This is a genomic window from Bradyrhizobium betae (assembly GCF_008932115.1).
GTDB lineage: Bacteria > Pseudomonadota > Alphaproteobacteria > Rhizobiales > Xanthobacteraceae > Bradyrhizobium > Bradyrhizobium betae.
In genome coordinates, this window is record NZ_CP044543.1 from 3,100,139 (window position 1) to 3,157,809 (window position 57,671).

Genomic DNA, 57,671 nt, shown 5'->3' on the forward strand with positions numbered 1-57,671 from the left:
CGCTCACGTGCCGCGTTTCCAGGAGCTCGACCGCGAGGCCCTCGTGCTTCATGGCTGTATAAAGCCACTGAGACAGCGGTCCGGCCTCCAGCCCGATCCTGGCGAGTTCGAACCCGAGCGAGCGGAACCAGCCAATCAGCGCCACAGGCTCGCTGGCAACCTTGACCTCCCGAACGATCTTTCCGCTCGCGTCGACAACGCACACGCTGGAGCATTCCAATGACACGTCGATTCCGGCATAGTAGTCCATGGTCGTTCCTCCTTGATGCTTGGAGCGAAGCTTAGGCCTCGACTCCGCTACACCATCAATGTGAGGGACGACCGCAAACCTTCCAGTCAAGCCGCGCGACGCGCGCAATCAAAATAGCGCCGTAGCTAGCGCGGCTTGACTGGAAGGCCTCCGGGGCCCGTTACCCCATCTACGGCGCTACATCACTTCTGACATTTCGGACACCAGAAGGTCGACCGGCCGTTCTGCGTGAACCGCTTCACCGTGCCGCCGCAGCCGGGCGTCTTGCAGGTCTCGCCTTCGCGATCGTAGACCTTGAAGGAGTGCTGGAAATAGCCGAGCTCGCCGGAGGTCTGGCGATGATCGCGCAGTGACGATCCGCCCGCCTTGATGGCGTCGTTCAGCACGGTGTGGATCGCACTCACCAATCGCTTGGCGTGATCGGTCGGCTCGCCCTTTTTTGTCGACAGCGTCGCGGCGATCCGGCGCGGCGACAGGTGGGAGCGGTGCAGCGCTTCGCAGACATAGATGTTGCCGAGCCCTGCCACCACGCGCTGGTCGAGCAGTGCGGCCTTCAGGCTCGCGGTCTTGTCCTGACAGGACCGCGCCAGCATCGCCGCATCGAACGCGTTGCCGAGCGGCTCGGGGCCGAGGTCGCGCAGCAGAGGCTCGTCATCGAGCGCGTTGCGCGCGATCACTTTCATGTAACCGAAGCGGCGCGGGTCGTTGAAGACGATGTCGGCGCCGGAGGACATCCGAAACAACACGTGGTCGTGCGCGGAGTCCTTGCCTTTCGGATAGTGAAACTCGCCAGGCGACGCGTCGTTGTCCGGCTTGATGACGCGGAACGAGCCCGACATGCCCAGATGCATCAGCAGCACGTCGCCGGAGGCGAGATCAGCCATGAGATATTTTGCACGGCGTCCCAGCCCCGTGACGACCTGTCCCTGGAGCCGGGCCACGAAATCCGGCTGGAACGGAAAGCGCAAATCGGGCCTGCGGGCCTCCGCGACGAGGATTTTCGCACCCTCCATGACCGGCTGCAGGCCGCGGCGGACGGTCTCGACTTCGGGCAATTCGGGCATGGTCAGGCATTCACCTTATGAGGGCGGTGTGATAGCGCCATTGCGGCGGGCGCGCTATGGTTCGCCCAGTGGAGTAGAGTAATGGATCGGCCGGGCGAAACCACGCATTTTGGCTTCAAGGACGTTCCCCTGGGGGACAAGCAGACGCTGGTGAACGATGTGTTTCACAGCGTGGCGTCGCGCTATGATTTGATGAACGATCTGATGTCCGGCGGACTGCACCGGGTCTGGAAGGACATCATGATCAACGCGCTCAACCCGCCGAGGTCCGACCGGCCGTTCGCGCTGCTCGACGTCGCAGGCGGCACCGGCGACATCTCGTTCCGGGCCGCCGAGGCGGCGGGGCCGGGCTTTCACGCCACCGTCTGCGACATCAATTCCGGGATGCTGGAGGTCGGCCGCGAGCGCGCCGCCAAGCGGCATCTCGAGACCCAAGTCGATTTCGTCGAGGGCAATGCCGAAGCGCTCGCCTTCGCGGACCGCAGCTTCGACGCATATACGATCGCTTTCGGCATTCGCAACGTGCCGCGGATCGATCTGGCGCTGAGCGAGGCCTACCGTGTGCTCAAGCCCGGCAGCCGCTTCCTGTGCCTGGAATTCTCCACCGTCGAGATGCCCGGCCTCGATCGACTTTACGACCTGTTCTCGTTCAAGGTGATCCCGCCGCTCGGCCGCATGGTCACGGGCGACGCCGAGTCCTACCAGTATTTGGTGGAATCGATCCGCAAGTTCCCGAAGCCCAACGCCTTTGCCGACATGATCCGCGATGCGGGCTTTTCCCGCGTCAACTGGCAGACATTGTCGGGCGGCATCGTCGCACTGCATTCGGGCTGGCGTTTGTGATCTCTGCCATCACCCACATTTCGCGCCTGATCCGCGCCGCATTCGTGTTTGCGCGCGAAGGCGTGTTCGGCTCGGTCGATCCGAGCCTGGTGCCGCCGCCCGGGCAGCTCGCGCTAAAGCTTGCGCGCATCGTCGAGCGGCGTGGCCCTAAAGACGGGCCACGGATGTCGCGCGCGCTGACGCGGATGGGCCCGGCCTATCTCAAGCTCGGGCAGTTCCTCGCCACGCGCCCCGACGTCGTCGGCGTCATCATGGCGCGCGACCTTGAGAGCCTGCAGGATCGCCTGCCGCCGTTTTCGCAGACCGAGGCGGAAGCCGTGATCGCGACCTCGCTGGAGCGTCCGGTGGCGGATGTGTTCGCGAACCTCGGCCCGCCGGTCGCGGCCGCCTCGATCGCACAGGTGCATCGCGGCGAAGTGGTGCGCGACGGCGTCCGCAAGGCGGTTGCGGTCAAGGTGCTGCGTCCGAACGTGGCCGCGCGCTTCCGCCGCGACCTCTCCGATTTCTTCTTCGTCGCGCACAAGGCCGAGGCTTACTCGTCCGAGGCGCGGCGGCTGCGCCTGATCGAAGTGATCAACACCATGTCGCGCTCGGTCGCGATGGAGATGGACCTGCGGCTCGAAGCCGCCGCGCTGTCGGAGATGGCCGAGAACACGCGGGACGATCCCGATTTCCGGGTGCCGACCGTCGACTGGGACCGCACCACGCACAACGTGCTGACGATGGAGTGGATCGATGGCATCGCGCTGAACGATCACAAGCGCCTCGCGGAGTCGCAGGTCGATCTGCCCGATCTCGGCCGCAAGGTGATCCAGAGCTTTCTGCGGCACGCGCTGCGCGACGGCTTTTTCCACGCTGACATGCATCCGGGCAATCTGTTCCTCGATGACGCCGGCCGCCTGGTCGCGGTCGATTTCGGCATCATGGGCCGGCTCGGCATGAAGGAGCGGCGTTTCCTCGCCGAGATCCTGCTCGGCTTCATCACCCGTGACTATCGCCGCGTCGCCGAGGTGCATTTCGAGGCGGGCTACGTGCCCGCGCATCACTCCGTCGAGAATTTCGCGCAGGCCATCCGCGCCATCGGCGAACCCATTCACAACCGCACCGCCGAGGAGATCTCGATGGCGCGGCTGCTGACGCTGCTGCTCGAGGTCACCGGCCTGTTCGACATGACGACGCGGCCCGAACTGATCCTGCTGCAGAAGACCATGGTGGTGGTCGAGGGCGTGGCGCGCGGCTTCGATCCCAGGCTCGACATCTGGAAGGTCGCCGATCCCGTGGTGCGCGAATGGATCGAGCGCAATCTCGGACCGATCGGCCGGGTGCAGGGCGCGCTTGCCGGGGGCGGCGACCTCGCCCGCGTGCTGATGCGCCTGCCCGACATCGCGCAGCGTTCGGTCGCAGTGCTCGAACAGCTTGAAGCCATGACCCGTGACGGCATCCGGCTGTCGCCGGAGAGCATCGCCGCGATGGGCCGCAGCGAGGGCCGCAAGAACCGCTGGCGCACCGTCGCGCTCTGGATCATCGCCGCGACCTTCATCGGAATCCTGATCGCAGTCCGGAATCTGTGATTGCACTGCAATCATATGATTGATAGCATCGCTATCATCCGTGCTGGAGGGACGTCATGGCAAGCCTGACCATCCGCAAGCTCGACGAGGGCGTCAAAACCTATCTGCGCCTGCGCTCGGCCAGGAACCGCAGGTCGGTCGAGGAAGAAGTGCGGGTCATCCTCGGCGAGCTGATCGAGGGCCGCGAGGAGCCGCTGACGCCGTTCGCGCCGCCGCCGGCCCCATCCACGGCCCCCACGCCGCAGCGCATCGGCGCCGTCGCAGAGGCCAGCGTCACCCTGATCATTGGCGGCGGGATCGCGGCCTACAAATCGCTGGACCTGATCCGCCGGCTCAAGGAGCGCCGCATCGAGGTCCGCTGCGTGCTGACCAAGGCGGCGCAGCAATTCGTCACGCCGCTGGCGGTGAGCGCGCTCTCGCACGAGCGCGTCTACACCGATCTGTTCGACCCCCAGAGCGAGTTCGACGCCGGCCATATCCGGCTGGCGCGCGAGTGCGACTTGATCGTGGTGGCGCCAGCGACGGCCGACCTGATGGCGAAGATGGCCAACGGCCATGCCGACGATCTCGCCAGCGCCATCCTGCTCGCCACCAACCGCAAGATCCTGCTGGCGCCGGCGATGAATCCGCTGATGTGGAACAACGCGGCGACCCGCCGCAACGTTGGCTTGCTTCAGCGCGACGGCGTGGTGCTGATCGGCCCGAATTCCGGCGAGATGGCCGAGGCGGGCGAGGCCGGTGTCGGCCGCATGTCCGAGGCGATCGAGATCGCCACCGCCGCCGAGCGCCTGCTGCGGCCGCCGGTGCCGCGCCCGCTCGCCGGCAAGCGCGTGCTGATCACCGCAGGCCCCACGCACGAGCCGATCGATCCGGTGCGCTACATTGCCAACCGCTCCTCCGGCAAGCAGGGCTTTGCCATTGCCGCCGCCGCACAGGCCGCGGGCGCCGAGGTGATTTTGGTGAGCGGCCCGGTCGATCTCGCCGATCCCCGGGGCGTCACGGTGAAGCACGTCGAATCGGCGCGGCAGATGCTGGAGCAGGTGCAGGCCGCGCTTCCCGCCGACATCGCCATCTTCGCCGCCGCCGTTGCCGACTGGCGCGTCGCCAACGAAGGCGAGCAGAAGCTGAAGAAGACCTCGGCCGGCATGCCGCCGCTCCAACTGGTCGAGAACCCCGACATCCTCGCCACGATCTCCAAGCTGACCGACAACCGTCCGCCGCTGGTGATCGGCTTTGCCGCCGAGACCGAGCACCTCATCGACAACGCCAAGTCCAAGCTGGCCCGCAAGGGCTGCGACTGGATCGTCGCCAACGACGTCTCGCCCGCAACAGGCGTGATGGGCGGCGACCGCAACACTGTTCATCTCATAAGTCGGAAGCACGGCGAGATTGCAGTTGATTCCTGGCCGGTGATGACCAAGGAACAGGTCGCCATCGAACTGGTCGCGCATGTCGCCAAGAGCGTGACCGGAAAAGCCCCGGAGTCCGCATCTTGAGCACTGAGGTCACTGTCGAACTGCAGCAACTCGCCCACGCCGAGGGCCTGCCGCTGCCGGCCTATCAGACCGCGGACGCCGCCGGCCTCGATTTGATGGCCGCGGTGCCGGACAGCGAACCGATGACGCTCGCCCCCGGCCAATACGCGCTGGTGCCGACGGGGCTCGCGATCGCGCTGCCGCCCGGGCACGAGGCGCAGGTGCGGCCGCGCTCCGGTCTTGCCGCCAAGCACGGCGTCACCGTGCTGAACTCACCGGGCACGATCGACGCGGACTACCGCGGCGAGATCAAGGTGATCCTGATCAACCACGGCGCGGGCCCCTTCGTGATCAAGCGCGGCGAGCGCATCGCGCAGATGGTGATCGCGCCCGTGCTGCAGGCCACGCTGGTTCCGGCCGCAACATTGTCCGCGACCGATCGCGGCGCCGGCGGTTTCGGCTCGACCGGCCGCTAACCCACGACAATCCCAGCCGAATCATCCCGAAGAACGACGTGGGCTGGAACAGCGTCGCCGGCATTTTTGGGGGGCGGCCTCGGCGTTCACGATCTGGACTCTTACCGGTGGAGTCACGGTGAGGGTATTGTCGTTTGATTCGCGCGCGCGACGGGGGTCGCCGCGCGTCAGATTCGTGCGGTCTTGGGGCAACTATGTCAGGCGTGATCGTGTCGATGCGTCGGACGCTGCTGTCGTGCACATCGCTCGTGCGCAACGGCATGATTGGAAGCGCTCTCGCGGCGCTGCTGCCGGCTGCGCCGGCTGAGGCTGCCGACCTCGTCGATACACTCTCGGTATTGCTGGACTTCAACCGGCAGGAACTCGCGGTGCTGACCACCGCGCTGGCCCTGCTCGGTTTCTCGGTCGTGGCCGCCATCCTGCTGATGCGCACGCGCGTGCGCACGGTGAAGAACGAGGCGCGGCTGCGCGCGCGGATCGGGGAACTGCAGCTCCAGGCCGATCGCTTCGGCGCACTGCTGTTCGCCGAGCCGCAGGTCCTGATCTCGTGGCCGGCCGGCGACAACCGCGCGCAGATTTCCGGCGACATCTCCATGGTGCTGCCGCGCGATTCCTCGCCGCAGCGCGTGCTCGCGTTCGGAACCTGGCTGCCGCCGGAACCGGCGCTCCAGATGGACCACGCGGTCGATGCGCTGCGCGATCGCGGCGACGGATTCCAGATCACGCTGACGACGGCGCATGGTCACACGCTGGAGGCCATCGGCCGCGCCATCGGCGGCCAGGCCATTGTCAGGATTCGCGAACTCTCGGGCCTGCGCCGCGAACTGGCCGAAACCAATCTGCGCTACAAGGCGCTCTCCGACGAGACCGAGATGCTGCGCGGCTTCGCCGCCGCCGCGCCATGGCCGATCTGGGGCAAGGCCGAGAACGGCGCGCTCACTTTCGCCAATCCGGCCTATGTCCGCGCAACGGAGGCGACCAGCGTCGGGGACGCCCAGGAGCGCAAGCTCGAGCTGCTCGACAGTGCCGACCGCACCGCCATGGACCGCGGCCTGAAAGAGGCCGCCAGCTTCACCTCCCGGCTGCCCATCGTGATCGGCGGCGAGCGGCGTATCTACGACGTCCGCGCGGTCAATGTCGGCAGCAGCAGTGTTGGCGTCGCGATCGACGCCAGCGAGGCGGATGCGCTGAGCTCGGCCCTGGTGCGGATGGCGGAGGCGCATCGCCGCACGCTCGACCAGCTCTCCTCGGGCGTCGCCGTGTTCGACGGCCAGCGCCGGCTCGCCTTCTACAACGATTCCTACCGGCGGCTGTGGGACCTCGACCGCACCTTCCTCGACGCCAATCCTGACGATTCCAGCGTGCTCGACCAGCTCCGCGCCGCACGGAAACTGCCGGAGCAGCCGGACTTCCGTGCCTGGAAGGCAAAATTGCACGAGGCCTATCGTGCCGTGGAGGCCGCCAAGGACACCTGGTACCTGCCCGACGGCCGCGCGCTCTCCGTCGTCACCACGCCGAATCCGGAAGGCGGCGTCACCTATCTGTTCGACGACGTCACCGAGAGCCTCGAGCTCGCCCGCCGCTTCGACGGCATGATCCGGGTCCAGCGCGAGACGCTCGACAGCCTCGCCGAGGGCGTCGCGGTGTTCGGCAGCAACGGCAAGGCCCAGCTGTTCAACCCGGCCTTCGTCCGGATGTGGAAGCTGTCCGCCGACGCCATGCGCGACGAGCCGCATATCCAGACCGTCGAAGGCTGGTGCCACCAGCTGTTCGACGACCCCGCGGTCTGGCGCCAGATCCGTGAGGCCGTCACCTCGATCGAGAGCCGCGCCGACATTCCCCTGAAACTGGAACGCAAGGACGGCAGCGTGCTCGACGGCATGATCCGCCCGCTGCACGACGGCGCCACCATGCTGACGTTCCAGGACATCACTGACACCGAGAACGTCGAGCGTGCGCTGCGTGAGCGCAACGAGGCGCTGGAGGCCGCCGACCAGATGAAGGTGGATTTCGTCCACCACGTCTCCTACGAGCTGCGCTCGCCGCTCACCACCATCATCGGCTTCGCGCACTTCCTCAGCGATCCCTCCACGGGGCCGCTGACGCCGAAGCAGGCCGAATATCTCGACTACGTCACCAAATCGACCAACGCGCTGCTGGCGCTGACCAACAACATCCTGGACCTCGCCACCATCGACGCCGGCGCCATGAAGCTGGAACTCGGCCCGGTCGACGTCAGCAAGACCATCGAGCTGGCCGCCGAGGGCATCCAGGACCGGCTCGCCACCGACCGCATCCGTCTCAAGGTCGAGATCGCGCCCGATATCGGCAGCTTCATCGGCGATGAGAAGCGCGTGGTGCAGGTGCTCTATAACCTCCTCGCCAACGCCGTCGGGTTTTCTCCACAGGATTCCACCGTCGGCATCAGCGCGCGCCGCACCGAGGGCAGCGTGGTCTTCACCGTGACAGATTCCGGGCCTGGAATACCTGCCGACATGAAGGACAAGGTGTTCAACTGGTTCGAAAGCCGCTCGCAGGGGTCGCGTCACCGCGGCGCCGGGCTTGGCCTGTCGCTGGTGCGTTCCTTCGTCGAGCTGCATGGCGGCAAGGTGCGGGTGGATTCGATCGTCGGCCGGGGCACGCTCGTGATCTGCGATTTCCCGACCGACCAGGCGGCGCATCGCGACGCCGCCGAATGACTGCGTCCACCACATTCTCCGTCGCGCTTCCCAATGAGACGGCGACTGCGCAACTGATGGCCGACCTCGCGCTGCTGGTCGGTCCCGGCGATGTCATCACGCTCACCGGCGATCTCGGCGCCGGCAAGACTGCGGCCGCCCGCAGCCTGATCCGCTACCTCGCCGGCGACGAGGAACTGGAAGTGCCGAGCCCGACCTTCACTCTGGTGCAGGGCTACGAGCTGCCGCCATTTCCGGTGATGCATGCCGACCTCTATCGCATCGAGGACGAGAACGAACTCGAGGAGATCGGGCTGTCGCCGCTCCCCGATGCCACGCTGGTGCTGATCGAATGGCCGGAGCGCGCGCCGTCGGCGATGCCTGGGGATCGCATCGACATCACGCTGACGCACCGGCCGGCGCTGGGCCCGAACGCGCGCGCCGCCGAGATCACCGGTTACGGCAAGAGCGCCGCCGTCGTTGCGCGGCTGCAGGCGTTGCGCGACTTCCTCGATAGGTCCGGCTATATCGACGCAGGCCGCAAGCGCATGGCCGGCGACGCCTCGACCCGCTCCTATGCGCGACTGCTGCGCGATGACGGCGTCGTCATCCTCATGAACTTTCCGCAGCGCCCGGACGGCGCCGCGCTCTACAACGGAAAATCCTACAGCGCCGCTGTGCATCTCGCCGAGAACATCAGGCCGTTCGTCGCGATCGACGAGGGCCTGCGCGCGCAGGGACTCTCGGCGCCTCAGATCCATCATTTCGATCTCGACCACGGCTTTCTGATCAGCGAGGACTTTGGCAGCGAGGGCGTGATCGAAGGCGATCCGCCGCGGCCGATCGTAGACCGCTATGAAGCCGCGACCGATGTGCTCGCGATGCTGCACGGCAAGACGTTGCCGGAGATGCTGCCGCTGAACGGGCAGGCCTACGACATTCCCGTCTTCGACATCGAAGCACTTTTGATCGAGATCGGATTGATGCCGGAATGGTATCTGCCCGATCGCAACGCGCCGCTGAGCGACGACAAGCGCGACGAATTCTTCGCGATGTGGCGCGAGCTGTTGAAGAAGCCGCTGGCCGCGCCGAAGACGTGGATCATCCGCGACTATCACTCGCCAAATCTGATCTGGCTTGCGGACCGTATCGGCATCGCCCGCGTCGGCTTGATCGACTTCCAGGACACCGTGCTGGGGCCGCACTCCTACGACGTGGTGTCGCTGCTCCAGGACGCCCGCATCGACGTGCCCGAGGCGCTCGAGCTGACGCTGCTGTCGCGGTACATCAAGGCGCGGCGCGCCGATGATGCGAGCTTCGATCCGGCCGGCTTTGCCGAGCTCTACGCCATCATGTCGGCGCAGCGGAACACCCGCTTGCTCGGCACCTTCGCCCGGCTCAACCGCCGCGACGGTAAGCCGCATTATCTGCGCCACCAGCCGCGGATCTGGACCTATCTCCAGCGTTCGCTGGCGCATCCTGCGCTCAGCCCTTTGCGCGACTGGTATCTCGCCAACGTTCCACCGCCCCGGTCCGGAACCTGATTTACCGGCTGTTAGCCATCCCATCGGTATCATCGCCCGAACGCAGCCGGATAAATACGGGGCTGGAGCAAGGCAGATGGCGGTCAAGACGGACCAGCGCGGGAACAGCAGGGTTGTTTTCGAACGTGGGATTGCGGCCCAGATGATGGGGATCGACGGCACCTGGCGACGCGACTGCACCATGGAGGACGTCTCCGAGACCGGCGCCAAGCTGACGATCGACGGCTCCGTCGAAGGCCTCCATCTGAAGGAATTCTTTCTCGTGCTGTCGTCCACCGGGCTCGCGTACCGGCGCTGCGAGCTGGCCTGGGTCAATGGCGACCAGATCGGCGTCAATTTCCTGAAGGTCGGCGACAGGAAGAAAAAGGCGCGTTCCACATCGGTCGGGGCGTAACGGCAACACCCGTCGTACAACCGTCACGGCAGCTGGCTATGGCGGTTAAGACGCGGTGCGGCCAGATGAGGCCCGTGCTAGGATTGCCGCGAATACGAATTTCAGGAATCTGACAGAGACGAGTCCAGGAAAGCGAAGGATGTCCGTCAAACCGACCAAAGCCATGGTGCTCGCCGCGGGGTTCGGCCTGCGTATGCGTCCGTTGACGGAGAAGATGCCCAAGCCCCTGGTGCCCGTGGCCGGCCAGCCGCTGCTCGACCATGTGCTCGACAAGCTCGGCGAGGCCGGTGTGACCGAGGCCGTCGTCAACGTGCACTATTTGCCGGACCAGATCATCAATCACGTCGCGTCCCGCCAGCATCCGCGCGTCACCATCTCCGACGAGCGCGACCAGGTGCTCGGCACCGGCGGCGGCGTGGTCAAGGCATTGCCGCTGCTCGGCGACGCGCCGTTCTTCCACGTCAATTCCGACACGCTGTGGATCGACGGCGTGCGCTCCAATCTGGCGCGGCTTGCGGAAAACTTCGACCCCGCGCGGATGGACATCCTGCTGCTGATGGCGCCGACCGCGACCAGCATCGGCTATAGCGGCCGCGGCGATTACGGCATGCTGCCCGACGGCGCCCTGCGCAAGCGCAAGGAAAAGGAGGTCGTTCCGTTCGTCTATGCGGGCGCGGCGATCCTGTCCCCGTCGATCTTCGCCGATGCGCCGCAGGGCGAATTCTCGCTGACCAGAATGTTCGACCGCGCGAACGAGCAGGACCGGCTGTTCGGCCTGCGCCTCGACGGGGTCTGGATGCATGTCGGGACGCCCGATGCGGTGCACGCGGCGGAAGAAGCGTTTCTGGAGAGCGTGGCGTAAGCCGCCCGCCACTCGCACCGCTGTCATGCCCCGCGAAGGCGGGGCATCCAGTACGCCGCGGCTTCTCGGCCAGGACTTTACCGCCTGTGGAATACTGGATCATCCGCCTTCGCGGATGATGACACCTGTCCCTGCCCGACGAACAGCGGGGATGATCTCCCCTCCACCCATATCCATTTGAGTCCGCCTCCCTATATTGGCGCCTGATCCTTCGAATCAGGCAGCCATGCGCGTTTTCAGCGTTCCCCTCTCAGTTCCGTTCCTGCGCACGGTCGTCACGGCCCTGCTCGACGGCCGGCTGGTCGACGGATTCGAGGCGCGCAAGGAGCCGGCGCGGCTGGCCGATGCCACGCTGTACCTGCCGACACGACGCGCCATGCGCGTCGTCCGCGAGATCTTCCTCGACGAGATGGAGGCCGATGCCGTGGTGCTGCCGCGCATCGTCGCGCTCGGCGACATCGACGAGGACGAGCTGGCTTTCGCCGACGAAGGCGAGCAGTTTTCCGGCGCAACGCCGCTCGACATTCCGCCGCGGCTCGGCGAGCTCGAACGGCGGTTGACGCTGGCGCAGCTCGTCGCCGCCTGGGCCAAGGGCCCGGTGTTGTCGCCGCTGGTGGTCGGCGGCCCGGCCTCGACGCTGGCGCTGGCCGGCGACCTCGCGCGCCTGATCGACGACATGGTCACGCGCGGCGTCGACTGGAGCGCGCTCGACGGCCTCGTGCCTGATATGCTCGACCGCTACTGGCAGCATTCGCTCGAATTCCTGCGCATCGCGCGCATCGCCTGGCCCGGCCACCTCGCAGAGATCAACCGGATCGAGCCTGCGGCGCGGCGCGATCTCCTGATCGCGGCGGAGGCCAACCGGCTGACTACGCATCCCCGTGGCCCCGTGATCGCGGCCGGATCAACCGGCTCGATGCCGGCCACCGCAAAATTCCTGCATGCGGTCGCCTCGCTGCCGCACGGCGCCGTCGTGCTGCCGGGCCTCGACACCGATCTCGACGACGACGCCTGGCGGACTATCGGCGGCGTGCGCGACTCACTCGGAAAATTCGTCGAGCATCCGGCCTCGAACCATCCGCAATATGCCTTGCATGCGCTGCTGGATCGTTTTGGCATCAAGCGCGGCGACGTCGAGATCCTCCAGTCGCCCGCGGACGGCGGCCGCGACCTGCTGGCCTCGGAATCGATGCGGCCGTCCACGAGGACGGAGGTCTGGTACGACCGGCTCAAGCAGCCGGATGTCGCCGCCAGGATCGCCGGCGGCATGACAGATCTCGCCGTCGTCGAAGCCCCCAATCCTGAAATGGAAGCACTCGCAATCGCCATTGCGATGCGCGAGGCGCGGCATCTCGAAAAATCGGCGGCGCTGGTAACGCCGGACCGCGCGCTGGCGCGGCGGGTGATGGCGGCGCTGACTCGATGGGATCTCGCCTTCGACGATTCCGGCGGCGACGTGCTGATGGAAACGTCTGCCGGAACCTTCGCACGTCTGGCGGCGGAGGCGGCGACCAAGGGCCTGGAGCCGCCGACGCTGCTGGCGATGCTGAAGCATCCGCTGTGCCGGCTCGGCCGCGCGCCCGGCGCGTGGAAGACGGCGATCGAAGGGTTGGAGCTCGCGCTCCTGCGCGGGACGCGGCCACCCGCTGGCACGGCCGGCCTGCTGCGGGAATTCAACCGCTTCCGCGAGGAGCTTGCGAAGCTCGAGCGCAAGGAGGTCTCCTCACTCCATCACGCCGAGCCGCGCGCGCGTCTCAAGGCGCCGGACATCGAGCGGATCCAGGCGCTGATCGATATCCTGCAAAAGGTGCTGGCACCGATCGAGAGCCTGGCATCATCAAAACCGTATGACTTCGCCGAACTCGCGCATCGGCATCGCGAGATCCTGATCGAGCTGTCGCGCGACGAGCAGGGTATCCCGCTGGCCTTCGAGGAGCGCGAAGGCCTCGCGCTCGCCGGCGCCTTCGACGATCTGCTGCGCGGCGGCACGACCAGCGGGCTGATGGTGCAGTTGGCCGACTATCCCGAACTGTTCCAGACAGCCTTCGGCGACCGCGCCGTGCGGCGGCGTGACAAGCCCGGCGCGCGGCTGCAGATCTACGGCCCGCTGGAATCGCGCCTGATGCAAGCCGATCGCATCATCGTCGGCGGCCTGATTGAAGGCGTCTGGCCGCCGGCGCCGCGCATCGATCCCTGGCTCAGCCGACCGATGCGGCACGAGCTCGGCCTCGACCTGCCGGAGCGCCGCATCGGCCTTTCCGCCCACGATTTCGCGCAGCTGCTCGGCGGCGGCGAAGTCATTCTCACCCACTCCGCCAAGGCCGGCGGCGCACCGGCGGTGGCCTCGCGCTTCCTGCACCGGCTCGAGGCCGTCGCGGGCGAGGAGCATTGGAAAGCGGCCATTCGCGCCGGCGAAAAATACGTGAAATTCGCCGAAGCGCTCGACCAGCCCGAGGAGGTCGAACCGGTCAAGCAGCCCGAGCCGCGACCACCGCGCGCGACACGGCCGATGAGAATGTCGGTGACCGAAATAGAAGACTGGTTGCGCGATCCCTACACCATCTACGCCAAACGCATCCTGAAGCTCGCCGCGCTCGATCCCGTCGACATGCCGTTGTCGGCCGCCGACCGCGGCTCGGCGATTCACGATGCGCTCGGCGAGTTCACGGAAACCCATTCCACGCATCTGCCCGCCGATCCCGCCCGCGTGCTGCGCGCGATCGGCGAGAAGTATTTCGCGCCGCTGATGGAGCGGCCCGAGGCGAAAGCGCTGTGGTGGCCGCGCTTCCAGCGCATCGCGCGCTGGTTCGGCGAATGGGAGACGGTGCGGCGCGAGGCGATCGAGACGATCACGGCGGAGACCCAGGGCAGGATTTCGATCGGGCTCGACAACGAGCGCAGCTTCATTCTCACTGCACGCGCCGATCGCATCGAACGGCGTCGGGGCGGAGGCTATGCCATCCTCGACTACAAGACCGGACAGCCGCCGACCGGCAAGCAGGTCCGCATGGGCCTGTCACCGCAGCTCACGCTGGAAGCCGCGATCCTGCGCGAGGGCGGTTTTCCCGATATCGATGCCGGCTCCTCGGTGAGCCAGCTGGTCTATGTCCGCCTGAGCGGCAACAATCCGCCGGGCGAAGAACGCATCCTCGAGCTGAAGTTCAAGCAGAGCGACGAGCCGCAGCCGCCGGACACCGCCGCCGCGGAGGCGAGGGCCAAGCTGGAGGTACTGATCCGCGCCTTCGACGACGAGAACCAGCCCTACACCTCGCTGAACCTGCCGATGTGGACCAACCGCTACGGCACCTATGACGATCTCGCCCGGATCAAGGAATGGTCCGCGGCCGGCGGTTTGGGAATCGAGGAATGGTGAAGCTGCCGCGCCCCATCCCGGAGGAGGTGCGCGCGCGTCAGGCGCGTGCGTCCGATCCGACCGCGTCGGCTTTCGTGTCGGCCAATGCCGGCTCGGGCAAGACGCACGTGCTGGTGCAGCGCGTGATCCGCCTTCTGCTGTCGGGCGTGCCACCGGAAAAGATCCTCTGCATCACCTTCACCAAGGCTGCCGCGGCTAACATGGCCGAGCGCGTGTTCACCACGCTTGGCCATTGGGTGACGCTGGACGACGATGCGCTCACGAGGGCCATTGTCGCGGTCGGGATCCCGTTTCCCACCGCAAAACTGCGGCGCGAAGCACGAAAGCTGTTCGCCTGTGCGCTGGAGACGCCGGGCGGGCTGAAGGTGCAGACCATCCACGCGCTGTGCACCCGACTGCTCCAGCAATTCCCGTTCGAGGCCAACGTTCCCGCGCGCTTCGCCGTGATCGACGAGCGCGACCAGACCGACATGATGGAGCGCGCCAATCTGAAGGTGCTGCTGGAGGCCGCGCGCGATCCGGACAGCGTCACCGGCCGCGCGCTGCTGACCGCGATGGCGAGCGCCGCCGATGTCACCTTCAAGGAGGTCGTGCGCGAGGCCTGTCTCAGCCGCGACCATTTCATGGCCTGGACCGACGAGGCCGGCAATGCGGAAGCGGCGGCCGTGCAGATGGCGGCGGCGCTGGGTGTGGATGCGAGCGACCGCATCGAACACGTCGAGACGGAGATTCTCGACGGCCCGTTCCTGCCGCGATCGCGCTGGGACGACATCGCGTTTGCGCTGGAGGACGGCAGCAAGTCCGACAACGACCAGGCCAGCCGGCTCCGCGAGGCGAAGGTGTTTTCCGGCGCCGCGCAGGTCGACGCCTATCTCGGCGTCTTCCTCACCGACGAGAAGCTGCCGCGCAAGGCGGTGCTGACCAAGAAATTTGGCGAGCACAACCCGTCCGTCGCGCGCCTGTTCGAGAATGAGGCGCAGCGCGTCAGCGGCTTGATCGAGAAGCGCCGCGCGGTGTCCATGCGCGACCGCACCGCAGCTCTGTTGCACATCGCGACCGCAGCCGCCGCAAACTATCGGCGCGAGAAGCAGGAGCGCGGCCTGCTCGACTACGACGACCTCATCGACAAGACGCTGGCGATGCTGAACCGCGTCGCTTCGGGCTGGGTGCACTACAAGCTCGACCGCGGTGTCGACCACGTACTGATCGACGAAGCCCAGGACACCAGCCCGCGGCAATGGGACATCGTCGCGCACATCATCTCCGAGTTCACGGCCGGCGAAGGCGCGCGCGAGGGGCTGAACCGCACGGTCTTCGCGGTCGGCGACGAGAAGCAGTCGATCTTCTCGTTCCAGGGCGCGGCCCCGCACGAGTTCGACGCGCGGCGGCGCGAGCTGCACCGCAAGTTCACCGCGGCCGGGCTGAAATTCGATCCCGTCGCCTTCACCTATTCGTTCCGCTCGGGCGCTGCGATCCTGCACTCGGTCGACCACGTCTTCCGCGATCCCGCGATCTACAAGAGCATCCATTCCGTCGAGATCGGCCATCCCCTGCATAACGCGCTCGCCGATGCTGGCCCGAGCGTGATCGAGCTGTGGGACCTGGCGCAAGCCGACGACAGGCAGGACATCGAGGGCTGGCGTGCGCCGTTCGACGGCGTCGCCGTCACCAGCCCCGAGGTCAAGCTCGCCCGCCGCATCCAGGCCGAGATCAAGCGGCTGGTCGAGAGCGGCACGCTGACCGGACACGAAGGCGAGCGGCGCCCGCTGCGCTATGGCGACATGCTGATCCTGGTGCGCCGGCGCGGCAATGCGTTCGACGCGGTGATCCAGGCGCTGAAGCACGCGGGCGTCCCGGTCGCCGGCGCCGACCGGCTCAAGCTCACCGAGCATATCGGCATCATCGATCTGATGAACCTCGCCGACGCACTGCTGCTGCCACAGGATGATCTCGCGCTCGCGGTGGCGCTGAAGAGCCCGTTGTTCGGGCTCGATGACGACGATCTGTTTCAGCTCGCCCATGATCGCAAGGGATCGCTGCGCCGCGCGCTGGGCGTGCATGCGGCTGGAAGCGAGAAATTCACGACCGTGCTGCGGCGGCTCGAAGCCTGCGAAGCGCGCGCACGCGATGAAACGCCATTCGCCTTCTATGGCTGGCTGCTCGGCGGCGACGGCGGACGCGCGCGCATCCTGCGACGGCTCGGCCATGAGGCCAACGACGCGCTCGACGAGTTCCTGGAGCTCGCACTGAACTACGAGCGCAAGGCGCCGGCCTCGCTGCAGGGCTTCATGGCCTGGCTACGCTCGGCCGACACCGAGGTGAAGCGCGACATGGAGATCTCGCGCGACGAGGTGCGGGTGATGACGGTGCACGGCGCCAAGGGCCTCGAGGCCTCCGTTGTGTTCATGGTCGACACCACGTCCTCGCCGGCGGATTCGCAGCGGGTCCGCTTGATCCACGTGCCGCGCGGCAATGGCGGCGAGGTCGTGGTCTGGGCGGGGCGCAAGGCGGATGATCCGAAGCCCGTCGCCGACGGGCGCAAGGCGATGATCGAGGAGACCGAAGACGAATATCGCCGCCTGCTCTATGTCGCGATGACGCGCGCGGCCGACCGGCTGATCGTCGGCGGCTGCATGCCTGGCAACATGAAGACGGTGCGCAAGCTGAGCTGGTACGACCTGATCGACACCGGGCTCAAAGGCTCAGGCCTCGACAAGCAGACGATCGAGACGCCGCTCGGCAAGGTGACGAGGTTCGCCCGGCCCGAGGATGTCGCTGCGCAGGGCACGCCCGCCACAGCGGTGGACCAGACGATCGCGTTGCCCGGCTGGCTGCGGACGCCGGCGCCGCGCGAGATGATCGACGACGATCCGGTGCGTCCCTCCGGCCAGTCGGCCGAGGAGGGCCGCAGCGTGCGATCAGGCGAATCAGTCCAGTCTCGCGCGCTGGCGCTGCAACGCGGCACGCTGGTGCACCGGCTGCTGCAATCCCTGCCCGACATTGCCATGGAGCGCCGGCGCGAGGCCGCGCTCGGCTTCATGGCGCGCAACGCCGCGAACTGGCCGGAGGCCGACCGCACGGCGCTGGCCGACAAGGTGCTCGCCCTGATCGCCGAGCCGCGCTTCGCAGCCGTCTTTGCAGCCGGCAGCCGGGCGGAGGTCGCCATCGTCGGCCGGCTGGAGCGGCCGGGCCGCGCCCCGGCGCTGGTGTCGGGGCAGATCGACCGGCTGGTCGTTCGTCCGGACGAGGTCCTGATCGTCGATTTCAAGACCAATCAGGCCGCGCCCAAAAACGCCGCGGAAGCCCCTGCCGCCTATGTCCGGCAGCTCGCACTGTACCGGGCGGTGCTGGCGCGGCTTTATCCCCAAAAGCCGGTCAGGACCGTCCTGCTCTGGACCGAGGCCCTTGAATATATGGAGATTTCAGCCCCCGCGCTGGACGCGGCGCTGGCATCCCTTCATGTCGGCGTGAGCGTCCTTGACCCGGCAAGGGGCCGTTCATAGGTTGGCTCCATGATCCCCGGCGCGATTCCAGGTCGCGCCGATTCTCTTTCAACCGAACGAGGTACTCCCATGGCCGTTGGCAAGGTTTCCGACACCGATTTCGAAGCCGAAGTGCTCAAGGCGAACGGTCCCGTCGTCGTCGATTTCTGGGCCGAGTGGTGCGGCCCCTGCCGCATGATCGCCCCCGCGCTCGACGAGATCGCCGGCGCGATGGGCGACAAGGTCAAGATCGTGAAGCTCAACGTCGACGAGAGCCCGAAGACCGCGTCGAAGTATGGCGTGATGTCGATCCCGACCCTGATGATCTTCAAGGGCGGCGAGATGGCCTCCCGCCAGGTCGGCGCAGCGCCGAAGGCGAAGCTCCAGCAGTGGATCACGTCGGCGGTCTGATCCGCGGCGCGCAAGAGTTTGTGCAACGGCCGGCGAAAGCCGGCCGTTTTGTTTTGGCCTTGCCCAAAGCCAGATGCCTGTCATTCCGGGCTCGATGCTTCGCATCGCCCCGGAATGACGGAGGGGCTACTTGATCCGCCCCGTCGCCAGCGCGTTCGCCAGTTCGGGTTGATTGTTGCGGCGTGCCAGCGCGGCCATCGTTTCATGATCGTAGGCGATGTGGCGGAACGTCACCTGCCAGGCACCATCCGCCAATTCGAGGATCGCATAGCGCGCGTGCGGCGTGCCGGCTTCGACGACATGCGGGAATGGATGCACGTCGCGATAGCCGGGGCTGCCGACACTGCCGGGATTGACGATCAGCCGGCCATCGCGAAGCCGCACCGCACGAGCGAGATGGGTGTGGGCGCACAGGATCAGCGATTGCGTGATGCCTTGCGCGAACTGCTCGATCCGGTCCAGCGGCGATAGCGCCACCGTACCATCGGGATGCACGGTATCGAGCCAATAGACCTCGTCATTCCCGGGCGTCGCATGGCAGAGAAACACCTGATCACGAAAGACGCGCGTCTTCGGCTGCGCGCGCAGCCAGTCGAGTTGCGCAGCATCGAGCGCGTCGTAGGCGGGACGATCCCACGAGCCCATCTTCTCCGGCGGGCGGTCGAGCAGATAGCGATCGTGATTGCCGAGCACGTGCACGGCGTCGATCCTCATCAGGATCTCGACGGTTCGCCGCGCATCGAGCGGGCCGCTCAGCATGTCGCCGAGATTGACGATGTCGGAGATGCCTTGCGCGTGGATGTCGGCAAGCACCGCTTCCAGCGCGAGGTGGTTTCCATGGACGTCCGCTATCGCGGCAAAACGCATCGGCATTCTCACTCTCGTGCCCCGGACGCGGCGCAGTACGTACCTCGCGATGCGAAGCATCGTCGAGTGTGGTGCGCTGCAGAGCCGGGGCCCATGTGGCGGCATTCTGGGTCCCGGCTCTGCGCAGCAACGCTTGCGCGTTGCAGCGCGTCCGGGACACGAAACTACCTATGCAGGAGGCGTGCCGTTGATATCAAGCACATGGCCGGCGAGATAGAGCGAGCCTGATATCAGGATTCGCGGCGGCACTTCGTAGGCGAGCTTCGACAGCCCGCGCAATGCGGCCTCGATGCCGGGCGCGATCTCGACGCGCATGCCGAGGCTGCGCGCGGCGTCCGCGAGCCGGTCGACCGGCATCACGTTTTCGATGTCGGGAATCGGTACCGCGATGATGTGACGGGTGAGGCCGGCGAAATTGGCGAGGAAGGCCTGCGCGTCCTTGTTGGCCATCATGCCTGATATCACCACCAGCGGCCGCGACACCCGCTCTTCGAGATCACCAAGCGCCGCCGCCGCGACGCGGCCGCCCTCCGCATTGTGGCCGCCATCGAGCCAGAGCTCCGACCCCTGCGGTCCGAGGCCGAGCAGCTCGCCCGAGGTGATGCGCTGCATCCGCGCCGGCCATTCCGCGCCGACGATGCCGGCCTCGAACGCCGCATGATCGACCTTGAATGTGGGAATCGCGCGCAGCGTCGCGATCGCGAGGCCGGCATTGTCGAACTGGTGACGACCGAACAGGCGCGGCGCGGTGAGATCCATCAGGCCACGCTCGTCGGAATAGACCAGGCGCCCGTGCTCGACATTGACATGCCAGCTCTCGTTCGAGGCAAACAGCGGCGCGCGCATGCGCCTCGCCTGCGCCTCGATCACGGCCATCGCTTCCGGCGCCTGCTCCGCGCAAACCACGGGCACGCCGCGCTTGATGATCGCGGCCTTCTCGCCCGCGATGGAGGTCAGCGTATCACCGAGGAAGTCCATGTGATCCATGCTGACGGGCGTGATCACGCAGGCCGCCGGCGTATCGATGACATTGGTCGAATCGAGCCGGCCGCCGAGGCCGACTTCGAGCAGCACCACATCGGCCGGGTTCTGTGCGAACAGGTGAAAGGCGGCCGCGGTCTTCAGCTCGAACACGGTCGCAGGCTCGCCGGCATTGACGCGCTCGACCTCTTCGAGCGCCGCACGCAACTCATCATCGCCGACGAGCATGCCGCCGCCGACGCGGCCGATCCGGAAACATTCGTTGATGCGGACGAGATAGGGCGAGGTATAGGCGTGGACACGCAGGCCTGCCGCCTCCAGCGTCGCGCGCAGATAAGCGAGCGTCGAGCCCTTGCCGTTGGTGCCGGCGATGTGGATTACCGGCGGCAGCTTGCGTTCAGGGTGGCCGAGCCGCTCGAGCAGGCGGTGCATCCGCTCGAGCCCGAGATCGATGCGCTTCTGATGCAGGGCCGACAGCCGCCCGATCAATTCGCCGAGCGGCGGCTTTGCATTGTCCGCGGAAGCGTTCACGCGTGCGGCGCGGCCGGCGCCACTTCCGGGGCCGATACGATCTGCGCCGGGCTGACGACAGGCTGCGCTGACTTGGATGCACTTTCCAGCGCGGGCGCCTTTGTCAGGAGACGGCAAAGCCGCGCCAGGGTCGGGCGCAAATCGTGGCGGTGCACGACCATGTCGACCATGCCGTGCTCTTTCAGGTACTCGGCGCGCTGGAAACCCTCGGGAAGCTTTTCGCGAATGGTCTGCTCGATCACGCGCGCGCCGGCAAAGCCGATCAGCGCGCCGGGTTCGGCGATCTGCACGTCGCCCAGCATCGCATAGGACGCGGTGACACCGCCGGTGGTCGGGTTGGTCAGCACGACGATGTAGGGCAGCTTGGCCTCGCGCAGCATCTGCACGCCGACCGTGGTGCGCGGCATCTGCATCAGCGACAGGATGCCTTCCTGCATCCGCGCGCCGCCGGATGCGGCGAAGACGATGAACGGCGACTTCTTCTCGACCGCGAGCTCGAGCCCGCGCACGAGGGCCTCGCCAGCGGCCATGCCGAGCGAGCCGCCCATGAAATCGAAATCCTGCACGGCGATGACGACGGCGGCGCCTTCGAGCTTGCCGTAGCCGACCTTGACCGCGTCGTTCAAATTGGTTCGCGCGCGCGCATCCTTGATGCGGTCGACATATTTCTTCTCGTCGCGGAACTTGAGCGGATCGGGGGTGACGTCAGGCAATGCGACGTCGAACCAGGTCTCGTTGTCGAAGATCGACTTCAGACGCGCCACCGCGCCCATGCGCATATGGTAGTTCGAGCCGGGGATGACGAACTGGTTGGCCTCGACGTCCTTGTAGAACACGAGCTGTCCGGAATCCGGGCACTTGATCCACAGATTCTCCGGCGTCTCCCGCCGCAGCATGTTGCGGATTTTCGGCCGGACCACATTGGTAAGCCAGTTCATGGTTTGCTCCGATGTGCGACCCCCGCCCGGGGATCGCCTGAAGGGATATATGGCGGCCGGGCCGTTGCCCGGCAAGCCGCCGTGTCGCCCGCCCTGGAAGCGGAATTATGGCCTATTCCGCCGCCTGTTGCGCGCCCCTGACGCCCTGGGCCAGGGACGCCGTCAGCTCGGCAACGGCGTTAACGGTTTTGGCGGTCGCGCGGCCTTCCGCATCAAGACTGCTCTTGAGCGCGTCGACCAGCGCGGTGCCGACCACGGCGCCGTTCGCATGCGAGGCGATGGAGCGCGCGGTCTCCGGCGTCCGGATGCCGAAGCCGACGCAGACCGGCAGTTTCGTATGCCGCTTGATGCGGGCAACCGCCTCGCTGACGGCCGAGGAGTCCGCGGCCGCAGCACCGGTGATGCCGGTGATCGAGACGTAGTAGACGAAGCCTGAGGTGTTGGCGAGCACGGCCGGCAGACGCTTGTCGTCGGTGGTCGGCGTCGCCAGGCGGATGAAGTTGAGGCCGGCCTTCATCGCGGGCAGGCAGAGCTCTTCGTCTTCTTCCGGCGGCAGGTCGACGATGATCAGGCCATCGACGCCCGCGCTCTTCGCATCGACCAGGAATTTGTCGACGCCGTAGATGTAGATCGGATTGTAGTAGCCCATCAGCACGATCGGCGTGGCATTGTCGTCCTTGCGGAAGCCGCGCACGAGCTCCAACGTCTTCTTCAACGTCATGCCGGCCTTGAGCGCGCGCAGGCCCGCGGCCTGGATCGACGGACCGTCGGCCATCGGATCGGTGAAGGGCATGCCGATCTCGATCACATCGGCGCCTGCCTTCGGCAGCGCCTTGATGATCTCGAGCGACGTTGCCGGATCGGGATCGCCTGCCATCAGGAAGGTGACAAAGGCCGAGCGGCCCTGCTTCTTCAATTCTGCAAAACGGGTGTCGATACGCGTGGTCACTTGCTCTTGCCCTTCAGGATGTCGCCGACCTGCGGGACGTCCTTGTCGCCGCGGCCGGAGAGGTTGACGACCATCAGGTGATCTTTGGGAAGCTTTGGTGCGAGCTCCATCACCTTGGCGATGGCATGCGCGGGCTCGAGCGCGGGGATGATGCCTTCCAGCTTTGACAGCAGCTGGAACGCGGCGAGCGCCTCGTCATCGGTCGCGGAGAGATAGTTGACGCGGCCGATCTCGTGCAGCCAGGAATGCTCGGGGCCGATGCCGGGATAATCGAGGCCGGCCGAGATCGAATGCGCATCCTGGATCTGGCCGTCCGCGTCCATCAGGAGATAGGTGCGGTTGCCGTGCAGAACGCCGGGACGGCCACCGGCGATCGAGGCCGCATGCAGCTGCGTGAGCCCGTGGCCCGCGGCTTCGACGCCGAAGATCTCGACGGAGGGATCGTCGAGGAACGGATGGAACAGGCCCATCGCGTTCGAGCCGCCGCCGATGCAGGCGACCAGCGAATCCGGCAGGCGGCCTTCGATCTCCTGCATCTGCGCCTTGGTCTCGTTGCCGATGATCGATTGGAAATCGCGCACCAGCATCGGATAGGGATGCGGGCCCGCCACCGTGCCGATGCAGTAGAAGGTGTTGTGCACGTTGGTGACCCAGTCGCGCAGCGCCTCGTTCATGGCGTCCTTCAGCGTGCGCGTGCCCGACTGCACCGGCATCACCGTCGCGCCCAGCATCTCCATGCGGATCACGTTGGGCTGCTGCCGCTCGACGTCGACCGCGCCCATGTAGACGATGCATTCGAGCCCGAACCGCGCGCACAATGTCGCGGTGGCGACGCCGTGCTGGCCGGCGCCGGTCTCGGCGATGATGCGCTTCTTGCCCATGCGCCGCGCCAGCATGATCTGGCCGAGCACGTTGTTCACCTTGTGCGAACCGGTGTGATTGAGCTCTTCGCGCTTCAGATAGATCTTGGCGCCGCCGAGATGCTCGGTCAGGCGCTCGGCGAAATACAGCGGCGAGGGCCGGCCGACATAGTTCTTGAGATAGCCGTCCATCTCGGCCTGGAAGGCCGGATCGGCCTTGGCCTCGGTGTAGGCCTTCTCCAGATCGAGGATCAGCGGCATCAGGGTTTCGGCGACGAAGCGTCCGCCGAAAATGCCGAAATGGCCGCGCTCGTCGGGGCCGCTGCGGTAGGAGTTTGGTTTGGCGATGTTCATCGGACGCTCAATTCTTGCGTGGCGCGGCTTGCGCGAATGAAGGCTTTGATCATCTCCGGATCCTTGACGCCGGGAGCGCTCTCGACACCGGAGGAGACGTCGACGCCGCCGGCGCGGGTGACCCGAACGGCTTCGGCGACGTTCCCTGCATGGAGACCGCCCGAAACCATATACGGCAGCCCGAGCTCCAGGTTTTGCAGAAGGTGCCAATCGAAGGGGGCGCCGAGCCCGCCCGGCCGCGTTGCGTCCTTGGGCGGCCTCGCGTCGAACAGGATGCGGTCGGCGACCGCAGCATAGCCGGGCAGGACGGCGAGATCGGCGGCGGTCTCGACCGGCAGCGCCTTCATCACCGGGCGACCGAACTTCTGCTTGATGTCGCGCAGCCGGGCCACGGTCTCCTTGCCGTGGAGCTGAAAGATGTCCGGCGACAGGGCATCCATGATGTTGTCGAACGTGGCATCGTCGGCATCGACCGTGAGTGCGACCTTGAGGGCGCGCCGCTTCACCTGGCGACCGAGATCACGGCCAAGCTCCAGTGCGACGTGCCGCGGCGACGGCGGAAAGAAGACGAATCCCACCATGTCGGCGCCCGCGTCGAGCGCTGTTTCAAGCGTTTCGCGCGTGGACAGGCCACAGATTTTAACGAGCAGGGACATGGTCTCGAAGCAGCTGGAGGCCGCAGGTCCGCGGCCGGAAAACAGGGTTTTCTGTCGGGGCCGCTTCTACAACGTCGCGCGCTGCTTGTCTCGCCCGACGGGCCCGTAAAGGCCGACCCCGGCGGGGACGGGGAGGCGCTGGACCTCGGGTTTCGCTGCGGCCGCCTGGGCCCGCAGATCGGCCAGTTCGAGCCTGGCAGCCCGCGCATCCGCATCGTTCCGGCGCGCCGCGCGCCGCCAGTGGCGCTGGTCGAACCAGACCGCGCAGCCGCCTGCCAGGACCCCGAGGGCGCCCACCAGGATCAGCAGCAGGAACAGCGGCAGAGTGACCGACAGCGACGGATCGTCCGAGATGAAGGGGTCGAAGGAGACCGTGACGAAATGCCGGTTGGCAACGGCGAAGGCCACCAGGATCAGGCCCAGCGGGATCACGATCAGCGCGGTCAGGAACTTTCGCATCGCGATCGCTCGTCTTGAATCAAGCTTGCTGCCGCATCATGCGGCCGTTCGGTTAAGCCCGGACGACAGTCGACGACGGCCTTAATCCGGCGCGCCGGGATCCGGATGGTCGCGATTCAGCCGCTCGCGCATTTCCTTGCCGGTCTTGAAGAACGGAACACTCTTCTGGTCGACGGGCACATGGGCGCCGGTGCGTGGATTACGCCCGGCGCGTGCAGGGCGATGCTTGACCGAGAAGGCACCGAAGCCGCGCAACTCGACGCGATCACCGCGCGCGAGGGCTGCTACGATCTCTTCGAGAATCGCATTCACAATGTTCTCGACATCCCGCTGGTACAGATGCGGGTTGTGCTCGGCGATACGCTGAACAAGTTCGGATTTGATCATCGAGAGATAGGACCCGGAAGCGTGCGGATGACCATTTCCGTGAAAATACCGTGATCTGTCAAGACGCTAAATCAAGGTTGAGCGTCGTGAAAATACGTGACAAATGCCGAAAAAGCGGGCTGACTCGACACCCGCGAGACGGGAAAAGCCTTTGGCGCTCGCCCGACCCCGGTCAGTTTGACGCCGCCGGCTGCCACAGGGCCAGCATTCCATCCATTCCGAACCGGTCCACGGCCTGCGCGACACCGGTTTGCCCGATCTGATGCGCAATCGAGCCTAAACCGAGCGCTTCCAGCGTCACGGCAGCCGCCGCCTTGAGGAACGGCAAATCGCTGAAGCGCGGCTGAAGCTTGTAATCGCGGACGGTGAGTCCCTTCTTGACGCCCTTCTGTTCGACCAGCCAGGTCACCGCGGTCTTCTCGTCGCCGAGCTGATCGATCAGCTTGAGATCGATTGCCTGGCGCCCGGTGAAGACGCGGCCATCGGCGACTTTTTCGAGCTGCGTGTCATCCATGCCACGCCGTTCCTTCACCAGGCCCTTGAACCAGGCGTAGGAATCCTTCACCAGCGCATCGAGCGCGGCGCGCGCCTCCGGGCTGGTCGGCTCGAAGCCGTTGGGCGCGGCCTTCAGCGGCGAGGACTTTACCTCCTCGACCTTGACGCCGACGGTCTTCAGCAGCTCCGAGACGTTGGGAAACTGGAACAGCACGCCGATCGAGCCGACCAGCGAGCTCTGCTGGGCGATGATGTGGTCGCTCGCAATCGCCGTGATGTAACCGCCGGAAGCGGCAAGGCCTTCGACCACGACGACGAGCGGCTTCTTCGCCTTCAGCCTCACCAGCGAATCGTAGAGCTGCTCGGAGCCGGCGGTGGTGCCGCCCGGCGAGTTGATATGGACGATGACCGCGGCGGCCTGCGAATTCTCCAATCGCTCCAGCGCCTGCGTGCGGTCGGAATCGCTGCGGATCAGGCCTTCGATCTGAACGCGAGCGATCGAGCCGGCGGCTGCGAACGTGCCGCGCGCGCCGGGCGTCGCGATCAGCGCGAAGCCTGCGATCGCCGCGATCGCGATCAGGGCGGCGGCCACGCGCCAGAACGTCAGCTTGCGACGGATCCTGCGGCGATCGACGATGATGTCCGAATCGAGCGACATCGCAATATCTCCAAATGAAAGGCCAGGCGCGTTGTGCCGTCACAGCGTGACCATTGGCTTATCTGGATACATCAATTGCGGCGCAATTTGAAGAAAACAAGGCCTGCCGAGGGCGGAGGAAGTCGCCACAAACTCATTCGTCATCCCCGCGAACGCGGGGATCCATAACCCCAGGGAGAAGTTGTCGCGCGAAGCTCGTAACTCCGGGTCTTCGCCAAATGTCTCCCTGGGGCTATGGGTCCCGGATCGGCGCGCCGCTTCGCTGCGCTTGTCCGGGACGACAGTTGAGAATGTAGCAACAAAAAAGCCCCGGCTCGCGCCGGGGCTTTGGTGTCAGCGAAACCTTCGTTTCGCTTACTTGTCGCGGTTCTTGAGCGCGGTGCCGAGGATGTCGCCGAGCGTCGCCCCCGAATCGGAGGAGCCGTACTGCGCGATGGCTTCCTTCTCTTCGGCGACTTCGAGCGCCTTGATCGACACCTGGACCTTGCGGGCCTTCTTGTCGAACTGGATCACGCGGGCATCGACCTTCTCGCCGACGGCAAAGCGTTCGGCGCGCTGGTCGTTGCGGTCACGGGCGAGCTCCGAGCGCTTGATGAAGGTCGAGAAGTCGGTACCGGTGATCTTCACCTCGATGCCGCTTTCCTTCACTTCGAGCACTTCGCAGGTCACGACCGCGCCCTTCTTGACATCGCCCGGCTCGGCGAATGGGTCGCCTTCGAGCTGCTTGATGCCGAGCGAGATGCGCTCCTTCTCGACGTCCACATCGAGCACCACGGCCTTGACCATGTCGCCCTTCTTGTAGTTGTCGATCACCTGCTCGCCGGGAAGCTTCCAGTCGAGGTCGGAGAGATGGACCATGCCGTCGACGTCGCCCTCGAGGCCCAGGAACAGACCGAACTCGGTCTTGTTCTTGACTTCGCCCTCGACCACCGAACCGGTCGGGTGACCTTCGACAAAGACCTCCCAGGGGTTGCGCATGGTCTGCTTGAGGCCGAGCGAGATGCGGCGCTTGACGGAATCGACTTCGAGCACCTGCACTTCGACTTCCTGCGAGGTCGAAACGATCTTGCCGGGGTGCATGTTCTTCTTGGTCCACGACATCTCGGAGACGTGGATCAGGCCTTCGATGCCCGGCTCGAGCTCGACGAACGCACCGTAGTCGGTGATGTTGGTGACGCGGCCGGTGAAGCGGGCACCCAGCGGGTACTTGGCTTCGATGCCCTGCCACGGATCGTCCAGCAGCTGCTTCATGCCCAGCGAGATGCGGTGCGTCTCGTGGTTGATCTTGATGATCTTGACCTTCACGGTCTGGCCGATCGAGAGCACCTCGGTCGGGTGGTTGACGCGGCGCCACGCGATGTCGGTGACATGCAGCAGGCCGTCGATGCCGCCGAGATCAACGAACGCACCGTAATCGGTGATGTTCTTGACCACGCCGTCGATGACCTGACCCTCTTCGAGGTTCTGCACCAGCTCCTGACGCTGCTCGGCGCGTGTCTCTTCCAGCACCGTGCGGCGGGAGACGACGATGTTGCCGCGGCGGCGGTCCATCTTGAGGATCTGGAACGGCTGCGAGTTGTTCATCAGCGGCGCAACGTCGCGGATCGGACGGATGTCGACCTGCGAGCGCGGCAGGAAGGCCACGGCACCGTCGAGGTCGACCGTGAAGCCGCCCTTGACCTGGTTGAAGATGACGCCGTTGACCTTCTCGTTGTTCTGGAACGCCTTCTCGAGCTTGCCCCAGCTCTCTTCGCGGCGCGCCTTGTCGCGCGACAGCACGGCTTCGCCGAGGGCGTTCTCGATGCGATCGAGGAACACTTCCACCTCGTCGCCGACCTTGAGCTCGCTGTCACGGCCGGGGCCGGAAAATTCGCGCAGGGCGACGCGGCCCTCGGTCTTCAGGCCGACGTCGATGACGGCCATGTCCTTTTCGATTGCAACAACCCTGCCCTTGATGACGGAGCTCTCCTGCAGGTTGCCACCTGCGAAGGACTCATCGAGCATCGCGGCGAAATCATCGCGCGAGGGGCTATAGGTATCAGCGGAAGTCGAAGCCATTTGTTCTCCAGTTGCGGATGTCGTGCCGGCCGTTGGGTTCAAGGGCGTATCGGGCGCGCAGTGTCGGAAGGTCCACAAAACCTTCGAGCGACCGCTCGTTGCTCCGGTTTGAACCGGAACAGCGGAAGCGGGCCGGCTGAGGCCCGCGCATTCGATACGTGGAATCTTTGTCCGGAGCCTGGATCGCGCCGGTCCCGAAACGAAGGACCCGACGTATCGACCTCAAAGAGCGGGAGCGGGCGCTTCCTCCAATGACGGCAGCGGCTTAACCCCGCGACCGGCCCGCTCGGACGGCCTCGATAATGTCGATGGCGGCCCGGACGCCCGCTTCTATATCCAGTTGGGAGTTATCTAGCAAGTAAGCATCGGAGGCGGGTTTCAGGGGGGCGATCGGCCGGTTCTGGTCGCGTTCGTCGCGCTGGATGATGTCCGCCAGCACGGCCGCCTCGTCCGCCTCCTCGCCCCGCGCCAGGGCTTCCATGGTCCGGCGGCGGGCGCGGACCTTGGGGTCGGCGACGACGAAGATCTTCACATCGGCATCCGGGCAGATCACGGTTCCAATGTCGCGGCCATCAAGCACGGCACCGGGCGGATCGGCGGCGAACTGCCGCTGGAAATTGACCAGGGCCTCACGAACCCTCGGGATGGCCGAGACGATGGAGGCGCCCTCGCCGGCCTTCTGGGTCTTCAGGGCGGGATTGCCGAATTTTTCGGGATCGAGCTCCAACGCCGCCGCGACCGCCGCCGCTTCGTCCCTGAGGTCATGTCCGGACTGCATCAGGGCGTAGGCCACCGCGCGATAGATCACGCCGGTATCGAGATGACGATAGCCGTAGTGATGAGCGAGCCTCTTGCCGAGCGTCCCCTTGCCCGAGGCGGCCGGTCCGTCGATGGCGATGATCATGAAAACTCGGCCCCCAGCGAACGCATCATCGGGATGAAATCCGGGAAGCTGGTGGCGATGAAGGCGGTGTCGTCGACGGTGACCGGCTGGTCGGACGCGCAGCCCATCACCAGCGCGGACATCGCGATGCGATGATCCATGTGGGTGGCGACCGTGCCGCCGCCGGGGACATGGCCGCGCCCCTCGACGATCAGATCGTCGCCGGAGACCTCGACCTTCACACCGTTGACGCGGAGCATATCGGCGGTGGCCTCCAGCCGGTCGGATTCCTTGACGCGCAGCTCCTGCAGGCCGCGCATGATGGTGGTGCCCTCGGCGAAAGAGGCCGCCACCGCCAGCACGAGATATTCGTCGATCATCGACGGCGCGCGCTCGGGCGGCACCTCGACGCCGCGCAATTTCGAGGCGCGCACGCGCAGCTGCGCCATCGGCTCGCCGGCATCGCCGCGCACGTCGCTTTCCTCGATCGAGGCGCCCATTTCACGCAGCGTGGTGAACAGGCCGGTGCGCAGAGGATTGGTCATGACATCGGACAGAACGACATCAGACCCCTCGACGATGAGCGCAGCAACGACCGGGAAGGCCGCCGAAGACGGATCGGCGGGCACGATGACAGTCGCGCCATGCAGCTCGGGCTGGCCCACCAGCGTGATGCGGCGGCCATGCTGGCCTTCCGGCACAGACGTGATCTCGGCACCGAAATGCTTGAGCATCAGCTCGGTATGGTCGCGGCTGGCCTCGCTCTCGATCACCGTGGTGGTGCCGGGTGCGGCGAGGCCCGCCAGCAGCACCGCCGATTTGATCTGGGCCGATGCGACCGGGGTCTTGTAGGTGATCGGCAGCGGATCGCGCGCGCCCTGGACGGTCAGCGGCAGACGGCCGCCCTCGCCACCGGAAACGACCTTCGCGCCCATCTTTTCGAGCGGGTCCAGGATCCGGCGCATCGGGCGGCTGCGCAGCGAGGCGTCGCCATCGAACACGGCCGAGATCGGGCAGCCCGCAACGGCGCCCATGACGAGCCGGCAGCCGGTGCCGGAGTTGCCGAAATCGAGCGGCGCCTTGGGCTCGGCGAAGCCGGCGACGCCGACGCCGTTCACCTTCCAGGCGAAATCTCCGGTGCGTTCGACCCTGGCGCCCAGTGCCTGCATGGATTTGGCGGTGTTGAGGACGTCTTCGCCCTCCAGCAGGCCCGAAATCCTGGTCTCGCCGACCGCGAGCGCGCCCAGGATGAGGGCGCGGTGGGAAATCGACTTGTCCCCGGGCACCCGTACTTTTCCGGTCAGGGGACCGCTGGCCCGCGACTTGAGCGGCGTCGGCTTGTCGGAATGGGTCAAGATTGTGTCCTTGGATGGCTCTTTGGAGCTCGTGGGCAGGTACCACAAGGTGTCCTCGCCGTCACCGGCATGTCTTTCTCCCGTAATGCGCTATTGACAGCGGGCCGCCAACTAGCCAAGTGAAACACCGCTTTTCCGACATTCCCAGGATTCCTCTGCCGTGGCCAAGTCCGAACTCGGAACCAAACGTATTTGCCCGACCACGGGCAAGAAGTTCTATGACCTCAACAAGACTCCGGTGATCTCGCCCTATACCGGCGAAGTGGTGCCGATTGCGCCGATTGCGCCGGCTCGTGCGAGCCGGGCCGAACCCCGCCATGCGCCGGCCGCTGACACCGCGCCGGAGCCGGCAGAGGTCGAGGAGGTCTCGCTCGAGGAGGCCGACGCCGAGGAAAACACCGGCAAGGTCAAAGCCGTCGTGCCCGAATCCGAGGACGATATCGAGGTCGACGAGACCATCGAGGACGATGACGACGATGATTCGACCTTCATCGCCGACGACGAAGAGGGCGATGAGGACGTCACCGACATCATTGGTGACGTCGGAGGCGATGAAGAGACTTGAGATCAGCCCTGATCTGTGAAAAAGGGTGCACCGCGCGAGTCACCAGGCTCGCCGGTCGGGAGTGATCCACCAGGATCGTTCCGTTTAAGGACTACGGGGCCATAGCTCAGCTGGGAGAGCGCTTGCATGGCATGCAAGAGGTCGGCGGTTCGATCCCGCCTGGCTCCACCACGCTTCGCCCTTCGGGCTACGCGTGGCGCAGCCGCGCACAGCCCGAAGGGCGAAGCGTGGTGTCCGGCGAAGCCCGAAGGGCGAAGACGGACTGGTAGACGCGCCCCCTATCCCTAAGCTTCCGCCGTGCGAGCCAACGATGTGGTACGTCTACATCATCCGCAGCATCGAGTTCCCCGACCAAGAATACATTGGCGCCACCGAGGATCTGAAGCGGCGGCTTCCGGAGCATAATGCCGGTAAATCCGCTCATACTGCCAAGTTCAAGCCGTGGAAGCTGGTCTGGTACTGCGCTTTCCCCGACAAGCTTAAGGCCTTGGCATTCGAGAAATATCTCAAGTCACACTCAGGCCGCGCCTTCTCAAAAAAGCGGCTCTGCTGATTCTCCCTACTCCCCGATCACCGCATTCAGCCTGTCCCGCAACGCGACGATCTCGTCCTTCATCGCCACCAGTTCCGAGACCGAACAGTCCGACGCGGCCAGGATCGATTGCGGCACGGCGCGCGCCTTGTCCTTCAGGGCGTAGCCCTGCGGCGTCAGTGCGATCAGCACCTGACGCTCGTCCTCGCTGGAGCGGGTGCGCTTGACCAGGTGGGCGGCCTCGAGCCGCTTCAGGAGCGGGGTCAGCGTGCCCGAATCGAGGAACAGCTTCTCGCCGATGTCCTTCACCGGCACGTCGTCGCGCTCCCACAGAACCAGCATCACGAGATATTGGGGATAGGTCAGGCCGAGCCGGTCCAGCAACGGCTTGTAGACGCGGTTGAAGGCGTGCGCGGCGGAATAGACCGCAAAGCAGATTTGGTTGTCGAGACGTTGCGGATCCAGGGTCGATGATTTCCGGGGCATAGAGAATCTCACGAGGTCTCCCCATTCTGGGGCCGGGCGGCGGCACATTCAATTGCGAACAATTAAATGTGAGGTACGGCAATTTCAATTGCGCACAATCTAATTGCCTGCGATATGAATTGCACCCCAACCCGAGGAGACGAAAATGTCAGTGAACGTCCTCTACAAGACCAGCGCAAAAGCCACCGGTGGCCGCGACGGCCATGCTGCGACCCTCGACGGCGCGCTCGACGTCAAGCTGACCACGCCGAAGGAGCTCGGCGGTGGCGGCGGCGCCGGCAACAATCCCGAGCAGCTGTTTGCGGCCGGCTACGCTGCCTGCTTCATCGGCGCGATGAAGTTCGTGGCGTCCCAGGGCGGCCCGAAGGTGCCGGCCGACGCCTCCGTCACCTCGACCGTCGGCATCGGCCCGCGCTCGGAAGGCGGCTTCGGTCTCGACATCGATCTTGCCGTCTCGCTGCCGGGCCTCGCCCGCACTGATGCAGAGGCGCTGGTCGAGAAGGCCCACCAGGTGTGCCCCTACTCCAATGCCACGCGCGGCAATGTCGACGTTCGCCTGACGGTCGTCTGATCCAACGACGGATTGGCTGGCCCGAGATCCCCCTTGGGCCGGCCGCTTCCGTTTCATTTTGCCACGCCGCGGGACTGCACGGCGGCGCTGCATATGCCCCACCGCAACCAAGCCATTGCTGGCACAAAAAAACCTCGCTAGGCCTGTGATCAAACGCCGACACAGGGGAAGCGAAGGCATGACTGAAGCCGTTTTGGGCGCAATGAGCGGACTGCGCGTGATCGATCTCACGCGCGTGCTTGGCGGTCCCTACTGCACCCAGATCCTCGCCGACCATGGCGCCGATGTGATCAAGGTCGAGCCACCCGCCGGCGACGAGGTGCGCGACTGGGGTCCTCCGTTCCACGAGGACGACGCGGCCTATTTCATCGGCATCAACCGCAACAAGCGCTCGATCGGCCTCGACCTCGCCTCCGAAGGCGGCCGCGTCGTGCTGCTCAAGATGCTGGAGACGGCCGACGTCCTGATCGAGAATTTCAAGCCGGGCACGCTGGAGAAATGGGGCATCGGCAACGAGGTGTTGCGCGAGAAATTCCCGCGCCTCGTGCATTGCCGGATCTGCGGCTTCGGCGCCGACGGTCCGCGCGGCGGCAATCCCGGTTATGACGCCATCATCCAGGCCATGACCGGCATGATCGCGGCAACCGGCTCGCCCGAGAGCGGGCCGATGCGGATCGGCGTGCCGCTGGTCGACATCGGCACGGGACTCTACGCGGCGATCGGCATCTTGATGGCGCTGTCGGAACGGCAGCGCTCTGGCAAAGGCCAGTTCCTCGAGACCACGCTGTACGAGACCGGCCTTGCCATCATGCATCCGCACACCGCGAATTATTTCATGCACGGCAAGCCGCCCGGCCTCACCGGCAACGAGCATCCCAATCTCGTTCCCTACGCGATCTTCCCGACCAAGACCGACAACATCTTCATCGGCGTCGGCAATGACGGCACCTTCCGCAAGCTCGCCAAGGAGATCGGCAAGCCCGAGCTCGGCACCGATCCGCGCTTTGCCCGCAACAAGGACCGCATCGCCAATCGCGAGGCGCTGCGCGCCGAGCTTGCCGCCGTGTTCAGCCAGCACGAGGCCGAGCCGCTGTGCAATCGCCTGCTCGCCGCGGGCCTGCCCGCGGGTCCGGTGCAGAAGATCGACCAGGCGTTGACGAACCCGCACACGATCGCGCGCGGCGATATTATCGAGAAGGATTGGTACAAGGGCGTGGCCTCGCCGATCCGGCTCGATCGCAGCAAGCCGAGCCTGCGCCGCCTGCCGCCGAAATTCAGCCAGCACGCTCAGGAGGTGCTGGGCGAGTTCGGGTATTCCAAGACCGAGATCGACGCCATGGTCGAGAAAGGCACGGTCTGCGGCCCCGAGCGCAAGGGCTAGGGGCCCTCACCTCCTCACGCAATGATGCCGCACTGCGGCGCGGGCATACATGTGCACTGCGAACGGAGGAGGCTGCCTGCGTCGCCTTCGCCTATTTGACGGCTCCCCTTTAGCAGCGCTTGCCGCTTTCGTTTCTCCCGCTTACACAGTCATGTGAACGTCATATGGCGCTGCTAGCGCAAGCGATCTTTTTGACGGCCAAGAGAACGGCCAAGGGAGGTTTACTTGATGGCTCTTCGACACTTTGGGGCGGCTGCCGCATTTGCAGTCATGGTTGGCATGACGGCTTCGCCGGCGCTGGCTGTGACCGAGATCCAGTGGTGGCACGCGATGACCGGCGCCAACAACGACGTCATCGTCAAGCTCGCCACCGACTTCAACGCGTCGCAGACCGATTACAAGGTCATTCCGACCTACAAGGGCAACTACCCCGACACGATGAACGCCGGCATCGCCGCGTTCCGCGCCGGCAACGCCCCGCACATCATGCAGGTGTTCGAAGTCGGCACCGCGACCATGATGGCCGCGACCGGTGCCGTGAAGCCCGTCTACAAGCTGATGGCCGAGGCCGGCGAGAAGTTCGATCCGAAGAACTATCTCTCCGCGATCACCGGCTATTACTCGACCTCGAAGGGCGAGATGCTGTCGTTCCCCTTCAACTCGTCCTCGACCGTCATGTGGGTCAACCTCGACGAGCTGAAGAAGGCCAACGTCGAGATCCCGAAGACCTGGCCGGAAACCTTCGCGGCCGCCAAGAAGCTTCACGACAACGGCCATCCCACCTGCGGCTTCTCCGGCTCCTGGATCACGTGGGTCAATCTCGAGCAGCTCTCCGCCTGGCACAACGTGCCGCTCGCCAGCAAGGCCAACGGCCTCGACGGCTTCGACACCGTGCTCGAATTCAACGGCCCGCTCCAGGTCAAGCATCTCGAAAAGCTGGTCGAGCTGCAAAAGGACAAGACCTACGACTACGCCGGCCGCACCAACACCGGCGAAGGCCGCTTCACGTCCGGCGAATGCCCGATCTACCTGACTTCCTCGGCATTCTTCGGCAACGTCAAGGCGCAGGCCAAGTTCGCCTTCAACGCAGTGCCGATGCCGTATTATCCGGACGTCAAGGGCGCGCCGCAGAACTCGATCATCGGCGGCGCTTCGCTCTGGGTGATGGGCGGCAAGTCGGCCGACGAATACAAGGGCGTCGCGAAGTTCCTGACCTTCCTCTCCGACACCGATCGCCAAGTCTACATCCACAAGGCCTCGGGCTATCTGCCGATCACCAAGGCGGCCTATGAGAAAGCCAAGGCCGAGGGCTTCTACAAGGATCAGCCCTATCTCGAGACCCCGCTGCTCGAGCTGACCAACAAGGAGCCGACCGAAAACTCGCGCGGTCTGCGGCTCGGCAACATGGTCCAGCTGCGCGACGTCTGGTCGGAGGAAATCGAGCAGGCTCTGGCCGGCAAGAAGACCGCCAAGCAGGCGCTGGATGCCGCCGTGGAACGTGGCAACACGATGCTGCGTCAGTTCGAAAAGACCGCAGTGAAGTAAGGCATTGAAGCGGCAGGCCGGACCCGGCCTGCCGCTTCGGCTGCATCATGCAAAAGCAAGCCATTTTCCAATCCAAGCTATTGCCCTACGCGCTGGTTGCGCCGCAGCTCGCGATCGTCCTGATTTTCTTCTATTGGCCGGCCTTGCAGGCGGTGATCCAGTCCTTCCTGCTGCAGGACGCCTTTGGTCTGTCGACCACCTTCGTCTGGTTCGAGAACTACGTCGAGCTGTTCAGGGACCCCGCCTATTTCGAGGCGATCGTCCGAACCTTCCTGTTCTCGTTCGCCATCGCCGTGTCGTCGCTGTCCTTTGCGCTGCTGCTCGCCGTGATGGCGGACAAGCCCCTGCGCGGCTCGATGCTCTACCGCACGCTACTGATCTGGCCCTATGCGGTCGCGCCGCCCGTGGTCGGCGTGCTGTGGATCTTCATGCTGCATCCCTCGCTTGGCGTGCTGTCGCGCTATCTGCGCGCGGTCGGCATCGACTGGAATCCGCTGCTCGACGGCGACCAGGCCGCGGCACTGATTATTCTCGCCGCCGCCTGGAAGCAGATCTCCTATAATTTCCTGTTCTTCCTCGCCGGCCTGCAGGCCATCCCGAAGAGCGTGTTCGAGGCCGCCGCGATCGACGGCGCGCGGCCGATGCGGCGATTCTGGACCGTGACCTTCCCGCTGCTGTCGCCGACCATCTTCTTCCTGCTGGTCGTCAACATCGTCTACGCCTTCTTCGACACTTTCGGCATCATCGACACCATGACGCGCGGCGGGCCCGGCACGTCGACGGTCACGTTGGTCTACAAGGTTTATTCCGACGGCCTGCTCGGCGGCAATCTCGGCAGCTCGGCGGCGCAATCGGTGATCCTGATGGTCATGGTCATCGTACTGACCGGAATCCAGTTCCGCTTTGTCGAACGCAAGGTGACCTACTGATGGTCGAGGAAGAGGGCTTCCGGCGCTACGTCGCCCATTTCATCCTCTGGATCGGGATCGCGATCGTCGCGTTCCCGGTCTACATCGCGATCATCGCCTCGACGCAGGACAACGCGCTGATCGCCAACGGACAGATGTCGCTGCTGCCGGGCGGGCATTTCTTCGAGACCTACTACCAGACCATTTTCGTCGGCACGAGCGGCTCGACCCGCGAGCCCGTCGGCAACATGATGCTGAACTCGCTGGTGATGGCGCTGGCGATCGCGATCGGCAAGATCGCGATCTCGATCATCTCGGCCTATGCGATCGTGTATTTCCGCTTTCCGTTCCGGATGCCTATCTTCTGGATCATCTTCATCACCCTGATGCTGCCGGTCGAGGTGCGCATCTATCCGACCTACAAGATCGTCGCCGATCTGCACATGCTCGACAGCTATGCCGGCCTCGCGCTGCCGCTGATCGCGTCGGCGACCGCGACGCTGCTGTTCCGCCAGTTCTTCATGACCGTGCCGGACGAACTGCTGGAGGCCTCGCGCATCGACGGCGCCGGCCCCTTGCGCTTCTTCTGGGATACGCTGCTGCCGCTGTCGCGCACCAACATGGCTGCGCTGTTCGTGATCCTCTTCATCCTCGGCTGGAACCAGTATCTCTGGCCGCTGCTGATCACCACCCGCGACGACATGCAGACCATCCAGGTCGGCATCCGCAAGATGATCACCACCACCGACGCGCTGACCGAATGGCCGATCGTGATGGCGACTGCCGTGCTGGCGATGCTGCCGCCGGTGTTCGTCGTCGTCGCCATGCAGAAATTGTTCGTGCGCGGCCTGGTCGAGACCGAGAAGTAAGTGAGTTCTGATGGCTAACGTCACCCTGCGCAACGTCCGCAAGACCTATCCCGGCGGCTTCGAGGCCATCAAGGGCGTCAACGTCGATGTTGCCGACGGGCAGTTCTGCGTGCTGGTCGGCCCCTCCGGCTGCGGCAAGTCGACCCTGCTGCGCATGGTCGCGGGGCTCGAGACCGTCACCGGCGGCGAGATCGATATCGGCGGCCGAATCGTCAACCAGATCGAGCCCGCCGATCGCGACATCGCGATGGTGTTCCAGAACTACGCGCTCTATCCGCATATGAGCGTCTTCAACAACATGGCCTACGGCCTGCGCAACCGCGGCATGAAGGAGGCCGAGGTCAAGACCCGCGTCGACGAGGCCGCGCGCGTGCTCGAGCTCACCTCGATGCTGGATCGCAAGCCGCGCCAGCTCTCCGGCGGCCAGCGCCAGCGCGTCGCCATGGGCCGCGCCATCGTGCGCCAGCCAAAAGTGTTCCTGTTCGACGAGCCGCTTTCCAATCTCGACGCCAAGCTGCGCATCGCGATGCGCGTCGAGATCCGCAAATTGCAGCGCCGGCTGAAGACGACGTCGATCTACGTCACCCACGACCAGCTCGAGGCGATGACGCTCGCCGACATTCTCGTCGTGATGAGCGGCGGCCAGGTCGAGCAGGTCGGCAATCCGCTGGCGATCTACGAGAAGCCGGCGACCACCTTCGTCGCTTCGTTCATCGGCGCGCCGCCGATGAACCTGATGTCGATACGCTCCGACGAGATCAAGTCGCAGCTCGGCGGCAGCGCGAGTGAGGCCGGCATCCTCGGCATCCGGCCGGAAGATTTCGTCATCACCGACCAGACGCCCGCCGGCGGCGTCACGCTTCCGCTCACGATCGAAGCCATCGAGCGCGTCGGCGCCGAAACCTTCATCTACGGCTCACGAGCCCAGGACGAGCAGCGAATCGCCGCCACCCCGGGCGAGCTGCCGCCCGGCGAGGTCATCGTCCGCGTTCCCGGAACCGAGGCCCCCGCCATCGGCGCGAAAATCCGCGTCGCCGCGGTGCGGGCGAAGCTGCATCTGTTCAGCGGCGACGGGCGGACACGAATCGAGGCCTGACCGCCTCTGCAGGGGTTCCTCGATCAAAGGGCGCGAAAACAACCCCATGCACAGTAGACGGGGTGCTGTTTTCATTGGGATAAATCGCCCGGCAAATTCGCCGGGCTCGGGACTGGCGACGATGGTCATGGCCCGTCCACAGCCCCCGCTACGTCCTTGAACCGACACGGGGATATGCCCATATTGCTCATCAAGGGGTGCCGCTTCCGGGCCCTGAAATGCCAAAGTCGCTTCGAGAGGACTTTGTAAACTATGTCTCGTGTTCCTACGTTATCCAGTCCGTTCCTTCTGGGCTTCGACGAGATCGAGCGCGTGCTTGATCGTGTCGTCAAAGGCGCCGACGGTTATCCGCCCTACAATATCGAGCGGTGCGACCGGTCTGACGGCCAGCCCGAGCGGCTGCGGATCACGCTGGCGGTCGCCGGATTCACCCGCGACCAACTCGATGTTACCATTGAGGAAAACCAGCTCGTCATTCGCGGGCGTCAGCAGGACGACAAGACCCGGCAATACATCCATCGCGGCATCGCCGCGCGCCACTTCCAGCGCACCTTCGTGCTGGCGGAAGGGATGCTGGTGCTGGGTGCGGATCTGAAGAACGGGCTGTTGTCGGTCGACCTTGCCCGGCCTGAACCGGAGAGGATCGTTAAGACAATCGCTATCAATGAGCACGAATAATGGAACGAGTAGCGGACTCGACCGCTTAGTTTCTGTGAAGGAGTCGAGACCATGAGTGAAGGTCACGTTGCGTTCGAATACGAAGCCAAGAACGTCTCTCCGGAGACGCTGGCAACCCTCGGCGAAGGCCATATCGCCTATGTGAAGCAGATCCGCTCGGAAGATGTGCCGGGCCTGTTTCCCGAAGCGCCGAAAATCGCGCCGGGCCTCAAGCTCTTCGCGCTCCACGCCGCCGACGGCACGCCGATCATGCTGACCGACAGCCGCGAAGCGGCAGTTGCCAATGCCTGGAGCAACGAGCTGCAAGCGGTGAGCGTGCACTGAGCGCTCAAACGTCGCACGACGAATAGAGATTCAAGCGGGCACGCCTTCGCAGGAAGGCGTGCCCGTTTTCATTTTTGACGAAGGTCGCTCCACGTCGTCATTGCGAGGAGCTCGCGACAAAATTGCGAAGCAATTTTGCGCTGATGCGACCAAGGAATCCAGAATTCCCCGCGGAACGATTCTGGATTGCCTCGCTGCGCTCGCAATGACGGCGTGTGAGGCTGCAAGCGGACACGAGTCCGCCATCACTTCACAAATCCGAGCCCTTCGCGCGCCGTGTCCACGGCCCATTTGTCGTTCGGCGGCAGCGCGAGCACGGCATTGAAATCGGCGCGGGCATGCTTGGGGTCGGACATCACCATGTAGAGGAGACCCCGATTGACCAAGGTATCCTGGTTGTTGGGATCGAGTCGAAGCGCCTCGTTGTAGTCGGCGAGCGCAGCTTCGTGCTTTCCCATTTCGCGCAACGCCATGGCCCGATTTTTATAGCCGGTCGCGTTTCCCTGCTGCAGCCTGACCGCTTCGTCGAAATCGGCAACGGCGCGTTTATCGTCGCCCTTCTTGTGCCAGGCGAGGGCGCGAAGGGAATAGGCCCTCTCGAAAGTCGGAGCGATCCTCGTGACCTCGTCGAACTCCCGGATGGCGCCATCGGCGTCGTCCTTTTTCAGGAGGACGACGGCCCGGCAAAAATGGCCCCCGGCCCTCCCCGGCTCCAGACGAACCGAATTGTTGCAGTCATCAAGAGCCGCATCGAATTCGCCCTTTTTGACACGGACGTCGCTTCGCAGTTCGTAAGGCCATGCGGCGGCCGGATTCAATCGCATCGCTTCGTTGTAGTCGGCGACAGCATGATCAGCGTCGCCCTTTGCAGCATACGCCTGCCCTCTCATGAGGGTCGCAAAGTAGATTTGCTTGGGATTGCGTTCGATCGCCTCGGTGAAGCCGGCGATGGCGAAATCCAGGTCGCCCTTGTTGAAATATTCCTGTGCCCTCGAGGTGTAGGACGGTCCGTAGTTCGGATCGAGGCGAATGGCTTCATTGTAGTCAGCCATCGCGTGATCCCGATCACCTTTGGCCGAAGTGGCACGGCCGCGGCAATGATAGGCGCGTCCGAAATTCGGATCGATCCGGATCGCGGCGCTGCAATCCTCGAAGGCGCGTTCCTTGTCGCGCTTCATGTAATACGCTTCGCCACGGAGCTCGTAAGCGACTGCATTGGTCGGGTCTGCCGCAATGATCCCGGTCTTCTCCGCGATGACGCGGTCGTTGGACGCATCGTCGGCATGGGCCGCGGTCGTGACGGCAAGGGTGACAGAGCAAAGCAGACCGAAGATCCGGCCGATCGAACCGCAAATCATGTCGCAAAATCCCCGCTCCGGAGCCGTGCCGGTCGCAGGTGGACATGGTGACGAAGTGTCACGGCGCCCGGCTGCGAAATAAGTCGCAGGCCGAGCGGCTCGGGTTCGAACGAGTGAGGATTACGCTGCGGTCGCCGGCGGCAGGGCCAGCACAGAATAGATCGCCTGGGCGTCGCGCGAGGCGCGGAGCTTCTTGGCGATGTCCTGGTCGCGCAGCAGGCGGGCGATGCGGGCGAGGGCCTTGAGGTGGTCGGCGCCGGCGCCTTCGGGGGCGAGCAGCAGGAAGACGAGATCGACCGGCTGGCCGTCCATCGCCTCGAAATCGATCGGACGATCGAGGCGCGCGAACAGACCAAAAATCTTTTCCAGCTTGGGCAGCTTGCCGTGGGGGATGGCGACGCCGTAGCCGACCGCCGTGGTGCCGAGCTTCTCACGCTGCAGCAGCACCTCGAACACGGAGCGCTCGTTCTGTCCGGTCAGCTCGGCAGCCCTGGCCGCCAGCTCCTGGAGCGCCTGCTTCTTGCTGTTGACCTTCAATGCAGGGAGAATCGCCTCGGGCGCGACCAGATCGGTAATCGGCATGGATGGTTTCCGAGGTGAATTAAACCGTCAGGTTCCGAATTGGCCTGCTCAGTCGAACTGAGCCCGGCCGGCGTCAAGAAGGTGAAGCAGGAGGGGGACTTAGCCCAAGTCCCGTTAGGTCCTGATGTGGGGCGCTTCTACTCCAACGCAATCCCGGTGCCAACTCCTGCGTGCGTCTTTGCCCCGGTCATTGTTAAGGGCTGCGGATGGTACGGGGCTGGTGTCCGGGCCTAGCCGCCCGGCTTTCCGTCCGCCTTGCTGTCCACCTTGGCGCCGGGCGGGTCGATCCAGCCCACATTGCCGTCGGCGCGGCGGTAGATGATGTTCACCCGGCCGCTGGAACCATGCTGGAATACCAGGCAGGGTGCTCCGCTGAGGTCGAGTTCCATGACCGCCTCGCTGACCGACAACGGCTTCAGCGCCGTGGTGGACTCGGCGATGATCACGGGGCTGTAGCTGGTGACCTCCTCGTCGTCCTCCCCCTCGCCCGGCGCTTCCAGCACGTAACTCGTGGCGTCCATGGCGGCGAGCGCCGCGGAGGCGACGTGGGCCTTGCGGGCCGAGCGGTCCTTGAGCCGGCTCTTGTAGCGCTTGAGCCGCTTCTCGATCATCAGCAGGGCCTGGTCGGCGCTGGCATAGGCGTCCGGCGCGTTCGAATCGGCCTCCAGCGTAATCCCCGAATCGAGATGCAGCGCACAGTCGGTGCGGAAGCCGAAGCCGTCCTTGCTGAGCGTGATGTGGCCGGAATAATTGCCGTCGAAATATTTGCGCAGGACCTCTTCAGTCCGGTCGGAGACGCGGCCGCGCAGGGCCTCGCCGACGCTGACGCTCTTGCCCGAAATCCGAAGAGTCATGTGATGCCTCGCTTGGTTTGAGGGTCCGGGACGTGATGACGCGTCATCGCATCCCGGGTCATTCCTTGCGCATGATCTTCTCGGAAAGAGTTTTCCGAATCATGCGCGTGCTTGGACCGGTCGCCATAGGGGGAATGAGAGTAGCGCGATTTCGCGCCAGCGCAATCAGGCCGGCTCGGTGTTGCGGGAGCGATCGGACATTGCGGTGGAGATGACGTTACCAAGAGCGCTCTGCTTGTCGCGGCGGCGTTGCACCGAGGACGGAATGCGCATGGCTTCGCGGTACTTCGCGACCGTGCGGCGGGCAATATCAATGCCCGAGGCGCGCAACCGTTCCACGATGGTGTCATCCGACAGGATCGCGGCGGGCGCTTCCGAATCGATCAGCTGCTTGATGTGGTGACGCACGGCTTCGGCCGAATGCGCCTCGCCGCCGTCGGCTGAGGCGATCGACGCCGTGAAGAAATACTTCAACTCGAATGTGCCGCGATTTGTCGCCATGTATTTGTTGGCGGTGACGCGCGACACCGTGGATTCGTGCATCTGGATGGCGTCGGCAACGGCCTTCAGATTCAGCGGCCGCAGGTGCGCCACGCCGTGCGTGAAGAAGCCGTCCTGCTGGCGCACGATCTCGGTTGCAACTTTCAGGATGGTGCGGGCGCGCTGGTCGAGCGCGCGCACCAGCCAGGTCGCGTTCTGCAACGCGTCGGTGAAGTAGGACTTGTCGCCGTCCTTGCCGATCTTCTTCGACAGTTCGGAATAGTAGGTCTGGTTGACCAGCACGCGCGGCAAGGTGTCGCTGTTGAGCTCGACATGCCAGCCACCGTCGGGACCCGGGCGGACGTAGACGTCGGGCACCATGGTCTGGAGCCGCGCCGTGCCGAACTTCATGCCGGGCTTGGGATTGAGGCGGCGGATCTCGCCGATCATGTCGGCGATGTCCTCGTCGTCGACACCGCAGATCTTGCGCAGGCCCGCGATGTCGCGCTTGGCGAGCAGATCGAGATGCTCGACCAGTGCCTGCATCGCGGGGTCGTAACGGTCGAGCTCGCGAAGCTGGATCGCCAGGCATTCACTCAAATTGCGCGCGCAGACACCGGGAGGATCGAATTTCTGCAGCACCGCGAGGACGTCGTCGACATCCTGCTGCGATGCACCAAGGCGCTCCGCGGCCTGACCGAGATCGGGCGGCAGGTAGCCGGCGTCGTCGACGAGGTCGATCAGGTACTGGCCGATCATCCGCTGCGCCGGCCCGGCGAAGGCCACCGAGAGCTGCTCGGCGAGATGGTCGCCGAGCGTTGTCTCGGCTGCGACAAAAGCTTCCAGATTGTAGTCTTCGTCACCGGAGGCGCCGCCGCCCCATTCCGTATAGGTGGTCGGCGCGACGTCCTGGGCGTTGCGCGCGGCGGCCTCGGCCGGCTCCTCGGAGAAGACGTTGTCCAGGCCCGTGTCCAGGGTCTGCTCGATCTCGGCGCGGGTGCCGAGATCCTTGCTCATCCATTCTTCCTGGCCCGGCTCGAACGCCTCGCCCGGGCCACCGCCCGGCTCGTCGCTGCCACCGCCGCCGAAATCGTCGCTATCGCCGTATTGGCCGGCCTCGGCCGGGGCTTCACCCGCGGGGGGCTCGTCGTTGGCCCGTTCCAGCAGCGGGTTCCGCTCGAGTTCCTCTTCCACGAAGGTCGTGAGATCGAGATTGGACAATTGCAGCAGCTTGATCGCCTGCATCAGCTGCGGCGTCATGACCAGCGACTGCGATTGTCGGAACTCTAATCTCTGCGTGAGCGCCATGAAGCAAGAACCGATCCCAAAAGTTGGTCCGATTTTTGCTTATCCTAGGCTGAGCCCGATGTACACGCCTTGACGAAACGCAAAAAAGGGCTAGAGGCGGAATTCCTCGCCAAGGTAAAGGCGGCGAACGTCCGGATCAGCGACGATCTCATCCGGGCTGCCCTCGGTCAAGATTTCCCCGGCATAGACGATATAGGCGCGATCGGTGAGGCCGAGCGTCTCGCGCACATTGTGGTCGGTGATGAGCACGCCGATGCCGCGATTGGTGAGATGGCGGACGAGATCCTGAATGTCGCCGACCGCGATCGGATCGATGCCGGCGAAGGGCTCGTCGAGCAGCATGTAGTTCGGCCGCGTCGCCAGCGCGCGCGCGATCTCGACACGGCGGCGCTCACCGCCCGACAGCGCGATCGACGGCGATTTCCGCAGGCGCGTGATGTTGAACTCGTCGAGCAGCGAGTCGAGCTGCTGCTCGCGCTTCTTGCGCGAGGGCTCGACCACTTCGAGCACGGCCCGGATGTTCTGCTCGACCGTGAGGCCACGGAAGATCGAGGCTTCCTGCGGCAGATAGCCGATGCCGAGCCGGGCGCGCTGATACATCGGCAGCCTGGTGACGTCGTGGCCGTCGAGCTCGATCGCGCCGCGATCGGGCTTGATCAGGCCGGTGATCATGTAGAACACCGTGGTCTTGCCGGCGCCGTTCGGGCCGAGCAGACCGACCGCTTCGCCGCGGCGCACATAGATGCTGACGCCGCGCACCACCTGGCGGCTGCCAAAGGCCTTTTCCACGCTATGCACAGCCAGGAAGCCCGGCCGCTTCAGAAGCTGCGGCGCGCCGGCGCCGTTGGGCCGGCTGGCGGCCCTGACGGGATGAGACGCCTGGGCCCGCGGCGGCTCCGTCTGGAACTGGTCGGGCGCATGCATCGGCTGGTCACGGGCGATCGGCGGCGCGTCCCTGACAGGGCTGGCCACGAGACCGCCGACGCCGTCACCGAGCGCGGTGATGTCCTGACGCGCAAATCCTGGCCGGCCGCGTTTGGCGGGGCGCCGACGGAACATGCTGAAGAGATCGACCATCCCCGCCTTCTAGCTTTGCGCGGTGCTCGCGCGACCTGCCACGCCGGCTTCTCGATTCGCCGACGCAGCTTGAGTGAACGGATGTCTCATGCCCAGTGAAACACGCCCGAAAAGCGGCAAAGCCCGCTTTGGAAGCCCTGTGCGGTAAATACAGTCTCGCCGGGCAAGCTTCAACCTCGGATCGGGAGCACCCGCCCCAAGCCGTTGAATTTGCTTTTCGAATTTACTTTTGTTTGGCTGCGCCGGGCAATTGCAGAGGCGAGGCCGCAGCGGGCTTGCCCGAGCCAGCCGGCCCGCAATCGCTGCCGCCCCCCTGCGGCAGCAGCGCCTGCACCCTGCCGCTGTCGGATTCCACCCGCGACACGCCTGTCGTCATGTCGACCATCAGCCGGTCGCCGCGCAGCACGTTCTTGCATTGCGTCAGGACCACGCCGCCGAGCATGGTGATGAGATTGGTCTTGGTGTCGAACACGGCGGTCTCGCCCGTCACCACCTGGTCCTTCTGGGTGACCACGACATTGCCGCGGGCCTCCAGCCGCTTGATCGAGGAGCTGCCGCCCGGGCCCGGCTGCGCCGACTGCATCGGCGCCGTCTTCGCGCCCTTGGCCGGGGCGGCCGCGGGCTGCGGCGCGGCGGGCTTGTCGCCGCCCGATTCGTAGAACACCACCAGCGTCTTCGAGGTCATGGTGGTGTCGCCCTGGATGACCTTCACGTTGCCGGAGAAGGTCGCCTCCTTCTTCTTGTCGCGCATCTCGAGCGAGGCAGCCTCGATCTGGATCGGCTGATCGCGGTTCTGCGAAAAGCCCTGCATCGCGTTGGGCACGCCCTGCATGGAGCCCTGCGCGCGCGCCGTGCCCATTGCGAGCAGCACGAGGCTGAAGACGAGCGCGACATGGCCGACATCGGCGCCGCGCGGAAAAGACTTCATCATGAAAATCATCTTGAATTGGCAGACTTGTTCTGTGGCGTGCGCGTCTTCGCCGGCTGTGCGGGCTCGACGGGCGCTGCCGCGGGTTCATCCAGCTTGTCCAGATGCATCACCACGTTGCCCTCGAAGCGGATGACGTCGCCGCCTTCGGTGATGCGCAGCCGGTCGGCGGTCAGCGTGCCGTTGGTCAGCTTGACGTCGACATGTTCATCCGACGAAACCGTGCCCTTGCCCATGTCGACGAAGGCCGAGTTCAGCCGCGCCTCGTATCCTGACGAGGTGCGCAGGAAGATGTCCTTGTGCAGGTCGAGCTGCTGCTGCTTGTTGTCGAAGCGGCCGGTGCGGGCATCGAGGAACAGGGTCGACTGGTCTTCCATCAGCACCTTCGCGCGCAGATCCGTGAGGTCGACATGGTCGGGGTCGGTGATGTCCTGTGTCGCGGTCTTGGCCCAGAGCTCGTAGGGCCGCTGATCCGGTGTGAAGCCGGACATGTGCGGCGATTCCATCGTGATCTTGGTGCCTGTCACCACGAGGTTGCCGGCATCGAGCTTCACCGGGATCTGAAAGGGATTGAGGAAGGTCGAGACGGCAACGATCGCGGCCATGGACGCAGCCACCGTCACCGGCACCGCGACGCGCAGAATCCGGACCAGGCGGCTGTGGCGCGCCGCGCTGGCGAACTTCGCCGCAAGCGCGGCGTCGTAGGTTGGAAACTGGGCCGAATTCACCGCTGCTCCAGGGTGTCGCTCGCCTTTGCGAGGCGATAGTGCCTCATTGTACCCGCGACCTGCGCAATATGCAGCCGCGACAGGCCGTTACGAAAGTGACCGAAACGGGGCGGCTGGCCCACCCTAGCCGCCGGATGAGGGCTCAGGAATGCGCGAAAATGTCCTCTTCTTCCCAGCCCTGGAGGTCGAGCAGGCAGCGGGTCGGCAGGAAGTCGAAACAGGCCTTGGCCAGCGCTGTGCGGCCTTCCCGGACCAGCATGGCATCGAGCCGCTCGCGCAGGGCGTGCAGATGCAGCACGTCGGAGGCGGCGTAGGCGAGCTGCGGCTCGGTCAGGCTGTCGGAACCCCAGTCGCTGGATTGCTGCTGCTTGGAGAGGTCGACATTGAGCACCTCGCGCACGAGGTCCTTGAGGCCATGGCGGTCGGTATAGGTCCGGGTCAGGCGCGAGGCGATCTTGGTGCAGTAGACCGGCCCGGTCATGACGCCGAAGGTCTGGTACAGCACGGCGATGTCGAACCGCGCGAAATGGAAGATCTTGGTGATGGCGGGATTGGCCAGCAGCGCCTTCAGGTTCGGCGCGTCGGTGTGGCCCTTGGGGATCTGCACCACGTCGGCGCTGCCGTCGCCGGGCGACAGCTGCACCACGCAAAGACGGTCGCGGTGCGGGTTCAGCCCCATGGTCTCGGTGTCGATCGCCACCGCGCCGGTGTAGCGGGACAGGTCGGGCAAATCGCCGCGATGCAGGCGTACGGTCATGGCGTGTCAAAACCTCGGGTGGAATTGGTCTGTCGGCATCATAGGCTAACCGGATTGCCCGCGATGTAGCCACTGGCGGCGGCCCGCGCAAGCGCCGGCTGTTCCCCGCCGGGCGCGGTCAGATCGCCGCCAGCATGATGCAGATCATCGCGGCGACCGTGATCCGGCTGGCGCCGTCGCGGAAGGTGTACAGGATCGGGTCGTCGGGCATCTCGCGGCGATGCGCCATCATCAGGGCGCGGCCGAACCAGTAGAGCAGCAGCGGGTTGAGCAGCCACAGCATCCAGGGCCGGCTGTAGAGCGGCGTCACCGCCGACGACGAGACATAGAGCGAGAACACGGTCACCGCGTTCATGGCGCTCGCCGCCGCCATCGCGCCGATGATGTGCAGGTCGGTGACGCGATAGTCGCGGTTGGCGGGATCGGCGAGCCCCACGCTCTCGCGCATGCTGAGCTCGCTGAAGCGCTTGATCAGGGCGAGCGAGGTGAACACGAACAGCGAGAAGATCAGCAGCCATTCCGACAGCACGACGCCGACGCCGACCGCGCCGGCGATGATGCGCAGCGTATAGAGGCCGGCCAGCGTGACGACGTCGACCAGCATCTTGCGCTTGAGCACGAGCGAATAGGCGATGGTGGTGGCGAGATAGGCGCCGAGCACGGCGAGGAACAGCGGCGAGATGCAGAGGCTGGCCACGAGCGCGAACAACCACAGCGCGGGGATCGCCGACAGCGCCGAGGAGATCGGCAAATCGCCGGCCGCAAGCGCGCGATGGCGCTTGGTCGGATGCTGCCTGTCGGCGGCGAGATCCAGCAGATCGTTCATCAGATAGGCGCCCGACGCGCAGGCCGAGAACGCCAGGAACGCCAGCAGCGCGTAGCCGAGCGTCGCGAGATTCAGTTGATGCGCGGTGATGGCAGGCACGAACACCAGCGTGTTCTTGGCGTATTGATAGACCCGTAGCGCCTTCGCCCAGGTCTTGAGGTTCGCAACGTTGCCGCTGCCGCTCTGGATGCGATCGATGGAGCCGCGATCGAACGGCAGCTTGTCGCCTGCAGCGAGATCGGCCGGCGCGACGACGCCGTCGAAGCCGAGATGCGCGGCGATGCCGGTCGCATGCCGGGCAAAGCGGCCGGCGACGAGATAGATCTTGTCACCCCGCGCCCGCGCTGCGAGCGCCCGGTTCAGCACGTCGGAATCATAGGGTAGATGGGCGTAGTCGATCTCGGCCTGCGCCAGGGTATCAGTGAACGCCGCCATGCCCGGGCGTCCGCCCGCGCCGAAGCGGGCAAGCATGCGGCCGGGGCTGCTGAACAGCGCTTCCATCAGCAGTTCCGAACGCAGCAATGCGCCTTCGAGGTCGATGACAAGCGTCCGGGCAGCCGCCGCCGTTGCCGACGGTGTGAGCGCGCCAGAATCGATTTGCCGGGCAGGCTGCTCCATCCGAAAACGCTCTGACTTGCCGCAACACGACCGGCCCAACGACTGGGAGACCGGGAGCAGGGAAATGGACGGCCGGGAGCCTAGGAGGCATTCGCTAAGGGCGGTTTAATTCGAGCCGCGAGGAGCGGCGTCCCCCGCAACAGGCCAGGATCCGGTCGATACGCCCGGCTGTTGCCCGGATCCCACAACCCGGTGCGAGCTTCGTGGTCAGGCAAAGCCGGTGCCGTGCAGCCCGTGGAAATCGTCCCGGCCGACCCCATCTGTTGCAGTTCTCGCTTTCCCCGCCTCAGCCCGCCATGAATCAGGTGCCATGACCGAACAGACGCTTGCTGCGCCGATCGACGATCAACCGGACCGCCAGCGCGGTTTTTCACGCTACCAGGTGCTCCTCGTCGCGCTGCTCGCGTTCGCGCAGTTCACCATCATCCTCGATTTCATCATCATGTCGCCGCTCGGCGCCATCCTGATGCCTTCGCTCGATATCACCGCCGGGCAATTCGGCGTCGCCGTGTCGGCCTACGCGTTCAGCGCGGGACTATCGGGCGTCCTCGCCGCCGGCTTTGCCGACCGCTTCGACCGCAAGCGCCTGCTGCTGTTCTTCTATGTCGGCTTCACGCTGGGCACCCTGCTCTGCGCCATGGCGCAGACTTACCATATGCTGCTGCTCGGCCGGATCGTGACCGGATTGTTCGGCGGCGTAATCGGTTCGGTCGTGCTGGCCATCGTCACCGATCTGTTTCCGTTGCAAATGCGCGGCCGCGTGATGGGCTTCGTGCAGACCGCGTTCGCCGCCAGCCAGGTGCTGGGCGTTCCGGCCGGATTGTATCTCGCCAATCACTGGAGCTGGCACGTCTGCTTCATTGCGATCGTCGGCCTGTCGATCGTGACGATTGCCATCATCGCCTTCGCCATGGAGCCGGTCGACGCGCATCTGAAACTGAAGCAGGACCGGAACCCGTTCCACCATCTGATCGCGACGGTCGGTGAGCCGCGCTATACGCTGGCTTTCGCGGTCACGACGTTGCTCGCGACCGGCGGCTACATGATCATGCCGTATTCCAGCGCCTTCACCGTGAACAATGTCGGTATCGACATGGCGCATCTGCCGATCATCTATCTCGTCTCCGGCCTGTTCAGCATCGTCACCGGGCCGCTGGTCGGCCGCGCCAGCGACGCCTTCGGCAAGTACCCGACCTTCGTGTTCGGCTGCGTGATGACCATCGTCATGGTGCTGATCTACACCCATCTCGGCCACGTCTCGCTCGCGACCGCGATCATCGTCAACGTGCTGATGTTCGTCGGCATCTTCTCGCGCATGATCCCGTCACAGGCGCTGATCTCGGCGATCCCCGATCCGGACCAGCGCGGCTCGTTCAGCGCGGTCAGCGCATCGCTGCAGCAGCTTTCCGGCGGGATCGGCTCGATGCTCGCCGCCGCGATCATCTCGCAGCAGCCTGACGGCTCGCTGCTGCATTTCGAGCGGATCGGCTATGTCGTCGTCGCGACGACGCTCATCACGCTGGTCGCGATGTATTTCGTGCAGAAGTCGGTGGCGGAGCGGGCGGGGAAGAGCGTGGTGTGAAGGGCGACAACAGCTCCTCTTCCACATTCAGGTGAACCAACGTTGGGACTTCGATGACCAAGGTTGAACGTCTCACCTATTGGTCGAAAATCTCGTAAGTCGATGCGCCGAACGGAGATCTCCAATGAAGCTCATACTTGCCGCCGCGATGCTCGCGGCAAGCCTCCCGCTCGCATCGATGGCTTTCGCCCAAGCCACCGCGCCAGCCGACCTTGCAGTGATTGATTCCTGTCTGAAGACCGCGGAGAAAACCGGCGGTTTCGGCGGCGCGTGCGTCGGGCTCGTCGCCGACCCCTGCATCAAGGCGGCAAAGGGCGCGAATGACGACGTCGCCAAATGGAAAGCCTGCGCGGCGCGCGAACTCGCCATTTGGACGCAGAAAACCACTGAGGCGCTCAAGAAGGTTCAGGCCGGCGGGTTCGCCGAAATGATCGAGGCGGTCAAGGACTCGCAGAAAACCTTCGCCGCGTCGCGTGATCGCTTTTGCGCGGTCTTCGACAAAATCGAGCCCGGCATGTACCCGGGCGACGCGAGCTACTGCCGCCTGCGCGAGACCGCGAACCACTCGCTGAGCCTGATCAAGCTCGGCGCTGCGGTCAACGAGCACTGAGGCCTCTTAGGGGCTTGGGTCTTTGCCGACCTTTCCCCACATAGCGACGACGGCTTCGGCCGCGAGCGCGGTGGACGTCGTTGATAGCTTACCTGGCATCCGGGCAACGGCTGTCGGCGCGTAGCGCTTGCCGGAGCGACCGACGAAGGCAGCGGCTCAAGCTCGCCTGCGATCTCAGTCGACGCGACGAGCGATATGGGCCATTCGGTTAGCCAAGAGCGCTGTGCCTCGGTTTTGCGTACCGGTCAGCAGCTCGAACTCCCTGCAAATGAGCGATTTCAATCGCTTGAGCAGGAGATGGTGCCTAGGAAAGGCACCTCATTTATCATCTAACAGATTGAACTAGCACCATTTTATCTCAAATGTGGACTGCCCATACCAACAATACAACCAACACTTGGGCACCCTCAAAGGTAGCTCCCCAGAGGGTCGCTGGAGCTGTTGCCCTGAGGGGGAGGTTGTTGCCCACCAGGGGCAACAGAGGCCTTAGAAGGCTCCAACAAAGCCTAGGGGTGCTTCACAAGTGGCCCTCATCAACTCCAACTCCCCCTTCTGGGAGCCCCCAGCGCACGGGAACTGAGGCCTAGGTGCCTCCTTAGCAGGGGATGCAACTAGCTTGTCCCCTGGTGGGATCCTCTGCACATGGTGGCAACGCGTCAGCGCCAGTGATAAGTCAGAGCACTTAGGATGCGAGGCAGTTCAACATGACTATTGTGGTTTGGGGATCGACTAAGAAGCCGGTCACTAGCCTACGCTTAGCCGAAGCCATTGAGCAGAACTTCCCCGAAGAAGGGATGCTTTACATTGGCTACCCCGTGCTGTCGGCTTCCGATGGCGCTAGTTCGATCGATGCTCTTTGGATAAGCCCAAAACGTGGGTTGATCATCTTCCACTTGGTCGAAGGACGTGATGTCGGCAGTTACCAGGAGGTACAGGACGAGTTTGCTAACAACCTGGAGACCCGCCTCCGCGCACATCGAGCACTCATGCAGGGCCGCTCCCTGCTGGCACCACCGCGTGTTATTACATACGCTCCCATGGTGCACATCGATGCGAACTACGATGTGTCTTATCCTCTTACTAACGACGACAATCTCATCACCGTCTTAAATGCGACAGTTTGGGATCGCCCAGATCTCTTCGCAGCAGCACACTCGGTTATTCAATCAATCTCCAGCATCCGACAAGGTCGACGCCGCCGGACGATCCATAATCAGAATTCTCGCGGCGCCGTCCTAAAGGCACTTGAAGATTCTATTGCTAACCTCGACTCGCGGCAAAGCCGCGCCGTAATCGAAACGGTTGAGGGCGTGCAGAGAATCCGTGGACTAGCCGGCTCGGGCAAAACTATCATTCTGGCACTCAAGGCAGCGTATCTCCATGCCCAACATCCAGATTGGCGCATTGCGGTAACTTTCAATACGCGCTCGCTGAAGGGGCAGTTTCGAAAGTACATCACCGACTTTGTCTTCGAGCAAACACGGGATGTCCCAGACTGGACTAAGCTTCAGATCCTCAACGGGTGGGGCGCACCCGGTAGCGATGACCGGACCGGGGTATACTATCAATTTTGCAGAGCGAATGGTGTTGAGTTCTTCGACTTTTCATCAGCGCGCAAGAAGTTCGGGTCAACTCGGGAGTTCTCCGGCGCATGCCAACATGCGCTTACGTCGGTGAATTCGCCTCAAAAGCTTTTTGATGTTGTACTTGTCGATGAGGCTCAAGATTTCGGTCCAGAGTTCCTGCGCCTTTGCTACGCAGCGCTAAGTGTCCCCAAAAGGCTCGTTTACGCCTACGACGAGCTTCAATCACTAACTGAGTCCACACTGCCACCTCCCGAAGAGCTTTTTGGAACGGATATCGAAGGTCGTTCACTTGTGACTTTCGCGGCACCACAGCCTGGCCAGCCAAGTCAAGATATCATCTTGGAAAAGTGCTATAGGAATTCACGCCCTGTTCTCGCGAGCGCACATGCGCTTGGCTTCGGCATTTACCGAAACCCTGATGCAAAATCAGGCACCGGTCTGATTCAGATGTTCGACCGTAGCGAGCTATGGGAAGACGTGGGTTACAGCGTTGTTGGCGGCGAGCTCAAGGACGGAGCGAAAGTCTCACTTTCGCGCACTCCTCATTCAAGCCCAGAGTTTCTTGAAACTCCCGCCACCGTTGATCAGCTTATCGAATTTATAGTCTTCAACGATCCGGCTGAGCAAGCCCAATGGATAGCCGACGCGATCGAGAAGAACATCAAGCAAGACGAGCTGAATCACAGCGATATCATCGTGATCAACCCCGACCCACTTACTACCGTGAAACAGGTTGGAGCGCCAAGGCTGCTGCTTTTCGAGAGAGGCATCCAGTCTCATGTAGCGGGCGTCGATACTGACTCCGATGTGTTTTTCAAAAGTGAAGACGACTCGGTCGCGTTTACGGGAATTTTCCGAGCAAAGGGTAATGAGGCGGGTATGGTGTACATCATGAACGCTCAAGACTGTTATTATTCATTTGGTAGCCTTCAAAAAATAAGAAACCAGATTTTTACCGCCATCACGCGAAGCAAGGCGTGGGTGAAAGTATTGGGCTTCGGCCCTAAGATGGAGAGACTTAAGGAGGAGTTCGCGCGGATTCGCGATCATGATTACCGGCTCGACTTCACCTACCCCGACGAAGAGACGCGACGATTTTTGAAGGTTGTTAATCGGGATCTGACCGCTGCTGAAAAGCGATCAATTAAGGGCGCAGCGCATAATGTTAGAGAACTCGCGGCGGAGCTCGAGTCCGGCCGACTGATGCTCGACGACCTTCCGAAGGGAGAGCTGAGGAGGCTTCGAGAACTGTTGGACGAGAAGATGCGCGATGGCAACGCCTGAGGTTCTCCTGCGGGAAACGCAGAAGCTGACAGCTGAGCTTATTGCGGTTGGGATCTGCACAGACCAGAATTTCCCCGCGCAAGTCGTTCAGATGGATGGTGCCGTCACGGTTGGAATGTCCAAAACGGATGGCCTAGCTATCACGTTAAAAAACATTCCCTACGCTGACTCTTACAAGGTCCTTGCCGAAGAGCGCGCCTTCAGCATGCGCTTTATTGACGGCGGTCTCATCCAAATTCTCTACACGTTTCGAAACAATGAGCTTGTGAAGCATCGCCTTGCCTTTTTCCCTTCGCCGGACCTTTTGGAATATCAAAACAACGCCGAAATCTACGAATCCGATGAACTTTACGCTGACATCACGGCCCTAAATGTTGTTACGACGCCGATGAGGTTCGACTTCGACAGGGCGAACTTTGTGGAGGTCAATCATCCGATGTGCCATTTGACGATCGGACAGTACAGGAATTGTCGAATACCTGTTTCTGCGCCACTTACGCCGCATGCGTTCGTAAGCTTCGTCTTGAGATCTTTTTACAACACCCCATTTAAGAACCTATGCTCCGACTTGAGCGTCATTTCGCCGAAATTGGTGCGAACTCTATCGGGCCTCGAACATCAGCAACTTTATATGCAAGCTTGCGGCATCTAGACGCCCGCCGACGCGATATTCGCTGGTCGCATGAAAGCTTCTGCAAGACTCACTTCAGCAGTCATCACCTCAGACGCTACCATGCGGAATTGCCAATGCGGACGAACTTACGCAATTCCGCCCAACTAGGTGATTTAGTGACGGTGCAGCCGGCGTGCTACGCAGAACTGAACGATACCAAAAGTCGAAACTCGCACTCTCACGTTTTCAGAGTGTATGCTTGTTTCAGAGCACGCTCGACAGCAATTCGACCTCGAATGATGTCTGAGTCGGTCGCTCCGCCATGAGTTATCATCCCAAGGTGCCAGTCTTCAGGTGTCCGTATGATTTTAACAGCAGAAACTGATCGGCATCCAGGCTCCTCCCGCATACGCTCGGCTGCATTCGTCGCGAGCATCGACTCTGTAAGCTCCCGCATTCTGTGCTCCTCTTTGAGCTTTTTTGGCTTTTGAGTGCTGCAAAAAGACTTAGCGAGCTTCCGGCAGAACACGTCATCACCACGCCCACCGAGCAGTTGTTTGTTGATAGCCAAGTCGTCCCGAATTAGGGAGCCTGCTGATCGTCGTCGAAGAAATCACCTTGCCTCGGATCGCGCTGCTTGCGATCTTCGGAGGGTGTTGCGGTGCTTCCGGCAAGCTCGGCTTCAGCCATAAAGTATCCGTCGGCAAAGATTCTCAGCATCTCAAATTTCGTGCTGTCGTCGATGCGCGGAATGTCCCGGGCATCAATGACGCGCAGTTCACGTTCCGGCTCGCGGCCTTTCACCTTCGGCACGCTGAAATCCAATATCTGGAACTTGGCGCCTGCAAGATCAGGATCGTCCGCCAAGAGCTCATCAACGAGCGTCACGAAGAGCGACAAACGCTCTTTGGCGAGCGGATTTTGCCGCCAAAAACTGAACCAAGGGAACGTGAGCTGTCCACCCACGCCATACAAAAGCGGTGGATCGAATGGCACCATGAGTCCGCGTCCGATCAAGTAGTAGCGGCGATCAATGGACTGCACAAAATCAGGAGAGACAGAGGCGAAGTGATCCCGGATCAACGGAAGCACTCCGAGCAAATTCTGCCGGACATCGGCACGCTTCACAGCCCGCCTGATCCCTTCGACAATCTCCTCGTAGGGCTGGTTGAACACCAGCATGTCTCGAGCCGCCAAAAACAACGAATTGTAGTTGAACGTCGGCGGGCTATTCGCGAGCGTTACCAGTTTCTTGCAGGTGCGCTCAGATGTGCTCTGCCAATTCCGGGCGAGATGCTGAACTGACGGCACTTTCAGTTTCGCCACGTTGACCTCTCATTGCAAAATGTATGGCGCTACGCGCTTGGAGTAGAAGCGAACAATTTCCTCATCTGCGATCTTCATGCCCGGGTTCACCGAACCTGGGTGATTCCAAACATTATACCACGGACTGTCTTTCGCGTGAGTCAGCTCAACAAGGTCGCTCGGCCGAAGCCGCGAATAGAACTCAACAACTTTTGTGAGCACATCTGCAGCTGAGCGGTCGAATGTATAACGTACAACTTGACTCTGACCTGTGAGCGCGTCGATTCGCGTGGCTCGGCTCCGAATCGGTGAACGGTCGAATCCCTTGAACTCTCGGTATAAGTAGGGAAGCACCGGACCGAACTCCCACGCTTCGAATCTCTGCGCGATCAGGGGAGCTTTCAATTCGATTAGGGACCAGACATGACAGAAATAGACGATCTTCTGAAGTGAGAGGTTCGTAACTTCGACGCCTCGCTTGTCACACTCATCCAAGACAAAATTCGCGATTGCGCGGCCGTCCTGAGCCATCCGCTGTTCCTATTATGTTCCATAAGATCACGGAGGGAGCGGCAACCTTGCCTGAGCGACGGAAATTACTCTGCCGCATCGAGTTCACGCTGTCCGGCAGAAACATCGTCGGGAAAAAGATGGTGCCCAGGAAAGGACTCGAACCTTCACGGCCGTTAAGCCACTGGCACCTGAAGCCAGCGCGTCTACCAATTCCACCACCTGGGCATGCCGTTTGGGGCACGGAGGCGGTTACTAAGGTTCGGTGACGCGGTTGTCAAATCATGAGTAGGGATGCGGATTGCGCATCGCAAACCGGCCCGATACAAGCCTGATAACACGCGCTCTTCCCCAGGAATGGACCCAGGATCAGATCCCATGGCATCGAATTCGGAAACTCTCGTCACGGTTTTCGGCGGATCGGGGTTTTTGGGCCGGAATGTCGTCCGCGCGCTGTGCCGGCGGGATTACCGGGTCCGTGTTGCGGTGCGGCGGCCGGAATTGGCCGGATATCTCCAGCCCTCGGGCAAGGTCGGGCAGGTCCACGTCGTGCAGGCCAATTTGCGCTATCCGGCCTCGGTCGAGGCGGCGCTGCGTGATTCGGATGTGGCGATCAATCTGGTGGGCATCCTCGCCGAGGGTGGCGCGCAGAGCTTCGACGCCGTCCAGGCCAAGGGCGCCGAAACCGTCGCCAAGGCGGCCGCGGCCATTGGCGCCCGGATGGTGCATGTCTCGGCGATCGGCGCCGATGCGGAATCGCCCTCGGCCTACGCGCGCGCCAAGGCGGCCGGCGAGCAGGCGGTGCTGGCGGCAGTGCCGTCGGCCACGATCTTCCGTCCCTCGGTCGTATTCGGCC

The 57,671-nt window shown here is 64.1% G+C and carries 51 protein-coding genes, 2 tRNA genes and 1 pseudogene (2 of these 54 running past the window's edge); 27 read left to right on the forward strand and 27 right to left on the reverse strand.

Annotated elements, in window-relative coordinates:
- Positions 1–250 (reverse strand): annotated as a pseudogene (locus F8237_RS14785) (IS110 family transposase); its annotated part reaches 344 nt to the left of the window's first position; the annotation flags it as partial.
- 182 nt (positions 251–432) lie between these two features.
- Positions 433–1,314, reverse strand: a complete 882-nt coding sequence (gene mutM / locus F8237_RS14790) for a bifunctional DNA-formamidopyrimidine glycosylase/DNA-(apurinic or apyrimidinic site) lyase (RefSeq protein ID WP_151645671.1) — start codon at positions 1,312–1,314, stop codon at positions 433–435.
- 81 nt (positions 1,315–1,395) lie between these two features.
- Between mutM and ubiE the strand changes: the two genes are divergently transcribed.
- The 11 genes from ubiE to trxA all read left to right on the forward strand — a co-directional run bounded on the left by ubiE (position 1,396) and on the right by trxA (position 18,423).
- Complete coding sequence (ubiE, locus tag F8237_RS14795) at positions 1,396–2,157, forward strand: bifunctional demethylmenaquinone methyltransferase/2-methoxy-6-polyprenyl-1,4-benzoquinol methylase UbiE (RefSeq protein ID WP_151645673.1); 762 nt, start codon at positions 1,396–1,398, stop codon at positions 2,155–2,157.
- The gene (gene ubiB / locus F8237_RS14800) at positions 2,154–3,728 is read left to right on the forward strand and encodes a 2-polyprenylphenol 6-hydroxylase (protein ID WP_151645675.1); all 1,575 of its coding nucleotides are present in this window, start codon (positions 2,154–2,156) and stop codon (positions 3,726–3,728) included. The genes ubiE and ubiB overlap by 4 nt, the downstream gene beginning before the upstream one ends.
- Before the next feature lie 56 nt (positions 3,729–3,784).
- Positions 3,785–5,224 (forward strand): bifunctional phosphopantothenoylcysteine decarboxylase/phosphopantothenate--cysteine ligase CoaBC, encoded by a 1,440-nt coding sequence (coaBC, locus tag F8237_RS14805; RefSeq protein ID WP_151645677.1) that lies wholly within the window; start codon positions 3,785–3,787, stop codon positions 5,222–5,224.
- The gene (dut, locus tag F8237_RS14810; RefSeq protein ID WP_151645679.1) at positions 5,221–5,679 is read left to right on the forward strand and encodes a dUTP diphosphatase; all 459 of its coding nucleotides are present in this window, start codon (positions 5,221–5,223) and stop codon (positions 5,677–5,679) included. The genes coaBC and dut overlap by 4 nt, the downstream gene beginning before the upstream one ends.
- A gap of 194 nt (positions 5,680–5,873) precedes the next feature.
- Positions 5,874–8,378: a sensor histidine kinase gene (locus tag F8237_RS14815; RefSeq protein WP_151645681.1), complete on the forward strand. Its 2,505-nt coding sequence runs from the start codon at positions 5,874–5,876 to the stop codon at positions 8,376–8,378.
- Positions 8,375–9,901 (forward strand): tRNA (adenosine(37)-N6)-threonylcarbamoyltransferase complex ATPase subunit type 1 TsaE, encoded by a 1,527-nt coding sequence (gene tsaE, locus F8237_RS14820; protein WP_151645683.1) that lies wholly within the window; start codon positions 8,375–8,377, stop codon positions 9,899–9,901. The genes F8237_RS14815 and tsaE overlap by 4 nt, the downstream gene beginning before the upstream one ends.
- 76 nt (positions 9,902–9,977) lie before the next feature.
- Entirely contained in the window at positions 9,978–10,295 is a 318-nt protein-coding gene (locus F8237_RS14825) for a PilZ domain-containing protein (protein WP_151645686.1), read from the forward strand.
- 139 nt (positions 10,296–10,434) lie between these two features.
- Positions 10,435–11,157, forward strand: coding sequence for a nucleotidyltransferase family protein (locus F8237_RS14830; RefSeq protein ID WP_151645689.1), 723 nt, complete (start codon positions 10,435–10,437; stop codon positions 11,155–11,157).
- A 226-nt stretch (positions 11,158–11,383) separates the two neighbouring features.
- Entirely contained in the window at positions 11,384–14,530 is a 3,147-nt protein-coding gene (addB, locus tag F8237_RS14835) for a double-strand break repair protein AddB (RefSeq protein WP_151645691.1), read from the forward strand.
- Positions 14,524–18,033, forward strand: coding sequence for a double-strand break repair helicase AddA (gene addA, locus F8237_RS14840; RefSeq protein ID WP_162006058.1), 3,510 nt, complete (start codon positions 14,524–14,526; stop codon positions 18,031–18,033). Before addB ends, addA begins: the two co-directional genes overlap by 7 nt.
- Before the next feature lie 69 nt (positions 18,034–18,102).
- A complete protein-coding gene (trxA, locus tag F8237_RS14845) occupies positions 18,103–18,423 on the forward strand; it encodes a thioredoxin (protein WP_007598398.1) in 321 nt (106 codons plus the stop codon).
- 126 nt (positions 18,424–18,549) lie between these two features.
- On the opposite strand, the gene F8237_RS14850 is transcribed toward trxA, so the two are convergent.
- From F8237_RS14850 to aroA, 12 genes are all read right to left on the reverse strand, one after another.
- Positions 18,550–19,290 (reverse strand): metallophosphoesterase family protein, encoded by a 741-nt coding sequence (locus F8237_RS14850; RefSeq protein WP_162006375.1) that lies wholly within the window; start codon positions 19,288–19,290, stop codon positions 18,550–18,552.
- A gap of 168 nt (positions 19,291–19,458) precedes the next feature.
- The gene (locus F8237_RS14860; protein ID WP_151645697.1) at positions 19,459–20,802 is read right to left on the reverse strand and encodes a bifunctional folylpolyglutamate synthase/dihydrofolate synthase; all 1,344 of its coding nucleotides are present in this window, start codon (positions 20,800–20,802) and stop codon (positions 19,459–19,461) included.
- Positions 20,799–21,740: an acetyl-CoA carboxylase, carboxyltransferase subunit beta gene (accD, locus tag F8237_RS14865; protein WP_151645699.1), complete on the reverse strand. Its 942-nt coding sequence runs from the start codon at positions 21,738–21,740 to the stop codon at positions 20,799–20,801. Before accD ends, F8237_RS14860 begins: the two co-directional genes overlap by 4 nt.
- A 112-nt stretch (positions 21,741–21,852) precedes the next feature.
- On the reverse strand, positions 21,853–22,689 hold the full coding sequence (gene trpA / locus F8237_RS14870; RefSeq protein ID WP_151645701.1) for a tryptophan synthase subunit alpha: 837 nt from the start codon (positions 22,687–22,689) through the stop codon (positions 21,853–21,855).
- Positions 22,686–23,903, reverse strand: a complete 1,218-nt coding sequence (gene trpB / locus F8237_RS14875; protein WP_151645703.1) for a tryptophan synthase subunit beta — start codon at positions 23,901–23,903, stop codon at positions 22,686–22,688. The genes trpA and trpB overlap by 4 nt, the downstream gene beginning before the upstream one ends.
- Entirely contained in the window at positions 23,900–24,559 is a 660-nt protein-coding gene (locus F8237_RS14880) for a phosphoribosylanthranilate isomerase (RefSeq protein ID WP_151645705.1), read from the reverse strand. Before F8237_RS14880 ends, trpB begins: the two co-directional genes overlap by 4 nt.
- A 66-nt stretch (positions 24,560–24,625) precedes the next feature.
- The gene (locus tag F8237_RS14885; RefSeq protein ID WP_151645707.1) at positions 24,626–25,018 is read right to left on the reverse strand and encodes a DUF1049 domain-containing protein; all 393 of its coding nucleotides are present in this window, start codon (positions 25,016–25,018) and stop codon (positions 24,626–24,628) included.
- A gap of 81 nt (positions 25,019–25,099) precedes the next feature.
- A complete protein-coding gene (locus tag F8237_RS14890; protein WP_007598410.1) occupies positions 25,100–25,405 on the reverse strand; it encodes an integration host factor subunit beta in 306 nt (101 codons plus the stop codon).
- A 172-nt stretch (positions 25,406–25,577) separates the two neighbouring features.
- A complete protein-coding gene (gene sppA / locus F8237_RS14895) occupies positions 25,578–26,558 on the reverse strand; it encodes a signal peptide peptidase SppA (RefSeq protein ID WP_151645709.1) in 981 nt (326 codons plus the stop codon).
- Between the two features lie 354 nt (positions 26,559–26,912).
- Positions 26,913–28,616: a 30S ribosomal protein S1 gene (gene rpsA, locus F8237_RS14900; RefSeq protein ID WP_014438737.1), complete on the reverse strand. Its 1,704-nt coding sequence runs from the start codon at positions 28,614–28,616 to the stop codon at positions 26,913–26,915.
- A gap of 265 nt (positions 28,617–28,881) precedes the next feature.
- Positions 28,882–29,520 (reverse strand): (d)CMP kinase, encoded by a 639-nt coding sequence (gene cmk / locus F8237_RS14905; RefSeq protein ID WP_151645711.1) that lies wholly within the window; start codon positions 29,518–29,520, stop codon positions 28,882–28,884.
- Positions 29,517–30,854, reverse strand: a complete 1,338-nt coding sequence (aroA, locus tag F8237_RS14910; protein WP_151645713.1) for a 3-phosphoshikimate 1-carboxyvinyltransferase — start codon at positions 30,852–30,854, stop codon at positions 29,517–29,519. Before aroA ends, cmk begins: the two co-directional genes overlap by 4 nt.
- Before the next feature lie 160 nt (positions 30,855–31,014).
- On the opposite strand from aroA, the gene F8237_RS14915 reads away from it, so the two are divergent.
- From F8237_RS14915 to F8237_RS14925, 3 genes are all read left to right on the forward strand, one after another.
- Complete coding sequence (locus tag F8237_RS14915; RefSeq protein ID WP_143842650.1) at positions 31,015–31,419, forward strand: TIGR02300 family protein; 405 nt, start codon at positions 31,015–31,017, stop codon at positions 31,417–31,419.
- Between the two features lie 95 nt (positions 31,420–31,514).
- Positions 31,515–31,590, forward strand: a tRNA-Ala gene (locus F8237_RS14920).
- 139 nt (positions 31,591–31,729) lie between these two features.
- Positions 31,730–31,972 carry a GIY-YIG nuclease family protein gene (locus F8237_RS14925; RefSeq protein ID WP_151645715.1) on the forward strand — a complete coding sequence of 81 codons (243 nt, stop codon included), beginning with the start codon at positions 31,730–31,732 and terminating at the stop codon, positions 31,970–31,972.
- 6 nt (positions 31,973–31,978) lie between these two features.
- On the opposite strand, the gene F8237_RS14930 is transcribed toward F8237_RS14925, so the two are convergent.
- Entirely contained in the window at positions 31,979–32,437 is a 459-nt protein-coding gene (locus F8237_RS14930) for a MarR family winged helix-turn-helix transcriptional regulator (RefSeq protein WP_151645717.1), read from the reverse strand.
- 145 nt (positions 32,438–32,582) lie between these two features.
- Here F8237_RS14930 and F8237_RS14935 point away from each other — a divergent pair, with 145 nt between their 5' ends.
- The 8 genes from F8237_RS14935 (at position 32,583) to F8237_RS14970 (ending at position 39,809) form a co-directional block, all read left to right on the forward strand.
- Positions 32,583–33,008, forward strand: coding sequence for an organic hydroperoxide resistance protein (locus F8237_RS14935; RefSeq protein WP_151645719.1), 426 nt, complete (start codon positions 32,583–32,585; stop codon positions 33,006–33,008).
- A 178-nt stretch (positions 33,009–33,186) separates the two neighbouring features.
- Complete coding sequence (locus F8237_RS14940) at positions 33,187–34,389, forward strand: CaiB/BaiF CoA transferase family protein (RefSeq protein ID WP_151645721.1); 1,203 nt, start codon at positions 33,187–33,189, stop codon at positions 34,387–34,389.
- A 228-nt stretch (positions 34,390–34,617) separates the two neighbouring features.
- Complete coding sequence (gene ugpB, locus F8237_RS14945; protein WP_151645723.1) at positions 34,618–35,934, forward strand: sn-glycerol-3-phosphate ABC transporter substrate-binding protein UgpB; 1,317 nt, start codon at positions 34,618–34,620, stop codon at positions 35,932–35,934.
- Positions 35,935–35,981: 47 nt separating this feature from the next.
- On the forward strand, positions 35,982–36,863 hold the full coding sequence (ugpA, locus tag F8237_RS14950) for a sn-glycerol-3-phosphate ABC transporter permease UgpA (protein WP_151645725.1): 882 nt from the start codon (positions 35,982–35,984) through the stop codon (positions 36,861–36,863).
- Positions 36,863–37,711, forward strand: coding sequence for a sn-glycerol-3-phosphate ABC transporter permease UgpE (gene ugpE, locus F8237_RS14955; RefSeq protein WP_151645727.1), 849 nt, complete (start codon positions 36,863–36,865; stop codon positions 37,709–37,711). The genes ugpA and ugpE overlap by 1 nt, the downstream gene beginning before the upstream one ends.
- A gap of 10 nt (positions 37,712–37,721) precedes the next feature.
- Entirely contained in the window at positions 37,722–38,807 is a 1,086-nt protein-coding gene (locus tag F8237_RS14960) for a sn-glycerol-3-phosphate import ATP-binding protein UgpC (protein ID WP_151645729.1), read from the forward strand.
- Positions 38,808–39,059: 252 nt separating this feature from the next.
- The gene (locus F8237_RS14965) at positions 39,060–39,485 is read left to right on the forward strand and encodes an Hsp20 family protein (RefSeq protein ID WP_014438749.1); all 426 of its coding nucleotides are present in this window, start codon (positions 39,060–39,062) and stop codon (positions 39,483–39,485) included.
- 51 nt (positions 39,486–39,536) lie between these two features.
- On the forward strand, positions 39,537–39,809 hold the full coding sequence (locus tag F8237_RS14970) for a BQ00720 family protein (RefSeq protein ID WP_011083553.1): 273 nt from the start codon (positions 39,537–39,539) through the stop codon (positions 39,807–39,809).
- 245 nt (positions 39,810–40,054) lie between these two features.
- Here the strand turns inward: F8237_RS14970 and F8237_RS14975 are convergent, their stop codons facing one another.
- From F8237_RS14975 to F8237_RS15015, 9 genes are all read right to left on the reverse strand, one after another.
- Entirely contained in the window at positions 40,055–40,987 is a 933-nt protein-coding gene (locus F8237_RS14975) for a tetratricopeptide repeat protein (RefSeq protein ID WP_244626125.1), read from the reverse strand.
- Between the two features lie 300 nt (positions 40,988–41,287).
- Complete coding sequence (gene ptsN, locus F8237_RS14980) at positions 41,288–41,749, reverse strand: PTS IIA-like nitrogen regulatory protein PtsN (RefSeq protein ID WP_014438750.1); 462 nt, start codon at positions 41,747–41,749, stop codon at positions 41,288–41,290.
- Positions 41,750–41,979: 230 nt separating this feature from the next.
- Positions 41,980–42,603 (reverse strand): ribosome hibernation-promoting factor, HPF/YfiA family, encoded by a 624-nt coding sequence (hpf, locus tag F8237_RS14985; protein ID WP_151645733.1) that lies wholly within the window; start codon positions 42,601–42,603, stop codon positions 41,980–41,982.
- 165 nt (positions 42,604–42,768) lie between these two features.
- Positions 42,769–44,391 (reverse strand): RNA polymerase factor sigma-54, encoded by a 1,623-nt coding sequence (gene rpoN / locus F8237_RS14990; protein ID WP_151645735.1) that lies wholly within the window; start codon positions 44,389–44,391, stop codon positions 42,769–42,771.
- Between the two features lie 90 nt (positions 44,392–44,481).
- Positions 44,482–45,468, reverse strand: a complete 987-nt coding sequence (gene lptB / locus F8237_RS14995) for an LPS export ABC transporter ATP-binding protein (protein WP_151645737.1) — start codon at positions 45,466–45,468, stop codon at positions 44,482–44,484.
- Positions 45,469–45,691: 223 nt separating this feature from the next.
- Positions 45,692–46,399, reverse strand: a complete 708-nt coding sequence (locus F8237_RS15000; protein WP_374761613.1) for an LptA/OstA family protein — start codon at positions 46,397–46,399, stop codon at positions 45,692–45,694.
- A 5-nt stretch (positions 46,400–46,404) separates the two neighbouring features.
- Positions 46,405–47,124: an LPS export ABC transporter periplasmic protein LptC gene (gene lptC, locus F8237_RS15005; protein ID WP_151645741.1), complete on the reverse strand. Its 720-nt coding sequence runs from the start codon at positions 47,122–47,124 to the stop codon at positions 46,405–46,407.
- Positions 47,125–47,266: 142 nt separating this feature from the next.
- The gene (locus F8237_RS15010; protein WP_151645743.1) at positions 47,267–47,881 is read right to left on the reverse strand and encodes a ribonuclease D; all 615 of its coding nucleotides are present in this window, start codon (positions 47,879–47,881) and stop codon (positions 47,267–47,269) included.
- A 118-nt stretch (positions 47,882–47,999) separates the two neighbouring features.
- A complete protein-coding gene (locus tag F8237_RS15015) occupies positions 48,000–49,325 on the reverse strand; it encodes a UbiA family prenyltransferase (protein ID WP_151645745.1) in 1,326 nt (441 codons plus the stop codon).
- Positions 49,326–49,635: 310 nt separating this feature from the next.
- On the opposite strand from F8237_RS15015, the gene F8237_RS15020 reads away from it, so the two are divergent.
- From F8237_RS15020 to F8237_RS15035, 4 genes are all read left to right on the forward strand, one after another.
- Positions 49,636–50,907, forward strand: a complete 1,272-nt coding sequence (locus tag F8237_RS15020) for an MFS transporter (RefSeq protein WP_151645747.1) — start codon at positions 49,636–49,638, stop codon at positions 50,905–50,907.
- 124 nt (positions 50,908–51,031) lie between these two features.
- On the forward strand, positions 51,032–51,517 hold the full coding sequence (locus F8237_RS15025) for a lysozyme inhibitor LprI family protein (protein ID WP_151645749.1): 486 nt from the start codon (positions 51,032–51,034) through the stop codon (positions 51,515–51,517).
- Positions 51,518–52,221: 704 nt separating this feature from the next.
- A complete protein-coding gene (locus F8237_RS15030) occupies positions 52,222–54,387 on the forward strand; it encodes a DEAD/DEAH box helicase (protein ID WP_151645751.1) in 2,166 nt (721 codons plus the stop codon).
- Positions 54,374–55,039 (forward strand): DUF2290 domain-containing protein, encoded by a 666-nt coding sequence (locus F8237_RS15035; RefSeq protein ID WP_151645753.1) that lies wholly within the window; start codon positions 54,374–54,376, stop codon positions 55,037–55,039. Before F8237_RS15030 ends, F8237_RS15035 begins: the two co-directional genes overlap by 14 nt.
- A 543-nt stretch (positions 55,040–55,582) precedes the next feature.
- On the opposite strand, the gene F8237_RS15040 is transcribed toward F8237_RS15035, so the two are convergent.
- The 3 genes from F8237_RS15040 to F8237_RS15050 form a co-directional block, all read right to left on the reverse strand.
- Positions 55,583–56,326 carry a hypothetical protein gene (locus F8237_RS15040; RefSeq protein ID WP_151645755.1) on the reverse strand — a complete coding sequence of 248 codons (744 nt, stop codon included), beginning with the start codon at positions 56,324–56,326 and terminating at the stop codon, positions 55,583–55,585.
- Positions 56,327–56,335: 9 nt separating this feature from the next.
- A complete protein-coding gene (locus F8237_RS15045; RefSeq protein ID WP_151645757.1) occupies positions 56,336–56,836 on the reverse strand; it encodes a Panacea domain-containing protein in 501 nt (166 codons plus the stop codon).
- Positions 56,837–56,956: 120 nt separating this feature from the next.
- A tRNA-Leu gene (locus F8237_RS15050) sits at positions 56,957–57,043 on the reverse strand.
- Positions 57,044–57,193: 150 nt separating this feature from the next.
- Between F8237_RS15050 and F8237_RS15055 the strand changes: the two genes are divergently transcribed.
- Positions 57,194–57,671 carry the 5' portion of a complex I NDUFA9 subunit family protein gene (locus F8237_RS15055; protein WP_151645759.1) on the forward strand. The gene runs 488 nt beyond the window's last position, so only the first 478 of its 966 coding nucleotides appear in the window; it begins with the start codon at positions 57,194–57,196; the stop codon falls past the right edge of the window.

Bases quoted from the DNA above. Each gene is read 5' to 3' on its own strand.
- mutM (WP_151645671.1), bottom strand. From the start codon at position 1,314: ATGCCCGAATTGCCCGAAGTCGAGACCGTCCGCCGCGGCCTGCAGCCG.
- ubiE (WP_151645673.1), top strand. From the start codon at position 1,396: ATGGATCGGCCGGGCGAAACCACGCATTTTGGCTTCAAGGACGTTCCC.
- coaBC (WP_151645677.1), top strand. From the start codon at position 3,785: ATGGCAAGCCTGACCATCCGCAAGCTCGACGAGGGCGTCAAAACCTAT.
- F8237_RS14815 (WP_151645681.1), top strand. From the start codon at position 5,874: ATGTCAGGCGTGATCGTGTCGATGCGTCGGACGCTGCTGTCGTGCACA.
- tsaE (WP_151645683.1), top strand. From the start codon at position 8,375: ATGACTGCGTCCACCACATTCTCCGTCGCGCTTCCCAATGAGACGGCG.
- F8237_RS14825 (WP_151645686.1), top strand. From the start codon at position 9,978: ATGGCGGTCAAGACGGACCAGCGCGGGAACAGCAGGGTTGTTTTCGAA.
- F8237_RS14830 (WP_151645689.1), top strand. From the start codon at position 10,435: ATGTCCGTCAAACCGACCAAAGCCATGGTGCTCGCCGCGGGGTTCGGC.
- addB (WP_151645691.1), top strand. From the start codon at position 11,384: ATGCGCGTTTTCAGCGTTCCCCTCTCAGTTCCGTTCCTGCGCACGGTC.
- addA (WP_162006058.1), top strand. From the start codon at position 14,524: ATGGTGAAGCTGCCGCGCCCCATCCCGGAGGAGGTGCGCGCGCGTCAG.
- trxA (WP_007598398.1), top strand. From the start codon at position 18,103: ATGGCCGTTGGCAAGGTTTCCGACACCGATTTCGAAGCCGAAGTGCTC.
- F8237_RS14850 (WP_162006375.1), bottom strand. From the start codon at position 19,290: ATGCGTTTTGCCGCGATAGCGGACGTCCATGGAAACCACCTCGCGCTG.
- accD (WP_151645699.1), bottom strand. From the start codon at position 21,740: ATGAACTGGCTTACCAATGTGGTCCGGCCGAAAATCCGCAACATGCTG.
- trpB (WP_151645703.1), bottom strand. From the start codon at position 23,903: ATGAACATCGCCAAACCAAACTCCTACCGCAGCGGCCCCGACGAGCGC.
- F8237_RS14880 (WP_151645705.1), bottom strand. From the start codon at position 24,559: ATGTCCCTGCTCGTTAAAATCTGTGGCCTGTCCACGCGCGAAACGCTT.
- F8237_RS14885 (WP_151645707.1), bottom strand. From the start codon at position 25,018: ATGCGAAAGTTCCTGACCGCGCTGATCGTGATCCCGCTGGGCCTGATC.
- F8237_RS14890 (WP_007598410.1), bottom strand. From the start codon at position 25,405: ATGATCAAATCCGAACTTGTTCAGCGTATCGCCGAGCACAACCCGCAT.
- sppA (WP_151645709.1), bottom strand. From the start codon at position 26,558: ATGTCGCTCGATTCGGACATCATCGTCGATCGCCGCAGGATCCGTCGC.
- rpsA (WP_014438737.1), bottom strand. From the start codon at position 28,616: ATGGCTTCGACTTCCGCTGATACCTATAGCCCCTCGCGCGATGATTTC.
- cmk (WP_151645711.1), bottom strand. From the start codon at position 29,520: ATGATCATCGCCATCGACGGACCGGCCGCCTCGGGCAAGGGGACGCTC.
- F8237_RS14925 (WP_151645715.1), top strand. From the start codon at position 31,730: ATGTGGTACGTCTACATCATCCGCAGCATCGAGTTCCCCGACCAAGAA.
- F8237_RS14930 (WP_151645717.1), bottom strand. From the start codon at position 32,437: ATGCCCCGGAAATCATCGACCCTGGATCCGCAACGTCTCGACAACCAA.
- F8237_RS14935 (WP_151645719.1), top strand. From the start codon at position 32,583: ATGTCAGTGAACGTCCTCTACAAGACCAGCGCAAAAGCCACCGGTGGC.
- F8237_RS14940 (WP_151645721.1), top strand. From the start codon at position 33,187: ATGACTGAAGCCGTTTTGGGCGCAATGAGCGGACTGCGCGTGATCGAT.
- ugpB (WP_151645723.1), top strand. From the start codon at position 34,618: ATGGCTCTTCGACACTTTGGGGCGGCTGCCGCATTTGCAGTCATGGTT.
- ugpA (WP_151645725.1), top strand. From the start codon at position 35,982: ATGCAAAAGCAAGCCATTTTCCAATCCAAGCTATTGCCCTACGCGCTG.
- ugpE (WP_151645727.1), top strand. From the start codon at position 36,863: ATGGTCGAGGAAGAGGGCTTCCGGCGCTACGTCGCCCATTTCATCCTC.
- F8237_RS14960 (WP_151645729.1), top strand. From the start codon at position 37,722: ATGGCTAACGTCACCCTGCGCAACGTCCGCAAGACCTATCCCGGCGGC.
- F8237_RS14965 (WP_014438749.1), top strand. From the start codon at position 39,060: ATGTCTCGTGTTCCTACGTTATCCAGTCCGTTCCTTCTGGGCTTCGAC.
- F8237_RS14970 (WP_011083553.1), top strand. From the start codon at position 39,537: ATGAGTGAAGGTCACGTTGCGTTCGAATACGAAGCCAAGAACGTCTCT.
- F8237_RS14975 (WP_244626125.1), bottom strand. From the start codon at position 40,987: ATGAAGCGCGACAAGGAACGCGCCTTCGAGGATTGCAGCGCCGCGATC.
- ptsN (WP_014438750.1), bottom strand. From the start codon at position 41,749: ATGCCGATTACCGATCTGGTCGCGCCCGAGGCGATTCTCCCTGCATTG.
- hpf (WP_151645733.1), bottom strand. From the start codon at position 42,603: ATGACTCTTCGGATTTCGGGCAAGAGCGTCAGCGTCGGCGAGGCCCTG.
- rpoN (WP_151645735.1), bottom strand. From the start codon at position 44,391: ATGGCGCTCACGCAGAGATTAGAGTTCCGACAATCGCAGTCGCTGGTC.
- lptB (WP_151645737.1), bottom strand. From the start codon at position 45,468: ATGGTCGATCTCTTCAGCATGTTCCGTCGGCGCCCCGCCAAACGCGGC.
- F8237_RS15000 (WP_374761613.1), bottom strand. From the start codon at position 46,399: ATGATGAAGTCTTTTCCGCGCGGCGCCGATGTCGGCCATGTCGCGCTC.
- F8237_RS15010 (WP_151645743.1), bottom strand. From the start codon at position 47,881: ATGACCGTACGCCTGCATCGCGGCGATTTGCCCGACCTGTCCCGCTAC.
- F8237_RS15015 (WP_151645745.1), bottom strand. From the start codon at position 49,325: ATGGAGCAGCCTGCCCGGCAAATCGATTCTGGCGCGCTCACACCGTCG.
- F8237_RS15020 (WP_151645747.1), top strand. From the start codon at position 49,636: ATGACCGAACAGACGCTTGCTGCGCCGATCGACGATCAACCGGACCGC.
- F8237_RS15025 (WP_151645749.1), top strand. From the start codon at position 51,032: ATGAAGCTCATACTTGCCGCCGCGATGCTCGCGGCAAGCCTCCCGCTC.
- F8237_RS15030 (WP_151645751.1), top strand. From the start codon at position 52,222: ATGACTATTGTGGTTTGGGGATCGACTAAGAAGCCGGTCACTAGCCTA.
- F8237_RS15035 (WP_151645753.1), top strand. From the start codon at position 54,374: ATGGCAACGCCTGAGGTTCTCCTGCGGGAAACGCAGAAGCTGACAGCT.
- F8237_RS15045 (WP_151645757.1), bottom strand. From the start codon at position 56,836: ATGGCTCAGGACGGCCGCGCAATCGCGAATTTTGTCTTGGATGAGTGT.